Below are 57,671 nucleotides of genomic sequence, written 5' to 3' on the forward strand. Positions count from 1 at the left end.
CCATGAGAAGCATCTGGGGATAGTTGGACTTTTAAATCTCTCTGATTATCATTGATGTCTTCTCATGGCGCCAGCTTGGGAAAACTGTCCGCAGTATTGTTAACAAATAATGTATTTTTATGAAAATTTCCTCATTTAATGTCAATGGAATCCGCTCTCGCCTTCACCAATTAAAGGCATTGATCGAACAGCACGAACCCGATGTGATTGGTTTACAGGAAACAAAGGTATCCGACGAAGACTTCCCTGTGGATTCTATTACGTCTTTAGGCTATCAAGTTCACTACCATGGTCAGAAAACACACTACGGTGTTGCTTTACTGAGTAAAATAACGCCTGAAAATATTTGTAAAGGATTTCACAGTGATGAAGCAGGTGCTCAGTGTCGACTTATCATGGGTGACTATATTCTGCCCACTGGTGAAAAGATACGGATCATCAATGGTTATTTTCCCCAGGGTGAATCCAATAACCACCCTATTAAATATCCCGCCAAACGGCGCTTTTATGAAGACTTGCAGGTATTGCTGGAAACTCAGTACGATAGGAGTAATTCTCTGATAGTGATGGGAGATTTTAATATTTCAGCAACAGACAATGATATTGGTATTGGGCCAGAAAATGCTCAACGCTGGTTGCGTTCGGGAAAATGTAGTTTTCTACCAGAGGAAAGAGAATGGTTCCAACGACTGCTGTCGTGGGGGCTAACCGATTGCTTTAGAGAGCTTTATCCAACAACAAGTGATCAGTTTAGCTGGTTCGATTACCGCAGTCGTGGTTTTGAAAGGGAGCCGAAGCGTGGGTTGCGAATAGATGGCATACTGGCAACAAATGTTCTTTATGCTCAGTGTGAATCAGTGATTATTGATTATGCCATTAGAAGTATGGATAAGCCCTCTGATCATGCACCACTATTGGCTACATTTGATTTGTAGCTGGCATGTGCTCCGGCTCGTAAAACACAACTGGGTCAGAGAAAGCTTTATTTTATGTAGGGAATAATGTCCTTTAATCCCTACTTTCGCAATGAGTTTATGCCCGTGTGAGCTGGTTAAAATATCATCTCAGCATCAGATTAAGCTCAGCTAACTGGAAGACTTGTCAGCCGCCACAACATGTATCGCATGATTTCAAGCACTGTTGTCTACTACTGTTGCACAAGCCTTTGATAAGCCTGATCTAGCGCCTGAAATTTGTTGGTAGCCCAATCACGTCTATCAGGGTTCTTATCCGGGTGATATTTCAAGGCTAATTTTCTGTAGGCCTTTTTTATTTCGTTGGATGAGGGTTCAGCGTCCTTATTAAAGCCCAGTACAACCAGATCTTCAGGGTTCATCTGATGTTGTTTTTTAGGCTCTTTTCCCCACCACTGTGGCTTATCCTCCGTCAAAAATTTATAAGCATCACTCAAGTCTTTTCTTTCTTTGTCACTGCCATTTCTTTGCTCAATCTCCCAGAGTTTGTCCAGGTAAATGTTAAGAACCTCATCTCCCGTATACCCTTTATCAAAATTAAGCCCTAGTATTTCAAAATGCTTATAAAAATCAGTATTTCCATACAGCGGTTCTTCAGGTTTTTCATCTACGGGGAGTTTCTTTTCTAATCGCAGTAAAAGCCTGAATGCATCACCGAGTTCTGTGCCTTCACGGTAATTTGGTTTATTCAGCTGATTTTCACATTCAGCTATTCCACCGTGGTGATGCAACTCGTTAAAACGTTTTTGAGCATAAACTTCTATAGCAACCTTTCTTATTTCTGAATCAGCTTCTTTTGGAATGAGTTCCTTGAAGATTAGATCTCTTAACTCTTTCGAAGGGTTTATTAATCTAAGGTAGTTCTCCCAACCAGCTAGATCATTTTTATCAGGTGGAGAACAGAAATCTTTATGCCTATCTAAACTCTCAAAGCGAGACTTTACTTCATCAGTAAAAAAATTTCTGGCCACATGACCTAAAAAACAGTCAGATTTGTAACTCTTCTGCGTAGTTAAGTAGTTGACGGTTTTTTTAAAACCCTCTTTTTTAATTAACTCTGGTATGCGTTTTTCTGCGTAAGCTGACAGGCAAGCACTCTTGACGACATCAGTATCTTCAAAACCTTGTCTTACGCCAAAATAAGTATATGTTAATGTTTTTATTTCTTTTACATCCATTTTGCTTAATAGTTGAACCCATCCTTTTAAATTGGTTGGCTGCCAGTATTTATCAAAATACTTACCCGCTTCATAAAAGGCTTTTTCAGCATCAATGGTTTCATTTTCTTCCGATGAATAACCGCTATCTACACTACTACTACTCTGACTACGCTCTTTCTTATTAGTTTTATTAACCGTCGCATAGACGGCTTCTTTGGTCGTTTCATTGTTTTTATTTGTGTTTTTACTTTTATCAACCGTTGGTAATTGTTCATAACGACTTAAAATTGTTAGTACTTCTGTAATGGTAATTTTTTTATTGTAATCTATAGGATGAGAAAACGCTCCCCCGTGGTCTTTAATTTCTTGTTCCAAACCCTTGAGGTATGACTTAATATTTCCGTCAGGTTTTGTTACTTTCCACCTGCCAAATGCCCCACTTCCTTTCTCCAGATCTTTTTTTGGCATGATTTTGCCATGATGAATCACTAATTCGTCATCTTGCTTAAACTTATGTGCCTGGAAGTCCTGAGCAAGACTGGCGACTGATTGTGAATTATTTATCATAGAAAATCCCTTTATTAGTAATGAGTCAATCGATCTAATTTATTTTTTTGAAATATAATAAATCATACCTGTATAGCTATTAGCGTTTTTAACTCATTTAAAACACAGGTTGTCATACTTTTGACTGAATGTTATACGCTTTTAACAAGCATTATTAATCATGAAATATAGTTATTAGATACTATAAAATCAAAATATAGGTCATGAATCAGATACGTTGATCGGGTATAGTCAATAGACCCGCTTTACTCCGTTTTTCCTATGGCAGTCATTGCCGCTTCATGTATTTTCTGTCATACCACAGTTGTGAAAAACGCTAAAGCACCTTCAGGGAGACAATGCTAGTTGTGTCAAAGCTTGTAAGTACAGCTTCCGACTTGAGTTGGTTTACGGCGTCAATAAACGAGCGCATAGTGAACATGGCGAGAAAGGTTCTGGTGTTTAGGATACTGGTTGAGTCTTGGGTTGTGAGTCCAATAACCGCCATCAGCCACTTAAAAACTTTCCCCGTCACACCTTTCGATAATAAGGCGCTGGCGCTGCTTTTCCAGATGGATAAACAATGCTCGGTTAGAAAAACCGCATGACAAGGTCGTTGGGGGAGTCTATCTCAAGAATGTGGTATCAACCTATTTGAAGCATGATCAAAGAATCAAAGCCACGAGGTGGTGGCTTACGAACTCGTTGCCGTTGCGCAATTACAGCTATTATCAATATGATTGGATAAATTACCTTATCCACTGAACCAACTGCTCTGCTGTGAAGGGCCAACATTTTTCTGAGCCTGTTTTACTGTTTTTTAACACAGGAATTTTGGTGCCATACTGGGCAACCAACTGATCACTTTCTGCAATATCAATCATTTCACACTCGAAAGAGACAACACCTGCTAACGACCTTAACAGATTTTCTGCCTGTTCACACAAGTGGCAACAGGTAGTGGTATAAAAATATAATTTTTTCATAAAAAAAGTTGACCTCTTCACAATTTTGCTGCGATTTGTCATATAATTTTTGAAATAGTCAGGCAGCACCCCTGACAGATAACGATTATTGGACACATTTTGCCATGGATTTTACTTTTTTTAATCAGTTAATTCTGATTTTGGCGCTCTCGGTCATGACCATCGCCCTTTTCAAACGCTTCAACCTGCCAGAAAGCCTCGGCTATTTGTTTGTAGGTATTATTCTTGGGCCCACAACATCAGGCTTTATTTCAGACGATTTTGACATTAAACTTCTGGCAGAAATTGGTGTTGTTTTTCTGCTGTTTACCTTGGGGCTTGAGTTCTCGTTAACAACTATTCGCGCCATGAAAAAAGAAGTCTTCGGTCTGGGGGGACTGCAGGTAATACTCACCATGGCAGGTATCTTTGCTGTTCTGCAAGTTCTGGGCAATGATGTCGTTGAATCATTAATCATTTCAGGCGCTCTTGCCCTTTCTTCTACAGCTATTGTCTCCAAAGAATTGACCCAGCGTAACGAAATTCGTTCACGCCAGGGTCAGTTGGCCATTGGGGTTTTACTCTTTCAGGATATCACAGCTGTTATCTTTCTAATTCTTATTCCCACCTTAGCTGGCGGACAGGAGAGTTCTGTTTTATCTTCGTTATCTGTCACTATGGCTAAGGGTATCCTGTTTGTGCTGGCGATGCTCGCGGCTGGAAAATGGTTACTCCCCAAAGTTTTCCATGAAATTGCCCAGGCACGCTCAGAAGAGTTATTTGTACTCACCGCCTTAATGACAGCCCTAATGGCTGCCTGGATTGCACATTCCCTGGGGTTATCTATGGCACTGGGAGGATTTGTGGCGGGTATGATGCTTGGAGAAAGTACTTATAAACATCAAGTGGAATCAGATATACGCCCTTTCAGAGATGTACTGCTCGGGTTATTTTTTGTCTCTGTAGGTTTGATGCTCGACATTAATATTCTCAGTGAACACTGGCCAATGATTCTTCTGGGAACAATCAGTCTGGTTACGTTCAAATTTTTAGTTGTCCTTTTACTTGCCTATAATACGGGTGAAACTAAAAATATTTCTCTGAAAGCTGCCCTGTCTTTGTGTCAGGGTGGAGAATTTTGTTTTGCTCTGATCGCCCTCGCCCTATACTACGGACAGGTCGGCGAGGAACTTGCCTCTATTGTGCTGTCAGTGACGATTTTATCCATGATTATCGCGCCGCTGCTGATCCGCAACAGCTTCTATTTCACCCAGCTATTTTCCAGATCGCCTACCACGCTGGCTCGCTTTGAGCACAAAGATGAAGAAATACGCCAGAAAACCGCTCATATTCACGACCACACCTTGATTTGTGGTTACGGTCGCGTGGGTCAGACCATTAGCCGCTTTCTCGCACAAGAAGGCAAGAAGTTCGTCGTTCTTGATGAAGACCCACTTCATGTAAAGGAAGCGGGTCAGGCGGGAGATCCTGTTTACTTTGGCGACTGTCGGCGCATAGAAATGCTCGAAGCAGTGGGCCTGGAACGTGCCAGTCAAGTGGTGATTTGTATTGACAGGTCAGACTCTGCTCTAAAAATCGTCAACGCTATCCGTAGCCAGATACAGAGTGTACCTATTCTTGTCCGAACTCAGCACTTTGATGAGGCCGAAGCCCTGAAACGTGCCGGTGCAACGGTGGTTATTCCTGAAGTGCTTGAGTCCAGTTTGCTGATTGTCAAACATGTTATGCTGATGCTTGGCTTTCAGCCAGAGTTGGTACATAACCGTATTAAACAAGCTCGTGAGCATCGCTATGAAATTCTCAGTGGTTACTACCCGGGTATTAATGATTACCTGAGCCATGGAGAAAAATCAGAACACCGTCACGCGGTCACTGTGGGTAAGAAGTGTGAGCTGAAAGGAAAACGCATTGATGATCTGGCCTTTGATGGCTATAAAGTGTCTGTCGTTGAGGTACGTCGTAATAACCAGATTCTTCCGCCTCAACCTGGTCTGGTTCTCAAAACCGACGATATAGTGGTGCTCAATGGCTCTAGCAGTGCTATTGCAAAAATTGAGAAAAACTTTTGCTAAGAAGCTGTTCATGATCTTTTGTGAAAAGCGAAACCGACGAGAATGGGTGCCTGTTTTTCGATTTTCTGAAAGCCCAGTAGTGCTATGCAACGAATAAAAGTCCAAAACAGACGACTTTTATCATCGGTTTCAGCTCATAAAAGCTTGTGAACAGCTTCTAACCGGGATATTTCATAAACATGCTCCTGGCCTTGCTTGCTCCTTGCGGCTCTAAGGGCAGTTTATGAACTATCCGGGCTAAGAAGAAGCAGTCTTTAACGGTCTGCGCGCAGTAAGATCAAGAGAAGCGGAAAATGGCATTGTGTACACTGGTGACAAAAGGAAGATAACAATACAGGCTTGCGATATTTTTTTATACTCTGACAAGCTTAAAATGGTACTTTAGTATGCATATTAACGCGAACAAACATACCCTACGTGCACTGATAGCCAGCATAGCCGCTGCTTTTTTTGGCGTACAAAAGAAAGTGAACCATACGCGTGATTTCTCAGAAGGTAAGCCAATACATTTTATCGCCGGAGGCCTTATCGCCACCGTGCTTTTTATCATAGTACTGGCAGGGCTGGTGAAATTGATTCTTTCGTATGCTTTATAAAGACTACGTTACTGATTAGATAGCCAAAATACCGCCGTCGCGACAACCGTTAATATAAGCACAACGGCTGCAACGGCATCCACAACACCGTCACCTGTTTTTTCTTCTGCCTTCACCTTTGCTTCTGTCATGTGCTTGCCTTATTTCATTATTCTTTTACCAAACTAACTAATCTGGTTGTTTTCAGCAATGACCTAACCCTCTCACTCATAATAAAAGCCTGCCAACCAGAGCTATGAGAAAAAGCGGTTATTGTACAAACGCTCCCACCATTTGGTCACTATTGTATCAATAGCTGAATGGGCTGCCATACCAAATTTGTCGGTAACGCCTTTTTTTATGACGTATGCTACCTGCACCACATCACTGTTTTCTATTTTTTTGCAAAGATATTCGTCACTGGTCATAATTTCATCAACCAATTTCAGCTCAATGGCTTTTTTCCCATACCACACTTCACCAGTGGCAACGGTTTCAATGTCCACTTGATGACGGTTGTCATTGATAAATTGCTTGAACAATCCGTGAGTGTCTTCAATATCCTGCTTGAATTTTTCACGGCCTTTGTCAGTATTTTCCCCCAGCACTGTCAGGGTCCGCTTAAACTCTCCAGCTGTATGTAGCTCAACATCAACATCGTGTTTTTTGAGCACTTTATGAAAGTTAGGCAACTGTGCCATAACACCAATAGAACCAATAACCGCAAAGGGGGCAGAAATGATCCGGTCTGCAGTACAAGCCATCATATAACCGCCACTGGCCGCAACTTTATCAACAGCAACAGTCAGCTTGATCCCACAACTGCGAATGCGCGCCAACTGGGAAGCTGCCAGGCCGTAAGAGTGCACCATTCCGCCGGCACTTTCCAGACGAATAACAATCTCGTCGTTTTTCTCTGCCAAAGCAAGTACAGCTGAAACTTCTTCCCGCAGTGACTTTACTGCACTGGCCTTGAGATCACCGTGGAAATCAATGACAAAAACCCGGGGTTTTTCTGGTTTTATTTGTCCTTTAGCTTCCTTCTTTTTTTCTTTTTCTGATTTCTTTTCAGTTTTATACATCTTTTTCAGTGTATCTTTATCCAGCAGAGCATGCTGCAAGCTCTCTTTAAGCTGGTTAAGGTGTTCGTTAATCTTTGTGACTTCCAGATGCCCTTTATGCAACTTTTTGGCTTTTTGCCCTAACATAGTCAACATGGTGACCACAACCAGTAAGCCGCCCACAACAGTGACGGTTTTTGCTAGAAACAATAAAAATTCCAGTAGGTAGTCCAAGGGTGGCTCCTTTTTGTTGTCGGTGTCTGGCTGGCTTGTTCGCCGGTACCCAGCATAGCTGTTCTGAGCAATTATATGTATCAACTAGCATGAAATCACATTTTATTTGTGGTTGTTGGGCAGATAACATCACAACTTTCAAACAGTTGTATGAATTTCAGTTGACAGACTGGCTCGATATCAATAGCCTTGGGCTACCAAAGTGGGTTAACCACTATAGTCGACCCTAATAAAACTTTTATATTGTCAAACATGAAAGGTTGATACTATGAGCAATGTTGCAGATATCGTCGATGTACTGAAGTCCCGCTTTGATGCAGAGGCAGCTGAAGGCCTGGATCTTGTTTTCCAGTTTGATATTGAAGACGGCGATACTTACCACGTATGCATCAAAGACGGTGCGTGTGATATCGTCGAAGGTGCTCACGATGCACCCAACGTAACCCTGATCATGGATTCTGATACCATGGTTGGCGTGATGACCGGTGAAATCGACGGCATGCAAGCTTTTATGATGGGTAAACTGCGTGCTGAAGGCGAAATGATGCTGGCAACCAAACTGAACGAACTGTTCCCTCCTCAATAATTGACAGTGACAGGCGTGTGTTTTCAGACATGCCTGGTATTTACCGCATCAAACCAGAAAAACCAAAGCTGTTATACCGAGTATCTAACCCACAATTATTGTCGGAACAGTAAAATTTCATAGTCGCATGAGGGTCATCGAGTCAATCTTGTTTGCCCCTCCTGGATTGTGACGATTAATATGATTGTATAATATAAATATTCTTATAATTGTAGCGGTTAAACAGGGCCGAACCCTCAGCGAACAATACCTAGTGCAAACAAGCGTTAATAGACATACAACCATCACTTTGGGCGCTCCTGCGCAGGCGGGAGTCCATTTTCTGGCAGATTCCCGCCTTCGCGGGAATGACGACCGTATGGGTATTAGCGCTTAACAGCACTAGCCCGGATATTTCATAAAACTCCCTTAGAGCCGCAAGGAGCGAGCAGGGCCAGGAGCATGTTTATGAAATATCCGGGCTAGGACACCTTATTCTAAAAATCCGCGACTGTTACTTTTTGGGCGATAACTTAATGAGAACTGAGCCTGGGAATAACTGACTTGATAAGCTGACGCAACCACTGGTGACCCGAGTTATTATGCAACAACGAACTCCAGGCCATACTTAACTGAATCGCCGGAATGTCAAAAGGCGGAGGCAATACTGCCAGTGCCGGATTATCTCGTTGCAGATTAGCCAGTTTGCTGGGCAATGTGGCAATCAAGTCGTTTTGTCCAGAGAGCAGCATGGCCACCTGATAGTGTCGGGTATACACACTGATGGTGCGTTTATGGCCGAGCTTTGACAGTGTTTCATCCACCCATCCTAATTGCTGAACATCTTCAGGATTAACCCCGACACCCACGCCCATCCCTGTTTTACTGGCCCATATATGCTGAGCCGCTAAATAGTTTTCGAGAGTAAATACATCAACAATGGGATGCCTTTTACTCAACACGCAGGAAAAACCATCCTGCCACAAAGATGTATGGTGAAACGACTGGGGCAGACTATCGAACCGGTTAATTGCCATATCCACCCTGCCCTGCTCTACATCCTGAAAGCTGACATCACTGGGCGTTAATATATCAAGGGTGATATGGGGAGCCTGACGTCTCAGTGGTGGCAATATCAGTGGAATCAGTGTCGACTCGGCGTAGTCGCTGGCCATAATGCGGAAAACTTTATGGCTGGTGAGTGGGTCAAACGGTGTTTTTGGTTGAATAGCCTTTTCCAGGCTGTACAGGGCATCACAAATCTGTGGGCGTAATTCCAGTGCCCGCTCAGTGGGCGTCATCCCCTCATTGGTGCGAACCAGCAAAGGGTCACCAAACAGTTTTCGCAATCGTCTGAGGCCATTGCTTAACGCCGGTTGTGTAATACCCAACTGTTCCGCAGCGCGAGTCACATTGCGCTCACGCAGTAACACATCGAGATAGACTAAAAGGTTGAGGTCAACCCGTGCAATATTCATACGACAACAGCTCTCATTATTCACAGTAAAAATAACCGGCATAAGGCATATAAATTATCAGAAATGTTACATTTTGTTTAGGATTCACAGTGAGTATTTAAACGTGCGTTTGAATTGGGGAGAAAAATAACATGCCAACCTATAACCGTGCCGATGAAGTCGCTCGCCTGGAACAAGACTGGGCCGAAAACCCTCGTTGGAAAAACGTTAAACGAACATACTCAGCAGACGATGTTGTCCGCCTGCGCGGCTCAGTCAAAATTGAAAATACCCTGGCCCGCCTCGGTGCTGAAAAACTCTGGGACCTTGTCAACGGCTCGGCAAAAAAAGGGTATGTGAACTGCCTCGGTGCCCTCACTGGGGGCCAGGCGGTGCAACAGGTCAAGGCAGGGGTTGAGGCGATCTACCTCTCTGGCTGGCAGGTAGCGGCAGACAACAACAGCAAATGCGATATGTATCCAGATCAGTCCCTTTATCCTGTGGATTCTGTTCCGACGGTTGTTCAGCGCGTTAATAACAGCTTCAAGCGAGCTGACCAGATCCAGTGGAAAAACAATATTCCCACAGACAGTGACAGCTACCGTGATTATTTTGCCCCCATTGTTGCTGATGCCGAAGCAGGGTTTGGTGGTGTTCTCAATGCTTATGAGCTGATGAAAGCCATGATTGAAGCCGGTGCTGCCGGTGTGCACTTTGAAGATCAGCTTGCCTCGGTAAAAAAATGTGGCCATATGGGTGGCAAAGTGTTGGTGCCCACCAAAGAAGCCGTACAAAAGCTCATCTCTGCCCGTCTGGCCGCTGACGTTGCCGATGTGCCTACTATTGTATTAGCCCGAACCGATGCCAACGCGGCAGATTTGATCACATCAGACTGCGATGAGTATGATGCGCCATTTTTAACCGGTGAGCGCACCGCAGAAGGCTTTTTCCGTACCCACGCTGGCATCGACCAGGCCATTGCCCGTGGCCTGGCTTACGCGCCTTATGCCGATTTGCTCTGGTGTGAGACGGCGACACCCTGTCTGGACGAAGCCCGTAAATTTGCCGACGCCATCCATGCTGAATACCCTGACCAACTGCTCGCCTATAATTGTTCACCTTCCTTTAACTGGAAGAAAAACCTGGACGATGCCACTATCGCCCGATTCCAGCAGGCGTTGAGTGATATGGGTTATAAATACCAGTTCATCACGTTAGCCGGCATCCACAATATGTGGTACAACATGTTCGAGCTGGCTCATCAGTACGCCCAGGGAGAAGGCATGAAGCATTATGTGGAAATGGTGCAGGAAAAAGAGTTTGCTGCCGCTGAAAAAGGCTACTCATTTGTGGCACACCAGCAGGAAGTAGGCACTGGGTATTTTGATGATGTCACCACAGTGATTCAAGGCGGTAGCTCGTCTGTTACCGCATTGACAGGCTCTACGGAAGAGGAACAGTTCTGACTGGCTCCCAGGAGCTTGTCGGACTTAAGACAATTTTGGCCTGAAATCCAGGAAGTCCGATAGGCTCCTGGGCCTGAAAAAGGAAGGCATTTTGCCTTCTTTTTTTATATCCTGATTTCCTGTCAAGATGGAATAAAGCGTCTATCTTTCAGTGTTGTTATTTCAACGCTGATAGACCCATGTCATCTGATTGCCCGATTGTTTCGCTTGATGTGCTTGAGGGGGTTTATGCCTCTATAAGGTCTTATATTCAGGAAACCCCTTTGCTGGAAAGCCCTTCACTGAGCGAGCTGACAGGGGGAAAAGTATGGGTCAAAGCCGAATCATTGCAAATCACCGGGGCTTTTAAATTTCGAGGCGCCCTTTACCGATTGACGCAACTTTCACCTGCAGAAAAAAACAAAGGCGTGGCCGCCTATTCGTCGGGTAATTTTGCCTGTGGCCTGGCAAAGGCGGGGCAGATCCTCAACATCCCGGTTCATCTTGTCATGCCCCACAATGCCCCTGACAATAAAATAGCAAGTGCCAAGGGACTCGGCGCCGTGGTCATGCTCTGCCATGCATCCAGACCATCCAGGGAAGAAGCCGCCAATATCATGGCCACCCACGTTGCAAAGGAAGAAGGGTACACCCTTCTTCATCCTTTTGATGATCCAATACTGGTAAAAGGCCAGGCAACCGTGGGTATTGAGCTACAACAACAACTGGCGGCTCTGGGGCAATCCTGCCATCACCTGTTATGTCCCGCTGGTGGTGGCAGCCTTGTGGCAGGTTGCAGTTTGATCTTTTTACCTGAGAGAACGAACACACAGGTCTATTCCGTTGAAGTGGAGGGGTTCGATGGTATGCGCCAGTCACTGGCAAAGGGCAAATTGACGCGGGCAGCAGGGCAACAAAAAAGCCATTGCGATGCACTGTTGGCAGTGTCGCCGGGGCAAGCCACTTTTCAAATTGCCAGGCACACCCATGTAAAAGGGTTAACAGTGCGGGAGTTGTCAGTGAAAAAAGCACTGCGACTGGCCTTTACGGAGTTACATCTGGTGCTTGAACCCAGCGGGGCTGTGGCTATAGGCGCGATCATTGAGCATCCTGAGAGATTTTCTCAACAAAACACTGTGGTTGTTGCCAGCGGGGGGAATGTGGATATTGCTACTTATCAAAACCTGCTTAAAGAACAAAATACATAATACCGAAAACCGATAGCATTGAAAAATACTTCACAATACCCTCTTCAATACCTTCTTGAATATTATTTCGCTATATAAAATCCTTCTTTATTTTATTTAACGTTTTTTCTTCAAATGACCCTAATCAAATTTTATTTTGATTTTTTTGACTATACTGTTCGTCAAATTATCGATAAAAAACGGCGACAAAATAATTGATACCCGTCGTAATGAACATGACTTTTTCACCAGAAACCCATACCTGCAGGAACAACCAGCATTGAAAGCATCAGCAAGACTCGGTTCCGACAGAGCCAAGATAAATAAAATGTATAAACGACTTTATGGTTGGTCGGTATTTGTTCTCTCCTGGGCGTTAACGGCTTTATGCCAGGGGGGTGAATTTTTTGTCCAGCATATGTCGGATCCTTCGCAAGATTCCCCTCAATATTACCGGGTACATTGCAAACCTGACAGTAAGGAATCAGGTGAAGCATCAGGTGAAGAGTCAATAAAATCAGATGATAAGATGTATTGGTATTGCATAGAATTAGTTTTACAATTTAATACAGAAGGAACAAACGAACATAATAGCCCGAGCCTGTGTTTTACCAATAGCCCGACTATTAAATATACCAATCACAAATCCTTCGCGGAACATACTCAATCCGATTTAGACAGTGAAGATCAACCTGTCTGCTGTTATTCATGGGAAGCGCTAACAAACGCATCGAAATCAATAAAAACAGAAACAGAGTCAAAGCGATGGTTTCTGCGATTGACTGCCGCAGCCAAGAAAATGCCGATGCTTCATTTTGACGGCACTAAAACCTATGCCAGTGGGACATTTCAGCATTTGACGTGTCTGGTTTATCCCTTAGAACTGGCATCTTCTTCCCAAAAAAGAGTTGGGCAGTTGGTTGAGACATTTACAGATTTATCTTTATCTGATGTCGAAACAGATTTATCTTTATTTGATTTTGGCCAGGATCAAAAACCGTATCACAGAATATTTCATGATATATTCTGTCTTACTCCTGATGAAAACGTTGATTTTCCCAATAAATCTGAGCTATTCATTGAAAAACTCGAGGACGGTAAGCTTACTCCCTGTACAACGATTCCTGAAGAGCTTTTTAGAAAAGCCGATGGACTGCTGAATGTTGAACAATGGCATCAGTTTTTTAATGAGACTGAAGCTCATAATGACTGTGATACACCTACGAATTCCACCAATGGTGCAAATCCTGATAGTAACCCGGATTTTCTGGCAAGGGATACGGAGGATACCTGTCTTCAAAGGGGAGACAGCCTTAATAGCACTTCCGCAATGGTCAACCTGTCTTGCGAGCCAGTTGATTGCATCTCTGGTGATAGCGATAGCAGGCAGAGCGCTTTTTCCTGTAACGGGGGTTCGGGTGCCAATAATGCCATTCCCCCGGAACTTGTGGAGAAAGTTAATGAAGCTATAAAATGCATCAAAGCCCAAATCAATGCAAGGGATGCCCAAAGGGGGGCTAATGGGCATCAGCCAATTGATGTACCAAAAACTCTTTTCTGTGACGGAGACGAAAAGCATTACCCTGGTGATCATACCTCGTCAAGGGGTACTGGTGATACTGAAAGCTTCGAGGGATTTACAGCAGATATTGATGCAACGTTAGGGGGTCTGAATGCCCTGGCAGAACCCTTGAATACCGGCAATATCAGTGCAACGGATGACCAGGATGAACAAAAAGGAACGCTTGAATGTCAGCGAGTTGATGGGCTATGTGATGGTGGCACGGAAGAGCACCCCCTGGCAGAGCCAGCAGAAGAGGGAGAAGGAGAAGATCCTCCGAGAAACGCAGAAGCCCGCCCCCTTTGTCAACACTACGAGCGACAATGCCTGGTGAAACTTCCATGCTGTGAAAAATTTTATCCCTGTCATCGTTGCCATAATAGTGATAACAGATGCGCCATAGACAATAGCAAAGCGCGCCACGCGACCCATATGCGGTGTTCTTCTTGCCAATACGAGCAGGAAATTGACGAGAACGCTCAACATTGCGGGAGATGTAAACGCAAAATGTCAGTCTACTTTTGCGCACCATGCAAACAGTTCACCAGTACCGATAAAACCCCCTACCACTGTACGCTTTGCGGAATCTGCCGAGTCTATAAGGAACGATCTTTCCACTGTAATGTATGTAATGTCTGCCTGGATAAAAGGCTTGAGGGTAAGCATACATGCCGGGCTAATTCAGGGCACGACGAGTGTTGTATTTGCCTCGAAGATGCTTTTTCGGGTTGCCAGATTTTACCCTGCTCCCACAAAGTTCACAGGGAATGTGCCATCGCAATGATTCAAAACGGTACCAAGTACTGCCCCATTTGCCGACATCCTTTATTTGACAACGTACCGCCATCGACAGATATCCCACCGTTACCGAAAAGACGTGGACGCCCATAATGGCTTGTGGGCAGGTGTCAATGCAGGATAAGAACACCTTATTTCCCACTATTCCCCGTTATTCCCATGGGCATACCCCCATGAGCCAGGGCTTATACTCCCCACGACGCTGAAAGAGCCGTTATACTGGCTTGCCAGTGGGTAATATGGATGTTGCTACTTGTCAAAACCTGCTTAAGGAACAAAACGTGTAGTCCCGGAATCCTCAGTAAACAAATTCGTCATACTACTTTCTTCAATGTTATTCGTTATATAAAACTTTCGTTACTTTATTTAACGCCTTTTTAACGCCTTTACTGCCTTTAAATGACCTTGTTAAACATTCAGTTTGATTTTTTTGACTATACTGTCCGTCGGATTATGGATAAAAAATTGCTCTAAAGCTTTTATCATCATGACCTTCATAAAATAGTGAGGACCCGGGAGTCCACAGTGGTTATTTACTGGCAAGTTTTAAGAAGCTGTTCACAATTATCACCGATTGTATCAGAAAAGCCCCTTACCCACAGGAAAAGGCAGCATTGAAAATATCAACAACGCTCAATCCCAACAGAGTCAAAATGAATAAGACGAATAAGACGAATAAGACGAATAAGACGAATAAGACGAATAAGAATAAAGTGTGTCAACGATTTTATTGTTGGTCAGTATTTGTTCTCTCTTGGGCGTTAACGGCTTTATGCCAGGGTGGTGATTTTTTTATCCAGCATATGTCGGACCTTTCACAAGACTCCCCACAGTATTACCGGGTGCATTGCGAGCCTGACAGTAAGGAGTCAAGTGATAAGGTGTATTGTATAGAATTAGTTTTACAATTTAATACAGAAGTAACCAGCGAATATGATAATAGTCTGAGCCTGTGCTTTACCAATAAACTGGATATTATTACCAATAAATCGACTATGAAATATACCAGGCCCGAACCCTTCACAAAATATAATCAACCCGATTTGGGCGGTGAAGATCAACCCTGCTACTGTTATTCATGGGAAGCGCTAAAAAAAGCATCGGAACTAAAAAAAACAGAAACAGGGTCAACGCTATGTTTACTGCAATTGTCTGCATCAGCCAGGCAAATGCCAATGCTTCATTTTAACGCCAATAAAACCTATGCCAGTGGGATATTTGAATGTTTGACGTGTCTGGTTTTTCCCGTGACGCTGGAAACATGTAACAGAAAAAAAGCTGAACAGTTGGACAAACAATTTAAAAGTGAGGCTTTATCTGACTCCACAGAGGGGCAAACATCGTATCACAAAAAATTTCAATCTATTTTCTGTTCTCCTCATCATCAAAATATTGGTTTTCCCAATAAATCAGAGCTGTTCATTGAAAAACTCAAAGACGGTAAGCTTACTCCCTGCGCAACGATTCCTGAAGCACTTTTTAGAAAAGCCGATGGATTGCTGGATATAGAACAATGGCATCAGTTTTTTAACAAGGCTGAAGATTATAATGAATACGATACACCCACGAATCCTATCAATGTTGCAAATTCTGGTGGTATTAACTGGAATTTTCTGGCAAGGCATACGGCGGATACCTATCTTCAAAGTGAAGAATATCAATCAAACAGCCCGCTGCATAACAGTACCATAACGAGTGACTCATTATTGGGGGCTACTGGGTATCAGCCAGTCAATATACCAACGCGCTACTTTGACGCTTCCAATGAGGGTTTTTTATGCGATGGCAGCGATGGCAGTGATGGCAGTGATGGCAGTGATGGCAGTCAGGATGCTTCTTTCACTAACGAGGGGCCGGACTCCCATAATAATTCCTCAACAACTCGTCCTACTGATAACCCTCACCGGGAATTTGTGGTGGGCCTTAATGAAAAGATAACGTGCCTGAAAGTCATGAAAGGAAGCCTGAGGACTCTCATTACCAGTACCACTGATGACCAGGAGGGGGCTACTGAATATCAGCCGGTTGATGAGCCAACAAGTTACATGTCTGATAGCAGCGATGGGGAGAGTAGTGTTCTTTCCTGTAGTAATGCGGGGCAGGACTTTAATCACCATTGCTGGACAAACAGCCTTGAAAGAAATGCCCTGATAGACCCCCTGAATACTGACAATACCAGTGCCACTGATGACCAGGGAGGGGCTACTGGATACCAGCCAGTTGTTGGGCCAGAATGTTGTTGCCCGTGTGATAGCGGCAACGGCCGGTGTAATACTTTTTCCCTATGGCACTGTCATCGTGGCAACGATTCCCTATATGGTGATAATGACGACAGTCATGCTGCTTTTTACCAATATGATGATGGCATCGATTCCCTATATGATGGTAATGACGACAGGCCTGATGCTTTTTCATTGAATGAAGGGCCGGACCCTGATCTCGATTGCTTGATAACAAATTCTATTGACAACACTGTCAGTGATAGCTGTCTCGATCAGATAGATAAGGAGCTTGCTACGATTCAGAAGCTTCAAGAGGAACAGAAGGTAAAAAAACAGAAAGCGGAAGCATCGCTAAGGCTAGAAGCGCAGAACCGACGAGAGCAGAAACGGCGAGAGCAAGAGCAGCGAGAGCGGGAACAACAAGAGCAACAGCGGCGAGAGCGGGAACAACAAGAGCAACAGCGGCGAGAGCGGGAACAACAAGAGCAACAGCGGCGAGAGCAGGAAACGCTAATAGAAGAGCAAACGCTAGCAGAAAACAGGGAACGGCTAAATTCTCCGGAAAAAGCGCCCATAGGACCCCCGTGTAAACACTACCAGCGATTATGCAGGGTAAAATTTCCATGTTGCAACACATTTTATGGCTGTCATCGTTGCCATAATGAGAGTGGTAACTGCGAAAAAGATGATAATAAAGCGCACCATGCAACCCATATGCAGTGTAGTCTTTGCAAGCACGAGGAAGAAATTGGTGAGGACTCTCATCTATGCAGAGCGTGTGGGTGCAGAATGTCAGCCTACTTTTGCGCAAAATGCAAGCATTTCACCGCCACCGATAAAGACCCCTTCCACTGTGAGCCTTGCGGAATCTGCCGAATTCACAAGGATCGGTCTTTCCACTGTGATGTATGTAATGTCTGCCTCGATAAAAGGCTCGAGGGCAAACATGCATGCCGGGCTAATTCAGGACACGACGACTGTTGTATTTGCCTCGAAGACGCTTTCTCAGGTTGCCAGATTTTACCCTGCTCCCACAAAGTTCACAAAGAGTGTGCCATCGCAATGATTCAAAACGGTGTCAGAACCTGCCCCGTTTGCCGACACCCTATATATGGTGGGGGCGCACAACAACAGGCAAGGCAATGAACGCCCAAAATGGCTTGTGAGCAGGTGTGTTAACGCAAGGTTCGCCACTGATAAGCACACCATTCCCACCGGCATAAACCCGTGAGCCAGCCAACACTGACAGGGCAGTTATGCTGGCTAAGCCGGGCTGTGGATCTTACTACTTATCAAAACCTGCCCAAAGAATAAAATGTACAGTGCCGACATTTTCTTCAAATGACTCTGATCAGATTTTATTTTAATTTTTTTGACTATACTGTCCGTCACACTACTGATGAAAAACGGCGCCAAAATGATTTATTCCTCGTAATGAACATGGCTTTTACCCTAGGAGCCTGTCGGGCTTAAGCTTTCGAGCATGAAATTCAGTAGAGCGAGTCAGATTTTTCGATGGATTTGTGCGAATAGTTGACCTATTTAAGCAAATTCATCGGAAAATATGGCCGCTCTTTCTGGATTTCAGGCCGAAATTTCCTTAAGTCCGACAGGCTCCTAGAAACCCGTACCTGCAGGGAAAAACCAGCATTAAAAGCATCATCAACATCCAATCCCGGTAGAGTCAATATGAATAAAGTGTGTAAACGATTTTATTGTTGGTGGGTATTTGTTCTCTCCTGGTTGTTAACCGCTTTATGCCATGGCGATGATTTTTTTGTCCAGCACATAGCTAATTTTTCGCAAAACCCATCACACTATTATTGTGTGGATTGCAAACCTGACAGTGAGCAGTCAGCAGGGTCAGATATTAAACAGTATTCCATAAAATTGGTTTTAGAATTTAATACGCCCGCAGCAAGGAGATATGATGAAAGCTTGTGTCTTTGTTTTACCAACGCTCTGAATATTGAATGTCATGACCTTGATATCCTCTTGAAATATAATCAAAAAGATTATGGCAGTAATGAACATAAACCCGTCTTCTGTTATCCATGGAGATCACTAAAAAAGGCAAAAAAGGAATTAGTATCATTTAAAAGAACAGAAACAGAAACAGAGTCCACTCTATGGATTCTGAAATTTACTGCCTTGGCCAGGACAACGCCAATGCTTCATGTTAAGGCCACTAAAGCCTATGCCCTTGGGACGTTTCAATATTTGACGTATCTGGCTTATCACCAGTCACCAAAATTGCCTTTTAGAAAAAACACTAAACAGTGGGTTGAAACGTTTTCAGGTGATGATTTATCTCATCCCAGAACGGAAGAAGTACAGTATTGCAAAAAATTTGAAGAAATATTCTGCCTTCCCCACCACAATAATTCTGATTTTCGTGATAAATTGATGTTATTTATTAAACGACTAGAAGGCGGCAGGCTTACTACCTGTGCAAATATTCCCAAAAAAACTGTTAAAAAAGCCGCTAGATTGCTGAATATTGAGCAGTGGCATTGGTTTTTTTACAGTACCAGGGATTATAATGAATTTAGTAATAATTTCGATCTCATCACTTCTAAAAAAATTGGTGGAATTAGCCTGAATTCTACGAAAAAGCGTTCGAAAAATTCTTATTGTCGCAGTGCCCAGTCATTCACCGGGGATAGGGTTTTCCCAACAAATGACCGTGAATATCAGCCGGTTAATCCACCAGCGCCCTACTTTGACACTGTCAATACTACAGGTTTTTTATATGAAGCGGGTGATGACAGGCAGGGTGCTTTTTTGCCTGACATGGGGCAAGGTTCTAATAACCATTTATCGACAACTGATGCTAACAATCCTGGCAGCTTAGAGGAACTTATGGCGAACGTTAGAGATGATGCGACGTTAGAAGGTATAAATGCGCCAGAACACCTGAATACCGGCAATACCACTGTAACGGATGACCAGGGGGAGGCGGAGGCTACTGGATATCAGCCAATTGATGATTCAGCACGTTACCTGTCTGATGATACAACGTTAAGAGGTATAGATGTCCTCATAGAACACCTGAATATCGGCAACACCACTGTAACGGATGACCAGGGGAAGGCTACTGGGTATCAGTCAGTTAGTGAGCTATGTGATGGTGACCACGACAGGCGCGGTGTTTTTTTCTGTAACGGATGGCAAGGTTCCAATGACTTTTCCTTGACAGCCACTCCTTTTGGAGAGAGAAGCCTCGATGATATAGATAAAAAACTTGATTTGATTAATAAGACTCAAGGGAAAAAGAGGGGAAAAAGAAAACAAGCGAGCGCGTCGCTAGATCAGCAGCGGCTGGCAGAAGCAAAATGGTCAGAAGAAGAGCAAAAGCTGGCAGGAGGAAAATTGCCCGAAGAGGGGGATGATCGGCAATATTCTCTGGAAATAGCACGCGCCAACTCCGTGTGTAAACACTATGAGCGAAACTGTAAAGTGAAATTTCCATGCTGTCTCAAATTTTATGGCTGTCATCGTTGCCATAATAAGAGTGATGAATGCGAAAAAGATGATAATAAAGCGCGCGACGCAACCCATATGCAGTGTCGTTTTTGCGGACACGAGCAAGAAATTGGTGAGGATTCTCAACAATGCAGCGTATGTGACTACAGAATGTCAGCTTACTTTTGCGCAACATGCAAGCATTTCACCAGCGGAGAATATCAACCCTATCACTGTGAGCCTTGCGGAATCTGTCGGGTTTATAAGAATCGATCTTTCCACTGTCACTTATGTAATATCTGCCTGGATAAAAGGCTTAAGGACAAACATCGATGCCGACCTAATTCAGGGCACGACGAGTGTTGTATTTGCCTCGAGGATGCTTTCTCAGGTTGCCAGATTTTACCCTGCTCCCACAAAGTTCACCGGGAATGTGCCATCGCAATGATTCAAAACGGTGTCAGTCACTGCCCCATTTGCCGACGCCATTTCCGTAGCGACGCACCACCGCCCAAAAGGCGATAAACGCCCAAAATGGCTTGTGGGCAGGTGTCAATGCAATGATCTGTCACTGATAAGTACACCATTTCCATCGGCATAAACCCATGAGCCAGGGTGTATATCAACTCCGCCAACGGTGACAGGGCAGTTATACTCGCCCGCTCCTTTTTTTTCTGTTTTCATTGGATGACTCCCCAGCGCCATCACACCCAATGATAATATTGACAGTATTTCTACATCCCGGACACAACCATTAATAATGATCCCTGACCAGCCGTTGCTAACGGCTTTCTCAGCCAGCCTGTCGCCTAACAGCGCTCGTTTGAGTGAGCCACCACCGTCAATAACTAACACATTGCCCTTACCGCCACGTAAGACTTGCTCACGAACCAGTGAGTTATCTTCAAAGCATTTAATCGTAACAATGACACCAGAAAAAGCCGTGATACCACCAAAATGACGCAGGGGTAAGTCTAATACAGCGACCTCACCAGGGTATTGATCGCATAAGTCAGGTGTTGTTAACAACATAAAGCGCTCTCTTTTTATACACGGCATGGGCTTACCCTTGCCGGTTTTATAGCCATCGTCGTTGACTACGTTAGCAAAGGCAACAGATAGTATTGGTTTATGACTGGTCAGCAAGATACAACCAGGTTTCGATCACCGAGTCAGGGTTCAGGGACACCGTATCAATCCCCTCTTCCATCAGCCAGCGAGCAAAATCGGGGTGATCACTGGGGCCTTGCCCACAAATCCCCACATACTTTCCTTGCTTTTTACAGGCCGCAATCGCCATGGACAACAGCTTTTTAATGGCAGCATTTCGCTCATCAAACAGATGGGCAATCAGGCCGGAGTCTCGGTCGAGACCCAATGTTAGCTGAGTCATATCATTAGAACCAATGGAAAAACCATCAAAATACTGGAGGAACTCATCAGCAAGCAAGGCATTGGCAGGCAGTTCACACATCATAATGAGCTTCAGACCCTTTTCGCCCCGGCGCAAACCAAAAGTATCAAGTAGTTCAACCACCTGTTTAGCTTCATCAGGTGTTCGAACAAAAGGCACCATCAACTGCACATTGGTGAGTTTCAGCTCGTCCCTTACCTGTTTTATCGCCCGGCATTCCAGCTCAAAACAGTCCCTGAAGTCTTTTGACAAATAACGGGAAGCTCCCCTGAAACCGATCATGGGATTTTCTTCATGGGGTTCATACTGCTGACCACCGATCAGATTCGCATATTCATTGGATTTAAAATCAGACAGACGGACAATCACTTTTCTGGGCGAAAAAGCCGCGGCAATGGTCGCCACGCCTTCTGCCAGTTTATCAACATAAAAGCTGACAGGATCAGCATAACCGGCAATCCGTTCATTCACCTGCCCTTTGAGCTCATCGGACAAGGCAGGGTAATTCAGGAGGGCTTTCGGATGAATCCCGATCATTTTTGCGATGATAAATTCAACACGGGCCAGCCCGACGCCGGCATTGGGCATGTTTGAAAAGCTGAAAGCTCTGTCGGGGTTGCCCACGTTCATCATGATCTCAAAGGGCAACGCAGGTAACGTGTCCAGATTTCGTGTCTGCTTGCGGTAATCAAGCAAACCTTCATAGATAAAACCCATGTCACCCTCAGCACAGGACACCGTCACATTTTGCCCATCGGTCAGCCGACAGGTCGCATCCCCACAACCAACCACTGCCGGAATAGCCAGCTCCCGGGCAATAATGGCAGCATGGCAAGTTCGTCCACCACGGTTGGTAACAATGGCAGAAGCCCGTTGCATAACCGGCTCCCAGTCCGGGTCAGTCATATCGGTAACCAGTACATCGCCTTCTTGTACCCGGTGCATTTCTTTACTATCGCGAATCATACGCACAGCGCCCTGCCCTATTCGTTGACCGATACTGCGGCCTTCGGCAAGTATTGTGCCTTTTTCGTGTAATTGATAACGCTCAAGAATATTACCCAATGCCCGGCTTTGTACGGTTTCAGGTCTTGCCTGAACCACATACAATGTGCCGGTATCGCCGTCTTTTGCCCATTCAATATCCATAGGACAACCATAGTGGTCTTCAATAATGACGGCCTGACGAGCCAGTTCGGTTACATCGCTGTCAGACAGTGAAAATTGTCTGCGCTGCTCTGTATCCACATCCACTGTGTTAACGGAACGCCCGGCAGCATTTTCACCACTGTATACCATTTTAATGGCTTTGCTACCGAGATTGCGGCGTAAAATAGCACGGTGCCCCGCTTTGATGGCAGGCTTGTGAACATAAAATTCGTCGGGATTGACGGCACCTTGTACGACAGTTTCACCCAAACCGTAGGAAGAGGTAATAAACACGGCTTCGTTAAAGCCCGACTCAGTATCCAGAGTAAACATGACACCAGAGGCACCTGTCTCACTGCGCACCATACGTTGAATACCGGCGGACAGGGCAACCTGTCGGTGATCAAACCCGTGGTGCACACGGTAAGCAATGGCCCGATCATTAAATAACGAGGCAAAAACTTCACGCACAGCCTGTAAGACATTGTCTGCACCGCAGATATTAAGGAAGGTTTCCTGCTGACCGGCAAAAGAAGCATCCGGTAAGTCTTCGGCAGTGGCAGAAGAGCGCACAGCCACAGGGATATCGCCTTTCCCTTCACACATGGTCTGATAGGCATCGACAATAGCCTGTTCAAAACCCGGCCGAAAAGGTTCCGCCATTACCCAGCCACGAATGGTTTTCCCCGCACTGACCAGTGCATGGATATCATTGATATCCAGCTTATCGAGCAATGCATGAATGCGATCATAAAGACCGCCTGCCTGAAGAAAATCCCAAAAGGCTTCTGCTGTTGTGGCGACACCATCAGGAACGTTGACCCCGGCGCCTGAAAGATTCCCCAGCATTTCCCCAAGGGAGGCATTTTTGCCGCCGACCTTATCAATATCTTTTGCTGTCAGCTGGTTCAATTGTATAACGTAGTTACTCACTATGACGCTCCTGTTACCATGAGATAGCGATAATAATTATGGGCCTGGCTAACCGGCGTGATAATTTTCGTCAATGCATGTTAACATTTGTTTTAATATGATAAACAGTTTTTTGGTCGAATTAATGAAAAGAAGCGTGTTTTTTGTCTCCGACGGTACGGGTATTACCGCAGAATCTTTTGGTCAAAGTCTGCTGGCACAGTTTGAAGGGCTTGAGGCAAGGCATACGACACTGCCTTATGTTAACAATCGTGACAAAGCCCTCGAAGCGCTTGCGTTGATACAATCTGCCAAAGAAAAGGATAGTCAACTCCCCCTTCTTTTTATGACCGTCGTCAATAAAGACGTATGCGCGGTATTACAGGGGTGCGGGGCTTATACCGTAGACCTTTTCGCAGCATTTATGCCAAATCTGGAAAAGGAACTCGGCCAGCACGCCCTTTACCGAATCGGTCAAAAGCGTTCAACCGCCTGTAGCAGTGAAACCTACCACCGTCGTATTGAGGCGGTTCAGTTTGCCCTGGAAAATGATGACGGTGTCCATAACCGACACTACGACAAAGCCGACATTATTCTTTTGGGCGCGTCCCGTTCGGGGAAAACCCCCACGTGTATTTACCTTGGACTACAGTTTGGCATCTTTGCCGCTAACTACCCCATTGCTGAAGAAGACCTCGAAGAAGGCAACCGTCTGCCAACGTCTTTATTGCCTTATCAGTCGCGGTTGTTCGGATTAACCATTGACCCTGATCGTCTGGCAGGTATTCGCCATGAACGTAAACCCAACAGTCGCTATGCCTCTGGCAGGCAGTGTCAATACGAGGTACGCGCAATCGAATACCTTTATGAGCGCTCAGGGATAAAATACATTAATACCACCGATTATTCAGTGGAGGAGATTGCCACACGCATTATGGCACTGGCGAATCTGGAGCGGCGGTTGAAATAGCCCCAGCGCCGCTTTGTATGGCCAGTGATGGGATAAAGTGATGGGATAAAAGGGCGTCATCACCGTGGATAGGGATGACGCTCTATTATGCTGTGTTTCTGTTGTGTTTCAAAAGTCGATCTGTCCATACCCACTTTTCAGCGTTGCCTGATCCACTGTAACCCCCCTGGCAATACTATCGCACTCCTTTAACAGTGTTTTAAAGCCCACCATCGTTTTAATAGCGTTTTTCATAGCGTCAATCAGCTTGAAACTAGAAGCTTCCGTATAATTTGAGTATTTCTGCTCGTGAAGCACTATTAACTGCTTACAATAATTGATAAAAAGATCGGGTCCATCTGGCCGTTGAAATACCATAGCAGGAATGAAAACACTGCCAGTTTTCAGGTTAATGAAAGGGCCAGACATCAATGACTCTAAAGCCTTTTCGAACTCATCCATATCATCTCTTACGCCACCTGGTTTAGCAAATTCTTTAAATAAACCTCTTTCTAAACTCATCATTCTGGTGCCAGAATCCCCATTATCAAGATCCATGATCTCATATATCTTACTATCCGAAGGCATCTTATTTCTGTATTGATTCAAAGCTGTCAGCATTTGGTCTAACCTGGGCAAGCCAATACCAGTGGACATCAGCTCGGTATGACTTTTCTCTGCATCCGAGTCAACTCTTTTGAATGGTTTGGGTTCATTGGCCATTGTCAGGTGACTCGTAAATTTATTGGACTTTTCTGCGTAGTTTTTCACCAAATTAACTAATTCACCGGCAATGGCCTCTTTTTCACTCTGAGTGGTTGCCTTATTGAAGGTATTTATAAGGGGCTCTATTAAAACCTTTGTGTCTTTCCTGTCATACATAAGGCACAAACAGTCAGAAAAATAGGATTCAGGAATGGCGATATGACTATTGATATCTTTGATATCTTTATAATGTTTTTTTCTAAATTGAACAGACTGCAACAGTCTGCAAAGTTCACGATTCTTTTCCTCAAAATAGCCTATTATCATAAAGTAACCATCCGAAGGAAAGAAACCCTCAATTTCCATTAACGCATGAGGGTTATCAGGTAATACCCTTTCTTCGCCGGCAAACTTTATAAACGTCCCGCCGAGGTTATATCCCGAGACACCGATGGGTGGCAATGATGTTTTCTCAGCAGATTGAGGAAAAAGCACCGTGGCCGTTTCAGCCGCATCACCGGTAAAACCACAGGCTCCGGGTGTTACGATTTGTTCCAGCACACGCCCTTCGTCTTTAGCGGCATCTTTTTTTGGCGCTACACGAGGTTCACAGGTAGGTGCTTGTGTTATCTTCCATTGACGAAAAGCTGTATACAGTTCTCCCGCTTTGAAAAAACCCAACCTGGAACGGCAAAAAGAAGCAACCTTATCACCCATGACCGATACAACAAGTCTCCCTTCTTTTGTTAAAAATACCCCTCCATTTTTATCTGCTTTTATTTGATGGTTATCGAGAGCTGTTTGAATAGCCTGGTAATCAATGGAAGTTGTTAAGCATTTTGCAGTATGCATGGTATGAACACCTTTTTGTTAATTTTTGTTAATTTTTATTAATGGAGGCTATAAGCCAGTCCTCATTACAGCTTTTGACCAGAAAGCATAAGTCGGTCAGGCTAGCCATTGAGCGCTGCCTGATCCACTGCACCCCCCCTGGCAATGCTATCGCATTCCTTTAACAGTGTTGAAAAGCCCACCAGCGTTTTAATAGCATCTTTCATTTCTATAATATTATTGGAACTGAAAAGATCACGGGTAAAACTGAAGTATTTCATTTTCTCGTGAATGACCATTAATTGTTTACAATAACTGGCAAATAAATTAGGCCCATCTGGTCTTTGAAAGACCGTAACCGGAATGCAAATACTGCCCGTTTTCAGGTTAATCAAAGGACTCGACATTAATAATTTCAAGGCCTTTTCAAGCTCAGCTATACTATCTTTTACGCCATCTGGTTTAGCATATTCACTAAGTAAATCTGAATTTAATTGTGCCATTCTGAAGCCATTATCGCTATTATCACGCTCTACGGTATTACATATTTCCGTTACCGAAGGCACCTTATTTTTGTATTGGTCCAACGCTGTCAGCATTTTCTCTAGCTTGAGCAAGCCAATAAAAGAGGGTACCAGCGCGGTATTACTTTTCTCTGCATCTGAGTCAGAACTTTTGATTGGTTTCGGCTCATTGCTTTTTGTAAGATGGTTCGTAAATTTATTGGATGCTTCTGTGTAGTTTTTTACCAAATCGACCAATTTACCCGCAATAGCTACTTTTTCACTCTGAGTGGTTACCTTATTGAAGGTATCTATAAGTGGCTCTATTAAAACCCTTGTATTTTTCTTGTCATACATATGGCGCAAACATTCAGAAATATGAAATTCAGGAACGGCTAGATAGCCATTGATAGTGCCATAATGACGTTCGATGAATTCACGAGATGCCACCAATTTGTAAAGTTCAGGGTTTTTTCTCTCAAAACTGGCTCTTGTCATAAAGTAACCATCGGAAGGAAAGAAATCCTTAATTTCCATTAACACATCAGGATTCTCAGGCAATACCCTTTTTTCGCCGGCAAACTCTACAGAAGTTCCAGCCTGGGTATAACCAGAGTATCGCGAGACACCGGTGGGTGACGGTGACGTTTTCTCAGCAGATTGAGGAAAAAGCACCGTAGCCGTTTCAGCCGTATCACGGGTAAAACCACAGGCTCCGGGTGTTACGATTTCTTCCAGCACAGGGTCTTCATCTTTAGCGGCATCTTTTTTTGGCGCCACACGAGGCTCACAGGTAGCCGCTTGTTTTATATGCCATTGATCAAAAGCTTTATACAGTTCTCTCGCTTTGAAAACGCCCAACCTGGAACGGCAAAAAGAAGCAACCTTATCATCCATGACTGATACAACAAGTTTACCGTCTTTTGTTAGAAAACACTCTCCTGCTTGATCTTTCTTTATTTGATTATTATTGAGAGCTGTTTGAATAGCCTGGTAATCGATGGGATTTATTGAACATTTTCCGGTATACATGGTATGGGCACCTTTTTGTTAATGGAGGCTATAAGCCAGTACTTATCGCAGCTTTTGACCATTAAAAGAAAGGCAGGTTCTAACAATAACCCACTGGTTAGTCACTCTAACGCTTTATTTGAGTTAATCGTGACCGATTACGATTGATACAGGGGCTGTGATTCATTTCGATAACAACACCCCCTAACTGAAAGTAATCTCTTTCACATCACACCGGGCGTCGAACAGAGCATAATTACGCCGACCATCACCACATTCAATATCGAGTGAAAGAATCAACGTTTGCGAAAGCAGGCTGTTAATCTCATGAAAATCAGCATAAAATTCAAATAAATATTCACCGGATGTTGGTAAGAACACATAAATTTTATTTCCCGTTTTATAGACGCCAAAATTATAGAAATTTATATTTTCTACATAGCAGGTATAGATATACCCCCTTCCATCATTTTCAAGGCAGATAAGCTCGTGGATAAACAGGCAGGGAAAATCAATCTCTCTATCTTTATACTTTATGCCTAAGGTTGAAAAAAATGCCAGTAGAGTCAGGGAGTAAGGACTATCATAGACCCGTTCGTCTGAGGGTAATACTGTTCGACTATTCATATGACAAAACGAGGCAGTGAAGAGTGAAATCGGCACCGAGGAGGCAACACGCGTCATCCTGGTATCAGCGCAATAGGATTCATCAGCAAATTTACTTAAATCATCATTATCAAGTCCACCGGTATTTTGGGTGTAGTAAACTTTTTCCAACGCATCTAACTCATCTAAATAGGGGCGCTTAAGTTGTTCAAATTTGTCTAAACTTTTTTTGGCATCACTGTGTATAATACTTAACCAGCTTGCGGTGATTACAAAGCTCACCTCTTCAATTGTTTTCTTTATTGTTTTCTTTGTTTTATTTACTAAGTCCTGATTTGCCTTTTTCACAATTTTATTGACGTTAAAAGCAGACTTTTGAACACGTTGTTCTGTCCACTCCCTATTTTTTACCGTAAAGTTATTTACGTTAAAAGAAGCTGTTCGACGACGCATGGCTAACCTCTGAATCACTGATAAACCATTGATGATATAACACTCACATCACTGGCGTTCAATAACGGTGTTATTCCCCCAAAGCCCATACATTACCCTGACTCTGTGGGACGCCCCACCCCGAATACAAGCTGAATGCCAGGGGCGATGTCAACGCCTGCAATCTGGCATCCAGGAGGCCGTCTTAGCCATGCTGTTATTGTCAAGACAGCTTTTTGATGGCTAACTGATGGCTAACATCGATACGAAATCATGGACTGGCATCTCTAACAGGCTTTCTGGTTGACAGCATAGCTGATAGATTTTCTCCTGTTGCCGCGCTGGGTATGTCAGTGACAAATTGGTTGTGAATTTCTTAAGCAGTAAGGGAATCCCTTCTTCCCTGCGCCGACGATGCCCTACCGGATACTCAATCACTACCTTGTCAGTACGACTGCCGTCCTCAAAAAACACCTGCACAGCATTGGCAATGGAGCGCTTTTGGGGGTCATGATAATCTTTGCTGAACCGCGCATCCTCTATGACCACCATTTTTTCCCGTAATCGGTCGAGTTCAGGATGATCCTGATGAAAACGGTCTTCATAGTGCTGCGCTTCGAGATTCCCTGTTAATAATGGCACAGCCACCATATATTGCAGGCAGTGATCACGATCAGCCGCATTGGCCAATTCCCCCTGCTTGGAAATAATGCGAATAGCCGATTCATGGGTGGTCAGCTCAACGCGTGCTATTTCCTGTGTACGGTCTTTTACCTCACGGTGGAGTTTAACAGCCGCTTCGCAGGCTGTTTGCGCGTGAAATTCTGCCGGAAAAGAAATTTTAAACAAAATATTTTCCATGACATAAGTACCGTAGGGGCGCTGGAAGCTGAATGTTCTGGCATGTTCGGGTTTAACTGTCTGGTCTTTATTATTTTTACTGAACAGCACATCATAAAACCCCCACTGGGGTGCGCTCAAGGCACCAGGCACTCCCATTTCACCCCGCATGGCAATATCAACAAGCCGCACCGCGCGAGAAGTGGCATCCCCGGCTGCCCAGCTTTTTCTTGAGCCGGCATTAGGAGCATGGCGGTAGGTGCGCAGGCTTTGTCCATCCACCCAGGCATGGGACAAGGCTGACAGCATTTGCTCGCGGGTAGCACCAGAGAGTTTGGCCACAACCGCTGTGGATGCTACCTTCACCAGGACAACATGGTCCAGACCCACACGGTTAAACGCATTCTCCAGCGCCAGGCAACCTTGAATTTCATGGGCCATAATCATTGCTTTGAGGACATCCCCCATGGTCAGGGGGGCTTTTCCCTCAGCGCTATTTCTTTGGGAGAGATAATCCGCAACAGCCAGAATTCCCCCCAGATTATCAGAAGGATGCCCCCATTCAGCGGCTAGCCAGGTATCGTTGTAATCAAGCCATCGAACAATACAGCCAATATCCCAGGCCGCTTTTACTGGATCAAGCACATAATGGGTGCCGGGCACCCGGGAACCGTGGGGTACAATTGTCCCATCAAAAATGGGACCAAGGTGCTTGGTACACTCGGGAAACTGGAGGGCAAGCAAGCCGCAACCGAGGGTGTCCATTAAACAGTAACGGGCCGTCTCCAGAGCTTCCTCAGAAAAATCCCTGAAATTCAGCACGTAATCAGCAATGACCTGGATGACCGAGTCGTAATCAGGACGCTTGTTTATATCGACATTCTCAACACTGGTGCTCATACGTCACTTGCCCTTGTTTTTGAGAGAGTTTTTGTGATAGCGGTGATAAATGGGTGCAGACTAACGGGGGGCGTCAACGCTGCTCAACAGGTATAAAAGCACGAGCCTCATAGCCAACATAGTCAGCGGACGGGCGAATAATCCGGTTATTGCCGCGTTGCTCCATCACGTGAGCTGCCCACCCTGCCACGCGAGAGCAAACAAAAATCGGCGTAAACAATGGGGTGGGAATTCCCATAAAGTTATAAGCTGACGCATGGAAAAAATCGGCATTGGCAAAGAGTTTTTTCTCCTCCCACATGACATTTTCGACAGCTTCGGAGACAGCGTATAACTGTGCGTTGTCAGCATCTTGGGAGAGCTTTTTGGACCAGGCTTTGATAATCACATTACGCGGGTCAGACTCACGGTAGACCGCATGACCAAATCCCATAATTTTATCCTTGCGAGCCAGCTTGTCACGCACTGCCGCTACAGCTTGCTCTGGCGATGAGAACTGTTCAATCATCGCCATGGCAGCCTCGTTCGCCCCACCATGCAACGGGCCTCTTAATGAACCAATAGCACCGGTAATACACGAATGCATATCAGATAACGTGGAGGCGCAAACCCTTGCGGTAAAGGTTGAGGCATTAAATTCATGTTCAGCGTAGAGGATTAATGAGACATCGAGGCAGCGTTGGTGAACATCTGAGGGTGAGGCGCCATGGAGCAACGTTAAAAAATGCCCTGCCACCGAGTCCTCATCCGTTTCTGTTTCAATGCGCGCTCCATCATGACTGAAACGGTACCAATACAATAAAATAGAAGGCAGCGCACCAATGAGTCGATTTGCCACCTGGTGTTGTTGGGTGAAATCAGCTTCTGGTTCCAGATTACCGAGTACTGAACAGCCGGTTCGCATAACGTCCATGGGGTGCGTGTCCGCTGGCAGCTCCTCAAGACACCGTTTCAACGCATCAGGCAAACGGCGATAGTCCTTTAATAACTGCCGAAAGCCCGTAAGCTCCTCAATGGTGGGTAACTCCCCGTGAAACAGCAACCAGGCGACTTCTTCAAAGCAAGCATGCTCTGCCAGTTCACTGATATCGTAACCACAGTAAGTCAAGCCTGTACCGGATTTGCCAACGGTGCAAAGGTGAGTTTCTCCAGCGCTTTGACCTCTGAGGCCGGCACCACTGAGCTTTTTATCAACCATATAACCTACTCCACACATGCCCGAAGAGAAAAATGCCTGTTTCGATAAAAAGGCGTTGCTAGGAGCCTGATCGAGAATAGCGCCCTTAGCGAGGATTGCGAGAAATTGAGGATAAAAATTTCTGTTTCTGAGGAAAATAGCGGGGCTATTTGATGAAGAAGCAGGAATTTTTAGACCAATTTATCGTAACCGCAGTAGCGCAGTCTATTCTCGGACAAGCTCCTAGTTGTTAGAACGTTATCATCAAGTAACACACCGTAACGGGTTATTCCTTTCCAGACAAGTCATCAAGCCGCTTTTCGTAGGCATGATAATCAAGGCATTGATAAAGCGCTTCGCGTGTTTGCATGGTATCGGTCACCTTTTTTTGATGACCGTCCCGCGCTATAGCCTGGTAGACGTGCTCCGCGGCTTTGGCCATGGCACGAAAAGCGCTCAGGGGATATAGCACCATGCTAACGCCGGCATCAGCCAACTCATGGCACTCAAACAAAGGCGTTTTTGTTGAGAATTCAGTGATATTAGCCAGGATGGGCACCTCAACCGCATCAGCAAATCGCTGGTAATCAGCAAGGGAGGTCATGGCTTCAGGAAAAATCATATCGGCGCCTGCTTCAATGCAGAGCCGGGCACGTTCAATAGCGCTTTCCATGCCTTCCACAGCCAGGGCATCTGTCCGTGCCATGATAACAAAGTTATTATCCACTCTGGCATCCACTGCCGCTTTTATTCGATCACGCATCTCTTCTTTGGAGACAATGGCTTTGTTAGGGCGGTGACCACAGCGTTTCTGGGCAACCTGATCTTCAATGTGCACAGCAGCGGCACCGGCTTTGCGCATTTCTTTAACAGTACGGGCAATAGAAAACGCCCCGCCCCAGCCAGTATCGCAATCAACCAGTAAAGGCAGCGCGCTTGCACTTGTTAAACGACGAACATCATCCAGTACATCGTTGAGGCAGGTCATCCCCAAATCCGGTAATCCGAAAGAGGCATTGGCTACTCCCGCACCTGACAGGTAAAGCGCCTGATGCCCTTGCTGCTCTGCCTGCATGGCAGCGTAGGCATTAATAGCACCGACAATTTTAAGGGGTTGATGGTTGGCAACCGCTTCCCGAAAGCGTGATCCGGGTGTTTGTATCATTATTCGTCTTCTCCTTTCTGGATCTACATTCTAAAACGATCTCAGAAGTTTGCTTATCTATTCTAACCTATAATAACGCATTTCCTGAGATTGAAAGGTAACTATACACTCTCTGACAATATGATCTGGTAGTTACTATCAGCGGGGGGTAAACTGCACCCATTTTTTTACCGGTGGATCCATCACGATGACATTAAACCTTCTGGAACTGGATTATAGCCCTGACTCAAGCCATTACTTTGAGAAAATCAGAGCATTACCTTTAGCCACGTTTCTGGATAGTTGCTCATCAATGCAGCAAGGGGCACAAGGACGCTACGACATCATGACAGCAGCCCCTTCTGATACCGTAACCGTCAATGCTGATGGTCTGTTAGTTTGGGAACAGCGCGTCACAGGGGCAGTTTATAAAGGCCATGCCGACCCTTTTACTATTTTATCTGAAGTATTTGAATCCATGCCTCCGGTAAATGATGACCGTTTCCCCTTTACCGGCGGGATTGCCGGGTTCTGGTCCTATGAACTCAATAGCCTGTTAGAGCCTGGCAGAGCCTTGGGCTGGGGTGATAAAAAGCAACGACTGATGGTTGCGGGGTTGTTTTGGTGGGCTATCGTCACCGACCATCAGGAAAAAAGCCGCACCCTGATTTTTCATTCAGGTATTGCCGATACAACAAAATCAGCAGTGCTTGAAGCGTTGCGCCATACGGGCAAAAACAAGCAATATTTTGCCTTGAAAGCCCCCTTTTCACCGACAATTTCACCTGAGCAATACGATACAGCGTTTCGTCGGATCCAGGCTTACATTGCGGCAGGAGACTGCTATCAGGTCAATCTGACACAATCGTTTACAGCACCTTACACTGGGGATAGCTGGACTGCCTATCATCAGCTCAGGCAAAGCAGCCCTTCTCCCTATTCAGCTTACCTTGACTATCCGGGAATAACATTATTGAGCCTTTCACCTGAGCGCTTTATAAAGGTTGAAAAGGGCATTATCGAATCTCACCCGATAAAAGGAACCATTGCCCGTGGCGCGGACGATATCAGTGACAAACGAAATGCGCAAATCCTGACCAACAGTGAAAAAGACCGCGCTGAAAATCTGATGATTGTTGACTTGTTGCGTAATGACTTAGGTAAGGTCTGTGAAATAGGTTCTATAGCAGTACCGAGGTTATTTGCCCTTGAAAGTTTTGCTAATGTGCACCATCTGGTCAGTGAAGTGACGGGGAAACTGCGTCCGACAATCAACTTATTCAACGTACTATCAAGCATCTTCCCTGGAGGGTCTATTACCGGCGCGCCGAAAATCCGGGCAATGGAAATTATTCGTGAGCTCGAAGCAGGTCCACGCTCTGCCTATTGTGGTTCTGTCGGTTATGTGAGCAGTAACGGTAACATGGATATGAACATTGCCATTCGGACATTGGTTGCTGATGGACACACTCTGTCCTGCTGGGGAGGTGGGGCTATTGTTGCTGATTCCAAAGCGACAGAAGAGTACAATGAATCAGTGACAAAAGTGCAGCACCTGATGAGCGCTTTACATACTATGACGAGTTAAAACGTTTGGTATTTTTTACAATACATTCAAACACAGCAAGTGATAAAACACGATTATTTAACGTGAGTTCGACGCCCTGAAATTCGTCCTGTTCCCTGCTACACAGTGCCTGGTTGACTGTAGCTTACACTAAGATTAACAAAGGTTTAGGGAGGATTAGAGTAGATCAGGTTAATAAAAACGCTATAACAACTTTATTTTCTTATAGCTTTTTTATGACTGGTGCCCGGAGCCGGAATCGAACCGGCACGGCCGTTAAGCCGAGGGATTTTAAGTCCCTTGTGTCTACCAATTTCACCATCCGGGCCATTGAAAAGGATTAATCTTTTCATATGAGCATAAAGCATTGCGCTTTATTGCCTTTATTGCGTTTGGAGGCGGGCACCGGAGTCGAACCGGCCTAGATGGAGTTGCAGTCCACTGTATAACCGCTCTACCAACCCGCCTTCATTCTGTGAAGTAGTCCTGTTAAGGCTACTTATTTCAAACCTGGAGCGGGAAACGAGACTCGAACTCGCGACCCCAACCTTGGCAAGGTTGTGCTCTACCAACTGAGCTATTCCCGCATAGAAAATGATTTACAACGTTTTCATGCGTTGCTGAGGGTCAACGTTGATTTCTATCCCTCAGAAGATGAAGCGTATTTTATGGGTTTCTGCCAAACTGTCAAGCGCTCTGTGCAACAAGGGGTCTATTTTGAACGTTTTTCTGAATGAGACTTGAACGGGCTTAAGTCCGGCCAGGCAGCTTTCAAGTAAACAACCATGGACAACAATGTCAAAATGGCAGAAATGTACAGCAGCGCGATGCCGGCATAGCCAATCCAGTTCATCACAGGTATAGGAGATAGCAGCATTAGGGTAATAGCACTCATCTGCGCTAAGGTTTTAGTCTTGCCAACAATACTGACTGCAACACTGGTGCGTTTGCCCAACTCTGCCATCCACTCACGAAGGGCAGAAATCACAATCTCACGGCCAATGATAACAATGGCTGGTAGTGTGATCCAAAGCGTATGAAAGTCATCAACAAGTATGCATAAAGCAGTAGCCACCATAATCTTGTCAGCAACAGGGTCAAAAAAAGAGCCAAATGGCGTACTCTGGCTTAGCTTTCTTGCCAAAAAACCATCCAGCCAGTCAGTAACGGCAGCCAGAAAAAAAATAGCGGCAGATACCAGGTAATTCCATTCAAAGGGTAGATAAAACACCACCACCAGAACAGGAACAAGGACTATACGAAAGGAGGTTAAAAAATTAGGAATGTTCATACCAAGTCAGTTGTATGCTGCCATTAAAAGTGATGCATACGTTACACAGTCCGCCTGTCAAGCACAACAATCTAATACCAAGATGGCAATCATTCTTTATCATTGAGCATGTATGGCGTTATAAATGACCTGAGCAAGGTGGGGACTTATTCCTGTAACCTTGGATAGCTCAGCTACACTGGCATTAACCACACCCTGTCGCCCGCCAAAATGGTTAAGCAGCGCTGATCTGCGCTTTGCGCCAACGCCAGGAATATCCTCCAGCAGGGAGCGATTTCGTGTTTTCTGTCGCCGCTGCCGGTGTCCTGTGATGGCAAACCTGTGGGCCTCGTCACGAATATGCTGAATCAACAAAAAGGCCGCCTCAAAGCCTTCTGGCTGGATAGTTTGCCCTTTATATAACAGGGTTTCCATACCGTGTTTACGGGTAGCGCCTTTGGCAATGCCCAGTAAAGGGATATCAGCCAGCACCATCTCTGTCAGGCAGCGCCCGGCCATAGTCAGTTGACCTTTTCCACCATCAATAATAATGAGTCCTGGTTTGTCTTCTTTGCCTTCCAGAACGTTTTTATAGCGTCGGTTAAGAGCCTGGTACATGGCAGCATAATCATCACCCGCGGTGACCCCTTGAATATTAAACAGGCGATACTCCTGGCTAATGGGGCCCTCTGGCCCGAAAGATACAGAAGAGGCAACGGTACTCTCTCCTTGCGTATGGCTGATATCAAAGCAGTGAATTCTTTGCACCGCGGCGGGCAGGTTCAGTAGTGAGGCCAGCTGTTCTATCCGATCCTTATGGGTGGTTTTATCAGTAAGATGTTGGGATAACTGCTGGTTAGCGTTGGTGTTTGACAAGGTCAGCCAGTTGGCGCGATCACCTCGCACATGCTGTTTAATCTGTATATTTTTATGGGCAATCTGCCCCATGGCCTCGGTCAAGGCCCCTATGGCAGGCAGTGGCTGAGGAAGAATGACTTCAGCGGGAAAATCCCGGGCATGGGCCAGGCGGATATAAAATTGGGACAGAAACTGTTCAAGTTCGTCTGACACATGGCTGTCGAGCTTAAAGTGGGGAAAATAAGCCTTATTGCCGGTGATTTGTCCCGAACGAATAAAAAGCACGTTAAAAGCCACCTGCCCTCCCCTTTGCGCCATGCCGATCACATCGGCACTGCCGTGCATTTTAGTGACTGTTTGCTTTTCCTGAACCTTCTGCAGGGAAATCAACTGATCCCTGATTGTCGCTGCTGACTCAAAGTCCAGTTGTGAGGCCGCTTTCTCCATGCGCCCGGTTAACGCGTTTTGCAACTGCTGGCTTTTCCCGTTCAAAAACTGCACCGTATCATCGATATCTTGCTGGTACTCCTCTTGGGATACGAGACCGACACAAGGTGCCTTGCAGCGATTGATCTGGTACTGAAGACAGGGACGTGAGCGATTGTGAAAGTAGTTGTCCTCACACTGGCGCACTTTAAAGACTTTTTGCAGTAGATTCAGGCTTTCTCGCACCGCAAGACCATTAGGGAATGGGCCAAAATACTGTCCTTTTGCTGTTTTTCTGCCCCGTTGATGCCGTATTTGGGGCCAGGGATGATCGCTGGTGATCAAAATATAAGGGTAGGACTTATCATCCTTCAACAAAATGTTATAAGGAGGACGTCTGCGCTTGATAAGGTCCTGCTCAAGCAGTAAGGCTTCCGTCTCGGTGTGGGTGACAATGAGTTCTATGGAGGCAATCTTTCTTGTCAAAGCCAGCGTTTTGCTGGTGAGTCCGGCGTTACGAAAATAACTGCCTACCCGGCTTTTGAGGTTTTTGGCTTTTCCGATATACAGTGTCTTGCCATCGCTGTCGCGCATATCGTAGACACCGGCTTTTTGGGGGGTTTGCTCAAGAAAAGCTTTTGCATCGAAAGGTGAGGCTTGATCTTTCTGCACGGTTGAACCACTGCGTCCATAAAAAGTGTTCTTCCATACTATAAAAAAGACGAGCTGAACGCATCAGCTCGTCTTTTTATTTGTAGATGTTTCTACAACCGGTTGTTAATCGCATTTACTGGCAAACTCAGGCAACACTTCAAACAAATCAGCCACCAGACCATAGTCTGCCACCTGGAAAATAGGGGCATCTTCGTCTTTGTTGATGGCAACAATGATTTTACTGTCTTTCATGCCAGCAAGGTGCTGGATAGCACCGGAGATGCCTATGGCAATATAAAGATTGGGCGCGACAATTTTGCCCGTTTGCCCAACCTGCATATCGTTAGGGACAAAACCCGCATCAACCGCTGCACGGGAAGCACCTGCGGCAGCACCGAGTTTATCAGCCAGCTTGTACAGTAACTCAAAATTTTCGCCATTACCCATGCCCCTGCCGCCAGAGACAATCACACTCGCTTCGGTCAGCTCAGGGCGTTCGGACTCGGCCAGCTCTTCACCGATAAAACGGGACAACTCATTCACATGCTGACTGTCAAGCAACTCCACAGTAGCACTGCCCCCGCTATCAGCCACTGGATCAAATGCCGTCGCGCGAACGGTAATGACCTTAATGGGCGCGCTTGACCTGACCGTGGTGATAGCGTTACCGGCGTAGATGGGGCGCGCAAAAGTGTTCTCATCCTCAACTTTGATGATGTCTGAGATCTGATCAACATCCAAAAGGGCAGCAACCCGTGGCATTACATTTTTGCCAGTAGTAGTCGCCGCTGCCAGTACATGGCTGTATTGTTTTCCTAATTCGGCAATGAGCAAGCTGGTATTTTCCGCGAGCTGATGCTCATAATCACCCTGATTGGCGACAAATACCTTCTGAACACTCTCTACCTGAGAAGCGGCTTCAGCCACTTGATCGCAGCGCGCTCCGATCACCAGAAGATGAATATCGCTACTAATGGCTTTGGCAGCCGCAACGGTATGAAGTGTCGCGCTGTTTAGCTGTTTGTTATCGTGCTCAGCAACAACCAGAATGCTCATCAGATCACCTTCGCTTCGTTTTTTAGTTTATCAATCAGCTCGTCAACGCTGCCCACTTTCACGCCTGCCTGGCGTTGCCGCGGCATGTCAACACGGACGGTTTCCAGTGTTGAAGCCGTATCAACGCCTAAGGCATCGGGCTGTCTGACATCAAGAGGCTTACGCTTCGCTTTCATGATATCAGGCAACTTCGCGTAGCGAGGTTCGTTCAGGCGCAGATCCGTGGTTACCACCGCTGGCAGCGTCAGGGACAGGGTTTGCAATCCCCCATCAATCTCACGTGTGACATTGACTGTGCCCTCTTCAATGGATACTTGCGAAGCAAACGTGCCTTGTGGCAAGCCTGTGAGGGCCGCCAGCATTTGTCCGGTCTGGTTATTATCTGAGTCGATGGCCTGCTTACCGAGGATAATCAAGTCAGGCTTTTCTTCATCAACAATGGCTTTTAACAGTTTGGCAACGGCCAAAGAACCCGGGAATGTCTCAGTTTCCACCTGAATAGCGCGATCCGCACCGAGGGCCAGCGCGGTTCTGAGCTGTTCCTGACAAGCCTTCGGCCCAATAGAGACAGCGACGATCTCGCTGGCAATCCCCTGTTCTTTGAGGCGTACCGCTTCTTCCACAGCTATTTCGCAGAACGGGTTGATGGCCATTTTGACATTGGTAAGATCAACATCGGAGTTATCCGGCTTGACACGCACTTTGACGTTATAGTCGATAACCCGTTTAACGGCTACTAATAGTTTCATGGGTGCGCAGCTTTCCTTTTTAGAATTTGGATAAAGATGAAAAAATACAGGCATAGCTTGAAAAATACCCGCGCCTCGCCAGTTTACCAGTCAGCCTTTGCCGGATCAAACAACTGTTTGAATCTTTTATGTGGCAAGAGAAGGGAATATGTCTGTCAGATAAAAAATTTTAGTGCAAAATCCTGATAACACCCTCAGATATCCGGCACAGTCGCTGGCTATTTGACAATGACCGATTATAATGCAGAATAAATTCAAACACATGTTTGATTTATGACAACGATAAGCGTGAACTTTGCTTGAAGGAGGCTCTATGGAGCGCGAATCCATGATGTTTGATGTAGTGGTGGTTGGTGCCGGCCCCGCCGGTTTATCTGCCGCATGTCGCCTAATGCAGTTATCACAAGCATCAGGTCAGGAGCTGTCCGTTTGTGTTGTCGAAAAAGGATCAGAGGTGGGCGCTCATATTCTGTCCGGCGCCGTCTTTGAAACAACCGCTTTGAATGAACTCTTCCCGGATTGGAAAGAAAAAGGGGCTCCCCTGAACACCCCCGTAACCGGCGATGATATCTATATTTTACGCTCCGACGAAAAAGCTGCCAAGGTTCCTCATTACCTGGTACCAAAAACCATGCGTAACAAGGGGAACTATATCATCAGCCTGGGTAATCTATGCCGCTGGCTGGGCGAACAGGCCGAATCACTGGGCGTTGAAATTTTCCCCGGATTTGCCGCGCGGTCGCTACTGTTTAACGACAATGGTGGTATCAAGGGTATCGTCACGGGTGATATGGGCGTGACAGCAGGGGGAGAACAAAAAGACAGTTATATGCCCGGGATGGAATTGCATGCCAAGTATACTCTATTCGCCGAAGGCTGTAGAGGGCATTTAGGTAAAGAACTGATCAGTCATTTCAAGCTGGATCAGGGTAAAGATCCCCAGCATTACGGACTCGGTATCAAAGAGCTGTGGGATATTTCCCCGGATAAGCATCACCCCGGACTGGTGGTTCATACCGCTGGTTGGCCATTGAGCTGGCCTATGGCTGAAAAAGGCGCTTCAGGGGGGGGGTTTTTATACCACATTGAAAATAATCAGGTCGTCGTTGGCCTTATTTCAGATCTCAGTTACTCAAATCCTCATTTCAGTCCGTTCGAAGAGTTTCAACGTTATAAAACCAACCCGGTGATAAAACAGTATTTGGAAGGTGGAAAGCGCGTGTCTTATGGTGCCCGCGCCCTGGCAAAAGGAGGGTTACAGTCCCTTCCAGAGATGACATTTCCCGGCGGTTTATTGATTGGCTGTGATGCGGGTACATTGAACGGTGCCAAAATCAAAGGTTCCCACACGGCCATGAAATCAGGGTTGCTAGCCGCGGAAGAAGTCTTTAAAGCCATAAAAAATGGCTCTGAAGGTGGCGATGAGTTAACGGGTTTTAAAGGGGCTTTCGAAGCTTCCTGGCTTTACAAAGAACTGCGCCAACAGCGCAACTTTGGACCGGCCATGCACAAATGGGGAAATTTGTTGGGCGCCGCTTTTGCTTATGCTGACCTTAACCTGTTCAATGGCAAGTTGCCTTTTACCCTTAGAGATCCCCTGCCTGATCATGCCCAGCTAAAACCGGCCAGTGTCTGCCCGGTGATTCATTACCCGAAGCCTGATGGGAAACTCACCTTTGACCGGTTAAGCTCTGTTTTTTTATCCAATACTAACCACGAAGAAGACCAGCCCTGCCATTTAAAGCTCGCTGATGAAACAGTTCCACTGAAAAAGAATCTTCCCGAGTTTGCTGAGCCTGCGCAGCGCTACTGTCCAGCGGGCGTGTATGAAATTGTAGTGGACGAAACCACTTCAGAGCAGCGCTTTCAGATCAATAGCCAAAACTGTGTGCATTGCAAAACCTGTGATATTAAAGACCCTTATCAAAATATTACCTGGGTGACGCCCGAAGGGGCTGGAGGGCCCAATTATCCCAATATGTAATTGGCAACGGCTATATTATAGGTTTTACACAGCGCCCTTTTTTCCTCCCTATATTTAGCCGCCTCTCACTCAGGGTTCGGACCCGGCAACGACAGTTCCAGCCATTGGGCGGGTAAATCCAGGGACTGTTTAGCGGCGGGTTCTCTGGCGCCCTGTTTTAATGCCGTTAACGCGCCGTTTAACACCCCTTTAAGGACCGTTGACGGCGTAGTTTCAGCATTACCTTGCGGTCGGGTCAGTACCGGCTCATTGTCTTTTGGTTCCGGGATTTGCAGCTCTTTACTCGCCCAGCTCAGGGGGGATGCTCATCACCGCACGCAACAGAGTCTGTTTCTCTTTATCCGAGGAAGGTTCCCCATTGGGTTTTGATACCAGAGGCTGAGCCCGTTGTGGTTATTTATGCCGTTCCTGTGACATGACACGTTTTACCGTGTCCACTATAGCCTGTGTTTGACTGTCAACCTCAAGGTTAATACGATCACCCACCTTTATACTCCCAAACGTGGTCAAACGCAGTGTTTCGGGAATCAGGTGCACACAGAAAGTGTTATTTTCAACAACCGCGCCAATGGTCAAGCTGGCCCCATTGAGCGCAACGTAACCTTTAGGTAGCAGATACTCAACCACATCGTCTGACACATGGAAAAATACCGTAACGTTATTTTCTTCCTTACACACTTCTGTCACGCGAGCCATAGTATGGATATGTCCAGACAGCACATGCCCGCCAATCTCATCACCAAATCGGGCAGCCCTTTCAATATTGACACGACGCCCTTCACATAACTCCCCGATGTTCGTTACCCGCAATGTCTCCCGCATTACCTCAAAAGCGACCGTATACCTGTCAATGCCTACCACCGTCAGACAGGTTCCATTAACGGCAACACTGGCGCCAATTTCTAACCCTTCTACCAACTCAGGGGACAGTGTTACGGATAACCGGACAAAATCTTTAAGGACCTCTACTTCAGCTACGGGAAATATCCCTTTCACAATACCTGTAAACATTAACGCGTTTAACCTCGCTGTTTGATTGCTATCAACCGTTCCAGCGCAACGACACTGTCCGGTGTATAACACCGGTTAAAACGATTGGTCAAAATATCTTCTGGAGATTCCCACACCGTACCTGCCACCTCATCTGGCTGACAGGTAAATTCACCATCATACTCGCAGCTATAAACCTTGCCCCAAACCTGACAATCCTCATTATTGAAAAAGAAATGGAAATGCGGCGTCAAAGTAACACGGGTGACCCCTAATTCCTCAGCTAATTCACGATAAGCTGCCTGATCATAATGCTCACCTTCAGAAACGACGCCCCCCGTCGCTGGATCAAAATAACCGGGGTAAATATCCTTTGTTAATGTTCGCTCCTGCACGACTACCTGATCTTTGCTATTGAAAACAAACACATACGTAGCCCTGTGACAGAGTTTGCTGTTCCTCATCTGCTGACGTGTAACCGAACCAAGCACATTATTGCGCTCATCAACCCAAATTACCCGCTCGTTAGCTACCATCGTCAACTTACCTCATAAGAATTATTCAACCGCCGTCATTTTGAGCGGCATGGTAACGCGACCTATTACGTATTCCTACGAACAACACAGCAATAGTGCCTGTCCAAATGACTGCGCCTGACTACACACGCAAGACACTGACAACCTCCTGCTACAGTGGCGAGAAGCCTTGGAGCCTGTCGGACGTATGCTTTCGAGCATAAAATTCAGTAGGGCGAGTCAGAATTTTCGATCAATTTGCGCGAATAGTTGACCTATTTAAGCAAATTGATCGGAAATTCTGGCCACGCTTTCTCGCGCTTTATCGCGCTTCCTGGATTTCAGGCCGAAATTGTCTTAAGTCCGACAGGCTCCTTGTGTTTAGTTGCGTTTGCGCTTTTCAAGGGCGTCCGCAGCCCTTTGACCGATGATCAGCACGTACCGGACTGTCGCCCGGCAAAAGATATTATTCAACATCCGTTAAAAAATGATCCACTTTCGCTATAATCCCAAAACTAGCCGCGATAACAAACAAACGATAGAAAACAATCGCGTATAATACCAAATGGCATTTTTAACAATGAGCATGGTAATGCTTGGACCATTGGTAGAACACCTGATAAACATGACAACAAGCTGTTGAGGTGAGAATTTGAAACCTGTCAAAGTGGGTATTTGCGGATTAGGGACTGTGGGGAGTGGCACATTTAACGTCCTGAACCGTAACCAGGACATTATTGCCGCCCGTGTCGGACACCCTGTTATCATTGAGCAAGTGGCGGTCCGGCACGACAATCACGCCTGTGATACGTCAGGCACAATGGTCACTCGCGATATCTTTGACATTACACGAAATCCAGACATTGATATTGTCGTCGAGCTTATTGGTGGTTATGAAACAGCCAAAGAACTGATATTAAGCGCCATCGAACAGGGTAAGCATGTGGTTACCGCTAACAAAGCCCTGATTGCCGAACACGGCAACGAAATCTTCAAGGCCGCTAAAAAGCACAATGTCCTGGTCGCTTATGAAGCCGCCGTCGCAGGCGGCATTCCCATCATCAAATGCCTGCGTGAAGGATTGGCAGCTAACCGGATACATTCGCTGGCAGGCATTATCAATGGTACAGGTAATTATATCCTGACTGAAATGGGTGACAAACAACGCCCGTTCAGTGATGTACTGAAAGAAGCGCAAACACTCGGTTATGCTGAATCCGACCCAACCTTTGATATTGAAGGGATTGATGCCTGTCACAAACTCACTATTATGGCCTCCATTGCCTTTGGAATTCCCCTTCAGTTTAATCAAGCCTACACTGAGGGAATATCCCTTATTACCCCCCTTGATATCCAGTACGCAGAAGAATTGGGATACCGTATCAAGCACCTGGGGATTGCCCGACGCCAGGAAAAAGGCATTGAAATCCGCGTGCACCCCGCATTGATACCTGCCTCAAAGCCAATGGCAAACATCAATGGTGTACTTAACGCTATTGTTGTTAACAGTGATGCCCTTGGTCAGACCCTTTATACTGGCCCTGGTGCAGGGTCTGAGGCCACCGCGTCATCTGTCATCGCCGATATTATGGATATCGCCCGCACGACGCAATCTCCCGAGGCTGCCGTACCCGCCCTTGGCCACATTGACGAAGTACCGCGCTTTTCAGAACCTGTTGTCCCTATTGAGCAAATAAAAACCCGCTATTACCTGCGTATACACGCAGAGAACCACCCAGACAGGATGAACGCGATGACTGACATCCTCAGTACCTACGGTATCAATGTGACTGCTATCTCCCAAAAGTCTGTGGCAAACAAAGAGCAATATGCCGATATTGTTATCGAAACCGGGCGCTTCAATGAAGCTGTCATTAACCGGGCCATCGACAGTATAGAGTCGCTAACCGGCGTCCAGGCGCCGGTCACCCGCATACGTATAGAAACCACGGACTCTGAATAGGGCTTTATTGTGAAATATATCAGCACCCGCGGCAAAAAAACCAACACCAAGAGGTTTCAGGAGGTATTACTTAAAGGCCTCGCTGACGACGGTGGCCTGTTTGTGCCTGAAGCACTGCCTCAGTTTTCCCCGGAAAAAATCAGTGAGCTTCAGACGCTTAGTTATGCTGAGCTGACCTATGAAATTATTCATCCTTTCGTTGGTGACGATATTCCCAAGGACGTACTGAAAACAGCCATCAATGACAGTTATGCCGCATTTAATCATCCGGCGGTGGCGCCTTTGCGGCAACTGGATACGAATACCTGGGTACTTGAATTATTTCATGGGCCAACCCTGGCATTTAAAGATTTCGCACTTCAGCTGCTAGGCCGACTTCTCGACTATGCGCTTGAAGAAAACGGACAGCGAGCCATCGTACTTGGTGCCACCTCAGGTGATACGGGTGCTGCTGCTATTGAAGGCTGCCGGCACAGTAAAAATCTTGATATCTTCATTCTTCACCCTCACAACCGGGTGTCAGACGTGCAACGCCGTCAAATGACAACTGTCCTTGCTCAAAACGTTCATAATATTGCCATTGAAGGCAACTTCGATGACTGCCAGGAACTGGTCAAGCAAAGCTTTGCTGATCAATCCTTTTTGCCAGAAGGCCTGCGACTTGTTGCTGTCAACTCCATCAACTGGACGCGCATTATGGCTCAGGTGGTCTACTACTTCTATGCGGCTACCCGGTTAGGCGCTCCTCAAAAGTCCATCACTTTTTCTGTGCCTACGGGGAACTTTGGGGATATTTATGCCGGTTTTATTGCCAGGGGCATGGGGTTACCCATTGAGAAACTGATTGTCGCTACTAATCAAAACGATATTTTACATCGCTTTTTCCAGAATAATGACTACAGCAAAAAGGCGTTGCAACAAACTCTCTCACCCAGCATGGATATCATGGTCTCCAGCAACTTTGAACGACTACTGTTTGACCTGCACGGTAACGAGGGTGATACCATCAGCAAGCTCATGGCACAGTTCCAGCAAAACGGCCAACTGCATGTGAATGATAAAATCTGGCAACAAGCTAAACAACTGTTTGGAAGCTATTCGAGTGATAACAACAGCATTTGTGAAACGATAAAAACACTCTATCAGCAAACAGCGTATATAGCAGACCCCCATACGGCAACAGGTATTCGAGCCTGTAACGAGCTCGGCAATGCAACAACGGCCACCGTGGCACTAGCAACAGCTCACCCGGTTAAATTCTCCGATGCAATTACCAAAGCAGGGCTACCCGTACCAGCACTGCCTGAATCCATGAGTGACTTATTGACCCGCACAGAAAACTATCGTCTGTTAGGAAATAGTCTTCATGCGTTAAAAACAGACATCTGTGCTTATATCAAACAGTATTGAGGTTCTGTTGCATGTTGATGATCTTGTGTCTGATACCTCAAAACCCGGGAGGCACTTGCCATCAGCCATCAGTCTCACACACGTTCTCAGACAGGGTTAAGGGCGCTGAGCATTGCATTCACTGTTCAAGTCATTCAACACGGCATGAGGCTTGTGTGAGGAACCGGACTCATATACAGTCCGGCCTTTATCCTTATGCTTTATTGAAAGTGGAACGTTATGCACGGTGTATTCCTTGACCAATCAACCCTGAATCCACAGGATCTGGACCTTTCCCCACTGCAACGTTCACTGGACACCTTTTCCACCTACGATCACACATCCAATGAGACGGTTATAGAACATATCAATACCGCTGAGGCCGTCATTACTAACAAAGTGGTGATCAACCGAAACACAATGCTTGCCTGCCACAACCTCAAGTTGATTTGCGTCAGCGCCACCGGTACCAATAACATTGATCTGGATGCTGCCCGAGATCTGGGGATTTGCGTAAAAAATGTAACAGGGTATGCCACCCCCTCGGTGGTGCAGCACACTTTTGCCTTGCTACTGGCGTTAACCACCAACTGGCATCAATACCATCAAGGCGTAAAAAGAGGTCACTGGTCACGCAGCCCATTCTTTTGCCTGCTGGATTACCCCGCCACTGAGCTGGCAGGTAAACAGCTTGGCATTATTGGGTATGGGGAGCTGGGGCAAGGTGTCGCCCGAGTAGCGGAAGCTTTTGGTATGCGGATTGCCGTGGCTGAGTCTTTACGGAGGGATGCCATGCCAGTGAGTGGTCGCATTCCCTTTGATCAGTTAATTGCTGAATCAGACGTGATAACCGTACATTGTCCTTTATCTGATGAAACCCGCAATTTGATTGATGCCCACGTATTCAAGGCAATGAAAAACTCTGCTTTCCTGATCAATGTATCACGGGGGGATATAGTCAATGAATCCGATTTGCTCGCTGCCCTGGAACAGGAAGAAATAGCCGGTGCCGCCCTGGACGTCTTGAAGGAAGAACCTCCCTCTGTGAATCATTCATTAACGACCTCTTCCCACCCCAATCTGATTATTACCCCACACAGCGCATGGGTAGCCAAAGAGTGTCGTCAGCGGTTAGTGAATGCTGTTGCTAAAAACATTGAAGAATTCCGGTTAAACGCTCGAAAGTAGCCTTGACTGCCCCTGACTTGAGTATCTCATAAATTGTCTATCCGTTTCCGAAAGAGTACTCCCGCCAAGCCAGGCGGGAGGTAAATTTCGTCTAACATTCTGCTAATATCCTTTCCGTCGTTGAAGACCTACCCTCGGGCAGAGGGGAAGTAAAGTCTGTGGCGTTAATGTAAGTCCCTCGTGGCTGTAACGTCGAAGCAGAAACCTGCGTAAACTCACAAGAAAGTAACGCCCCAGTAATGGGAATCCTACAGCGACCTGGTTGGAGGAGAATGTCAACCAGAGATAAGACTGCTGGAGTAGAATTGGGATAAGATATTCATCCAGCAATATGATTGTATAATTATTAGAAAAGTACGTAAAAAAAACGGTAAGAGTATGAGTCAGGGATTCACTGCTGCCCATCTTTTAATCTGAATTCAGCGGTTAAATGCCATTTTCTCCTCGAGGAAACAGGCTTTTAGGAGCCTGTCGGGCTTAAGCCATTCAACAGCGGTCAACTGCTGAATACAAATTAAAAGTTCGCGCATAGCGAGGATCAAGATAGACCGCCAGTTTGTACCTCGATTAACTCAAGGTCATACTTCTGCGGATTCTCCAGAGTGTGAACCACTCCTGTGGGAATATAAATGGACTGATTTTCTGTAAGGCATATTTGCTCTTCCGCGCGCGTGACTTGTGCAGTGCCCACCATAACAATCCAGTGTCTGGCACGGTGAAAATCCTTTTGCAGAGAAAGCTTCTCACCCGGCCTCACGGTAATCCGACTGATCTGAAACTCCGTCCCTTCATCAAGGGCATTATATCCCCCCCAGCAATGGAGAACGTGTCGGTGAAACATTGCCTCTTTTCGCCCTGATGCTTTTAGGTGTTCCACTACTTTTTTTACATTTTGCACCTTATCTTTGGCTGCAATTAAAATAGCATCATCACTTTCACTGATCACCAGGTTCTCAATACCCACCGTGGCAATCAGTTTTTTTTCACTACGCACATAAGTATTTTGGGTATCATACAGCAAGACATCACCTGAAGTGGTATTGCCTTTTTTATCTTGCTCAGCAATGATAGCAAGGGATGACCAGGTACCAACATCTGACCAACCGGCATCCAGAGGCACTAACGCGGTCTCTGCCGTTTTCTCAATCACTGCCACATCAATAGAAAGATTTGGCAAGCGTTTAAAAGCACTGTCATTCACCCGGGTAAAATCGCCTGTTTGCTGAGCTGTATTCAATGCTTGCTGACAAATTGCCAGCATAGCAGGCTGATAGCGTTTCAACTCCCGCACATAGGAGGATGCCCTGAAAATAAACATGCCAGAGTTCCAGTAATAACCACCCGAGTCAAGATAAGCCTTCGCAGTGATACTATCGGGTTTTTCGACAAATTCACTGACACAAAAAACACGGTCCTTACTCCCTGAGCACTGAGCATGGTCAACCCTGATATAGCCATACTCCGTTTCAATTCGTGAAGGCACCACGCCAAGCAGGATCAGTTTGCCCTCACTGGCTGCCTTTGTTCCAGCCTCAACCGCACGATGAAATGCCGATACATTGTTAACGACATGATCTACCGGCAGCACTAACAATAATGGGTCTTCCTGATCCTTAAGTGCTGTTAATGCCGCTAGTGTAACGGCAGGCGCGGTATTACGCCCAACTGGCTCTAAAATAATACCCAGTGGTTGCTTCCCTGCCTGACGGAACTGTTCTGCCACTAAAAACCGACAAGTTTCGTTGGCAACCACCAAAGGGGCTGTCAGGTTTTCTATTCCTTCCAGGCGTATCAACGTATTTTGAAAAAACGTCTGTCCATTCACCAGTGAGAGAAAGGCTTTTGGGCAAGCTGTCCGTGACTGCGGCCATAAACGACTGCCTGAACCTCCGCAGAGGATGACAGGGGTAATATCCATATTGAATACGCCTGAAAATCAGAAAATACGACTATTTTTTACTACTTTTCCTATATTGTACAAAAAGGTTCATTGTCGAGCTATTACGTTCCAGCTAAATAATCAAAGCTGGTCAGACATTGACTATGATCAACATGCCTGCTTTTTCAAATGAGTTTTGGTTTAGTCGAGCACAATGATTCGACTCTCTCTACTTCTACTTAGATAGTCTGAAAGAATAAACAGAACCAGTGAGTACAATACATTCACTTTTTTGAATGTATTATTACTTTTAAGGTAGAGAACTTCATTTGATATTGATACTCCCATCGCTTATCAGCATTCTGAAAAGCTGCGCCAGACCAACTGGCACAGAAGCAGCAAAACAACTTTTTTATTGACCCTTAAGACTGGAGCTAACGGCTTTTACCAAGGTTAACACTCTGTGACGCCCCTCGTGATAGCCATTTCCCCATAAGAAAGGTTAGCAAAAAGCAGGTAATGCCCGGAATTGCCCAACTCAGGTGTTGCTGGTATCCGGGTAATATGGACAGAAGTTCAGCCATAGGTCGAAACGCGGGCATCATCTGTGCTGCGTCCAGCAGACTGAACACAAAAACAACCAGGAGTGTGGGCCGGTAAACAAGAACAGGCATGGAAAGAATAGGTTTGCAAATACCCATTAAAATAAATGAAATGCACAAGGGATATAGCAAAAAAAGCACAGGCGTAAACAGTTGAATAATCTCGTTGAGACCCTGGACTGCCAGTACCACACAAATAATAGAAACCGCTGTCACAATCCAGAAGTAGCGCAGAGAGGGTAGCAGTTGAGAAAAGTACTCACTGGCCGCTGTGATACAACCCACTGCCGTGGTCAGGCAAGCGAGAATGACGACCGCTGCCAGGAAAATATTACCCACATGTCCTAGCAAATGATCCACATAAACGGTGAGTATGTCGCCGCCGTTGGCTGGGTTTACCACCATCTCTCTTGATGTAGCACCGAGGTAAAACAAGGAAATATAAACCAGGGCCAAACCAGTAGCAGCAATAATTCCAGTAAAAATGCTGTAACGAACCAGAGCACGGTGTTCGGAAATACCGTGAGACTGGAGGTTGGTGATAATGACAATACCAAACATCAGTGCAGCCATGGCGTCCATTGTCAGGTAGCCCTCCAGAAAGCCATGCAGTACGGGTTCGTTCTGATATTGACCCAAAGGAGCACCTGCCGCGCCTGATACTGTGAGCAGAGGGGAAATGCCCAGGACAGCCAACAGCAGAATAAGTGCCGGTGTGATCCACTCACCCACTTTCTCAAGCAGCCGACCGGGATTGAGGGCCAGATACCAGGCTATAAAGAAAAAAGCCAGTGAAAACAGCAGACGAGTCCAGGTACTGCCCGCATAGCCCAAAAAAGGTTGTACACCAATTTCAAAAGCGACCATGCTTGTTCGTGGTACGGCATAAAGTGGGCCGATGATAAGAAAGATACAACTGCCGATGAGCACCATTAACCCGTAAGGGAGTTCCTTTGCCAAGGCGCTAAACCCACCGCCAACCTGAGAAATGGCAACAATACCCAGTAAAGGGAGTCCAACACCGGTCATTAGAAATCCGGCGGCAGCCAGCCAGGCGTGCTCACCGGCGAGATAGCCTATCATGGGCGGGAAAATAAGGTTGCCGGCCCCCAAAAACATGGCAAAGGCCATAAAACCCATGCCAATCAGCTTTTTTGTGCTTAATACCTGTCTCATTGTTATGTTTACCTGTCCTTAAAATAACGGCCTGGCCAATAGCTTGACACATGCTTTATCGTAAGTTTTATTTTCTTACAATGTAGCAGGATATTTGCCCTGCAGAAGGGACTGTTGGGTAATTGTAGCCTTTCCCCGGTATTATCTTTGTCTGGGCATACCAGTAAGCAATAATGAAAATACTTGTTTTTCAGTGAATTTTTAGTCATCTTTCGGCGCTCAAAATTATATTGACAAGCCAACAAAATTTACCTGCAAAAAGCCCAGGGGCACGGCGCATTCAACGAACGCACGGAAACACGCTGAATTGATGGAGCATTCCCTAACCCTGAAAGTGCTGCAAGCGTGAAAAAAACCAGAAATAAAACCCCATCATCTGCCGCTTTATAGCTCAAACCTTAGCTTGGTCAAAAAAATGAAAAATAATGAATAAACATAGTCTGAATAATCACATTCGTTAGCAGAATCGAAAATAATGTTCAGGCGCTAAACCCAGCATCTTGACATCATACCAATGGCCTTTTCTAACAACCTTAGCGCACAAAAAGCTGAACGTAAGAACAGAATAAAACCTGCTATTGCGAGGCGTTTCAATGCGGCACTGGTGTTCAGCTTGCCAGCGCAATAACATAGTCAGAATAGGTCATTGGTATCACTTGATATATAAGAAACAATTATGGGTAGCAGGCAATGAACGACTTTTTCGACGCCCTCAAACAATATGCAGTTTTTCGCGGCCGAACCCGCAGAAGGGGCTACTGGTTATTTCATCTGGTGTATTTTGTCTTGTTTGGCCTTATGACAGTTATGGATAATCTACTGGGTACGCCGTTTTTTGTGTATCTTATGGCCGCGGCCCTGACCATTCCGAGCCTGGCGGTATCCACTCGGCGTCTGCATGATAGTGGGCGCAGTGGTTGGTGGCAACTGATTAGCCTGATTCCTTTTGTGGGTTTTGTCATACTGATTTATTTTTTTGTGCAACCCTCAGATAACGATAACGCTTATGGCCTTTCACCATTGACCTCCTCATAATGTGGTTCGTGGAAATCTGGAGATGCCAGGAGCCTGTCGGACTTATGCTTTCGAGCATAAAATTCAGTAGGGCGAGTCAGAATTTTCGATCAATTTGTGCGAATAGTTGACCTATTTAAGCAAATTGATCGGAAATTCTGGCCGCATTCTCTCGCGCTTTCTGGATTTTAGGCCGAAATTGTCTTAAGTCCGACAGGCTCCTGGCTTATGCTGAGATCTCTGGCAAAAAGGAAGAACAAGCATGACCAAGGTATGAAGGTATGAAGGTATGAAGGTATACAAGACCAACGCTGTAGCATGACAAGCAGAGAAATAAGGTACGTCCCTTAACAGCAAAGCTCACTCCCATAAAACTGGAAAGCAAAAAAGAACAGCCATGAAACCCACGGGTATTGAAATCTATCAGGCCAATGATGGAGAATCCTTTTCATCAGCTACCGGGCCAAAACTGGCACCAGACGATCCGATAACCCGTTGCAGCCCCTAAACGCTCCTTTGACTGCGCTTTGACTGAGGATACCCAATGACCCCATCACCGTCTTCTCACTCCCCGCTACTGGCTGCTATTCGACAGGTATTGACAGAGGCTCGCCACTCGTTAAAAGTGACTGTCAACAGCACAATGGTTCAGGCTTACTGGGAGGTGGGGCGATTGATTGTTGAACAGGAACAACAAGGCAAAGCGCGTGCCGACTACGGTAAACAGCAGCTCAAGACCCTGTCGCAACAGCTTACCCATGAGTTTGGCAAGGGCTTTGACGTGCGCAACCTGCGCAATATGCGGGCGTTTTATCGGGCTTACCCAAAACGGAACGCACTGCGTACCGAATTGAGCTGGACCCATTATCGCCGCCTGATCCGCATTGATAACCCTCAGGCCAGGGACTGGTACATGGAGGAGGCCATTGGTCAAAACTGGAGTGCCAGGGCACTGGATCGACAGGTGGGTAAACTCTACTATGAACGCCTGCTAACCACACAGCAGAATAAACAGGAGATCAAGCCGGTACTGACCGAAGCCGCCGAAAAAACCACCTCGCTGGCCGACAGACCACAGGATTATTTACGTGATCCCTATATTCTCGACTTTTTAAACTTACCCCATGGCCCGGCTCAGGAAAGCACGCTGGAGCAAAGCCTGATCAACCATCTACAAACCTTTTTACTGGAACTGGGCAAAGGGTTCGCCTTTGTTGAGCGGCAACAACGAATCAGTACGGAAGATCAGGATTTTTATATCGACCTGGTATTTTATCACTTCAAATTGAAGTGCTTTTTGCTGATCGATCTGAAAATAGGCAAACTCAGTCATCAGGATGTGGGGCAAATGGATACTTATGTTCGCATCTACGACCAGCACCGCAAGGGTGATGATGATAGCCCCACGGTCGGCCTGATTTTGTGCAGTGAAAAAAGCGAGGCCGTTGCTAAATACTCCGTATTAACCGACAGTCAACAATTGTTTGCCTCCCGCTATATGACTTACTTGCCGAGCGAGCAGGAACTACAGGAGCAACTGCTGCGTGAACGCGCTACCCTGCTTAACCAGACCCTTGAGACATGAACCTGGTTATTTAGCCACCAAAAAAGCCACCAAAAGAACAAACAAAAAAAACAAAAAAGGACAGCCATGAAACCCACGGGGATTGACATCTATCAGGCCGATGAAGGGCAGCCCATTGAACCTAAATTCCGCAGTTGAATTTTGTAAACTCCTTCTATTTCTTGTGACAGTTGGGCTTGCGCATTTTTATAACACCCCTTTTGGGTGAGTGCGCAAAATGGTTATAAACCTACGCTCGTATGGACTTTAACAAAGGTGCTGATTTCAACTGATTAATTTAGGTTAACCATCTTGTCTCGTTCTCACGCTCCGCATGGTAACGCATATGCCAACAGAACAAAGGCATGGTACGTTAATAAAGTCGAATACTGTCGTTATTCCACAGTGGTTGGGATTATAAGGGGCAGAAGGGATTACTAAAGGCGTGTCGCTCAGGGTGAAGAAGGTAGGCAAAAATCCACAAAAAAATTATGCATCCTCAATGATCGCGGGTATAAGAAACACCGTACCGATGCCTAGATCACACCGTTATTCAATGAACCCGATCGCCATTGTCGTTAAAGCCGGTTTGTGCCTTCAACAAACAATAGCGCCGGGTTCACTATTACCCGTTATCAGACACGCTCAAACACCGTGGTAATGCCCTGACCAAGACCGACACACATGGTGGCTACACCCAGTGTACCGCTGTTTTGCTTCATTACATTAAGCAAGGTACCAGAGATACGGGCACCCGAGCAGCCAAAGGGGTGACCAAGGGCAATAGCGCCGCCATTAAGGTTAACCTTGTCGTCCATTTTGTCCAATAGCTTCAGGTCTTTCAGCACAGGCAGTGATTGTGCGGCAAAAGCCTCATTAAGCTCAAAATGATCAATATCATCCAGGCTCAGACCGGCACGCTTGAGGGCTTTTTTCGTGCTTGGCACAGGCCCATAACCCATAATCGCCGGGTCAACACCTGCCACCGCCATGGCACGCACAACCGCCATGGGCTGTAATCCGAGGTCTTTGGCCCGCTCAGCAGACATCACGATCATACAAGAGGCACCATCGGTGATTTGCGACGATGTACCGGCAGTTACCGTACCCCCTTTAGGATTAAACACCGGCTTCAGTGTTGACAGGGAATCCGCCGTGGTTTCCGGGCGGATGGTCTCATCTTCAGTGAAGACAGACAGATTGCCCTCACCGTCATGTCCCTGCATGGGAATAATCTCATCGTTGAAGCGCCCCTCCCGGGTAGCCAGCCAGGCCCGTTGGTGAGAGCGCGCGCCAAACTCATCCTGCGCCTGACGACCAATGCCGTGCATTTTTGCCAACAGCTCCGCTGTCAGCCCCATCATGCCTGATGCCTTGGCACCGTATTTGGATAAACGCGGGTTCGGGTCAACACCGTGCATCATCCCCACATGGCCCATATGCTCAACACCACCGACCACAAACACATCGCCGTTGCCGGTCTGGATAGCCTGGGTCGCAATATGAAGGGCGCTCATGGAAGAACCACACAGGCGACTGATCGTCTGCCCGGCAGAGGTGTGGGGAATCGGTGTCATTAATGAGGCCATACGGGCAATATTCCAGCCCTGTTCCAGGGTCTGGTTAACACAGCCCCAGATGACATCTTCCACTTCTTTGGGGTCCAGTGCCGGGTTTCTTGCCAGTAAGCCGGTGATCAGATCAGCCGACAAGCTCTCTGCCCGCACATTCCGGTACATACCACCTTTTGACCGTCCCATGGGGGTGCGGCCATAATCAACAATCACTGCATCTTTTGGGTTAAGGCTCATTTTGCTGTCTCGCTACTTTAACGGTTATAAAAAAGTGAAAAGGATCATTTGAACGGGTCATCCCCGCTCATTGATAAAACACCTCACCCTTTTGAGCCATTTCACGCAGTTTATCGGTGGGCTGGTATAAAGGCCCTAAATGTGCGTATTTGTCAGCCAACGTAACAAAGGCAGCCAACCCCATCCGATCCAGATACTTCAGTGCGCCGCCATGGAACGGGGGAAAACCGATACCCATCACCAGCGCCATATCCGCTTCAGCGGCTGAATCCACAATACCTTCCTCCAGTGCCCTGACCGTTTCAAGGCACAAAGGAATCATCATGCGTGCAACAATCTCATCGTCTTCAAACACGTTGCGCTCATCGCTGACAGACGACAACAGGTTATAGACGGCTTCATCGACTTGCTTCTTCTGCTTGCCTTTTTTGTCCAGTACGTACTGATAAAAGCCTTTGTCCGTTTTTTGCCCAAAGCGCTTTTGCTCAAACATAACATCAACAGCGGATGTAAACGTTTTCTGCATGCGCTCGGGATAGCCTTCTGCCATAACTGCCTCGGCGTGATGGGCGGTGTCCATACCCACAACATCGAGCAAATAGGCAGGCCCCATTGGCCAACCAAATTTTTCCATGACTTTATCAATCTGCTGAAAATCAGCCCCATCTTTCACCAGCTTGGCAAAGCCGCCAAAGTAGGGGAACAGCACGCGGTTCACTAAAAAGCCCGGACAGTCATTGACGACAACCGGTGTTTTACCCATTTTCCTGGCATAATGAACCACTGTCGCGATGGTTGCATCATTGGTTTTCTCACCCCGGATCACCTCTACCAGGGGCATACGGTGCACAGGGTTAAAGAAATGCATGCCACAGAATTTTTCCGGGGATTTCAATGCAGTAGCAATTTTTGTGATGGAAATGGTTGAGGTATTGGAGGCCAGCACCGCCCCATCGTTTAAATGACTTTCGGTTTCAGCCAGAACGGATTGTTTTACTTTAAGATTCTCAACCACGGCCTCCACCACCACATCGGCTGTCTTGAAATCACCATAAGACAATGTTGGTGTAATGCTATTGAGCACCTCACCCATCCGGTTGCTATCGATGCGCCCCCTATCTACCTGCTTACCCAGCAGTTTCTGCGCTTCTCCCAAGCCGAGATCAATGCCTGACTGGTTGATATCCTTCATCAATACCGGGGTTCCCTTGTACGCCGACTGATAGGCAATGCCCCCGCCCATAATACCTGCGCCCAGAACAGCCGCTTTTTGTGTTTCAGTTGACAAAGGCGCCATGGCCTTGGCTTTTTTCTTCAGTAACTGGTCGTTCAAAAACAGACCAACCAATGACTCGGTGACCGGCGTTTTCGCCATTTTCACAAAGCCCTTCGCTTCCACTTCCAACGCTTTTTCACGCCCCATATAGGCATGTTTCTGGATAGTTTTTACCGCTTCAACAGGGGCAGGATAATGGGGACCGGCTTTACTGGCGACAAAAGGCTTGGCGGTCTCAAACACCATCATGGCTTCCATGTTAGCCAGTTTCAGTTTTTCTTTCTTTTCTGATTTGCGGGCATTGAAATCGAGTTCACCGGACAGGCATTTTTTCACCAGAGTCACGGCGGCATCGAGCAGCTTTTCAGGGGCAATAACGGCATCAACGGCACCGACTTTCAGAGCATCATCCGCTTTGTGCTCTTTACCCGTACAAATCCATTCAATCGCGTTATCCGCACCAATCAACCGAGGTAAGCGCACTGTCCCCCCCCAGCCCGGATAAATACCCAACTTCACCTCTGGCAACCCAACTTTGGCAGTCGATGACATCACCCGATAGTCTGCGCACAAGCAAATCTCAAAACCACCACCGAGAGCCAGCCCATTGATTGCGGTAACCGTCGGCATTGGCAAATCTTCAAACCGGGAGAAGATTTCATTGACTTTCAAAATGCCATCGCGAAGCACATCGTCAGGCTGACCAAACATGGTCAAAAATTCAGTAATATCCGCACCAACAACAAAAGCCTCCTTGCCACTGGTCAGCACTGCACCTTTTATACGACTATCTGCCTCTACAGCGTCAATGGCCCGCGACAGATCCTCAACCGCCGCCTGACTGAATTTGTTGACAGAC

At 46.2% G+C, this 57,671-nt stretch carries 41 protein-coding genes and 3 tRNA genes (1 of these 44 running past the window's edge); 18 read left to right on the plus strand and 26 right to left on the minus strand.

Annotated features, from left to right (window positions below):
* Positions 1-119 precede the first annotated feature (119 nt).
* Positions 120-935: an exodeoxyribonuclease III gene (xthA, locus tag V4C51_RS03015; RefSeq protein ID WP_330924648.1), complete on the plus strand. Its 816-nt coding sequence runs from the start codon at positions 120-122 to the stop codon at positions 933-935.
* 212 nt (positions 936-1,147) lie between these two features.
* On the opposite strand, the gene V4C51_RS17850 is transcribed toward xthA, so the two are convergent.
* On the minus strand, positions 1,148-2,701 hold the full coding sequence (locus V4C51_RS17850) for a J domain-containing protein (RefSeq protein WP_420797626.1): 1,554 nt from the start codon (positions 2,699-2,701) through the stop codon (positions 1,148-1,150).
* Positions 2,702-3,048: 347 nt separating this feature from the next.
* Here V4C51_RS17850 and V4C51_RS03025 point away from each other — a divergent pair, with 347 nt between their 5' ends.
* Positions 3,049-3,288: a hypothetical protein gene (locus V4C51_RS03025; protein WP_330924649.1), complete on the plus strand. Its 240-nt coding sequence runs from the start codon at positions 3,049-3,051 to the stop codon at positions 3,286-3,288.
* 141 nt (positions 3,289-3,429) lie between these two features.
* On the opposite strand, the gene V4C51_RS03030 is transcribed toward V4C51_RS03025, so the two are convergent.
* The gene (locus V4C51_RS03030) at positions 3,430-3,666 is read right to left on the minus strand and encodes a glutaredoxin family protein (protein ID WP_330924650.1); all 237 of its coding nucleotides are present in this window, start codon (positions 3,664-3,666) and stop codon (positions 3,430-3,432) included.
* A gap of 104 nt (positions 3,667-3,770) precedes the next feature.
* Here V4C51_RS03030 and V4C51_RS03035 point away from each other — a divergent pair, with 104 nt between their 5' ends.
* Together V4C51_RS03035 and V4C51_RS03040 are read left to right on the plus strand one after the other, a co-directional pair.
* A complete protein-coding gene (locus tag V4C51_RS03035) occupies positions 3,771-5,738 on the plus strand; it encodes a cation:proton antiporter domain-containing protein (protein WP_330924651.1) in 1,968 nt (655 codons plus the stop codon).
* Between the two features lie 386 nt (positions 5,739-6,124).
* Positions 6,125-6,334, plus strand: a complete 210-nt coding sequence (locus V4C51_RS03040) for a DUF2970 domain-containing protein (protein WP_330924652.1) — start codon at positions 6,125-6,127, stop codon at positions 6,332-6,334.
* 8 nt (positions 6,335-6,342) lie between these two features.
* On the opposite strand, the gene V4C51_RS03045 is transcribed toward V4C51_RS03040, so the two are convergent.
* Together V4C51_RS03045 and sohB are read right to left on the minus strand one after the other, a co-directional pair.
* Positions 6,343-6,465 (minus strand): hypothetical protein, encoded by a 123-nt coding sequence (locus tag V4C51_RS03045; RefSeq protein ID WP_330924653.1) that lies wholly within the window; start codon positions 6,463-6,465, stop codon positions 6,343-6,345.
* Between the two features lie 102 nt (positions 6,466-6,567).
* Positions 6,568-7,608 carry a protease SohB gene (sohB, locus tag V4C51_RS03050; protein WP_330924654.1) on the minus strand — a complete coding sequence of 347 codons (1,041 nt, stop codon included), beginning with the start codon at positions 7,606-7,608 and terminating at the stop codon, positions 6,568-6,570.
* Positions 7,609-7,876: 268 nt separating this feature from the next.
* Between sohB and V4C51_RS03055 the strand changes: the two genes are divergently transcribed.
* Positions 7,877-8,194 carry an SCP2 sterol-binding domain-containing protein gene (locus V4C51_RS03055; RefSeq protein WP_330924655.1) on the plus strand — a complete coding sequence of 106 codons (318 nt, stop codon included), beginning with the start codon at positions 7,877-7,879 and terminating at the stop codon, positions 8,192-8,194.
* 512 nt (positions 8,195-8,706) lie between these two features.
* On the opposite strand, the gene V4C51_RS03060 is transcribed toward V4C51_RS03055, so the two are convergent.
* Positions 8,707-9,651: a LysR family transcriptional regulator gene (locus tag V4C51_RS03060; protein WP_330924656.1), complete on the minus strand. Its 945-nt coding sequence runs from the start codon at positions 9,649-9,651 to the stop codon at positions 8,707-8,709.
* Positions 9,652-9,782: 131 nt separating this feature from the next.
* Here V4C51_RS03060 and aceA point away from each other — a divergent pair, with 131 nt between their 5' ends.
* From aceA to V4C51_RS03085, 5 genes are all read left to right on the plus strand, one after another.
* Positions 9,783-11,096, plus strand: a complete 1,314-nt coding sequence (gene aceA, locus V4C51_RS03065; RefSeq protein WP_330924657.1) for an isocitrate lyase — start codon at positions 9,783-9,785, stop codon at positions 11,094-11,096.
* A 179-nt stretch (positions 11,097-11,275) separates the two neighbouring features.
* Positions 11,276-12,283 (plus strand): threonine/serine dehydratase family protein, encoded by a 1,008-nt coding sequence (locus V4C51_RS03070; RefSeq protein ID WP_330924658.1) that lies wholly within the window; start codon positions 11,276-11,278, stop codon positions 12,281-12,283.
* 307 nt (positions 12,284-12,590) lie between these two features.
* Positions 12,591-14,714, plus strand: coding sequence for a CHY zinc finger protein (locus V4C51_RS03075; protein ID WP_330924659.1), 2,124 nt, complete (start codon positions 12,591-12,593; stop codon positions 14,712-14,714).
* Positions 14,715-15,274: 560 nt separating this feature from the next.
* Complete coding sequence (locus tag V4C51_RS03080; protein WP_330924660.1) at positions 15,275-17,989, plus strand: CHY zinc finger protein; 2,715 nt, start codon at positions 15,275-15,277, stop codon at positions 17,987-17,989.
* Between the two features lie 543 nt (positions 17,990-18,532).
* Entirely contained in the window at positions 18,533-20,833 is a 2,301-nt protein-coding gene (locus V4C51_RS03085) for a CHY zinc finger protein (RefSeq protein ID WP_330924661.1), read from the plus strand.
* Positions 20,834-20,860: 27 nt separating this feature from the next.
* Here the strand turns inward: V4C51_RS03085 and V4C51_RS03090 are convergent, their stop codons facing one another.
* Both V4C51_RS03090 and ppsA read right to left on the minus strand, forming a co-directional pair.
* A complete protein-coding gene (locus V4C51_RS03090; protein ID WP_330924708.1) occupies positions 20,861-21,340 on the minus strand; it encodes a putative 4-hydroxy-4-methyl-2-oxoglutarate aldolase in 480 nt (159 codons plus the stop codon).
* A 97-nt stretch (positions 21,341-21,437) separates the two neighbouring features.
* Positions 21,438-23,804, minus strand: a complete 2,367-nt coding sequence (gene ppsA / locus V4C51_RS03095; protein ID WP_330924662.1) for a phosphoenolpyruvate synthase — start codon at positions 23,802-23,804, stop codon at positions 21,438-21,440.
* Positions 23,805-23,928: 124 nt separating this feature from the next.
* Here ppsA and V4C51_RS03100 point away from each other — a divergent pair, with 124 nt between their 5' ends.
* Positions 23,929-24,753, plus strand: coding sequence for a pyruvate, water dikinase regulatory protein (locus tag V4C51_RS03100; RefSeq protein WP_330924663.1), 825 nt, complete (start codon positions 23,929-23,931; stop codon positions 24,751-24,753).
* A 108-nt stretch (positions 24,754-24,861) separates the two neighbouring features.
* On the opposite strand, the gene V4C51_RS03105 is transcribed toward V4C51_RS03100, so the two are convergent.
* From V4C51_RS03105 to prpB, 6 genes are all read right to left on the minus strand, one after another.
* Positions 24,862-26,289, minus strand: coding sequence for a hypothetical protein (locus V4C51_RS03105; RefSeq protein ID WP_330924664.1), 1,428 nt, complete (start codon positions 26,287-26,289; stop codon positions 24,862-24,864).
* Between the two features lie 101 nt (positions 26,290-26,390).
* The gene (locus V4C51_RS03110; RefSeq protein ID WP_330924665.1) at positions 26,391-27,803 is read right to left on the minus strand and encodes a hypothetical protein; all 1,413 of its coding nucleotides are present in this window, start codon (positions 27,801-27,803) and stop codon (positions 26,391-26,393) included.
* 183 nt (positions 27,804-27,986) lie between these two features.
* Positions 27,987-28,841, minus strand: coding sequence for a hypothetical protein (locus V4C51_RS03115; RefSeq protein WP_330924666.1), 855 nt, complete (start codon positions 28,839-28,841; stop codon positions 27,987-27,989).
* A gap of 222 nt (positions 28,842-29,063) precedes the next feature.
* Entirely contained in the window at positions 29,064-30,560 is a 1,497-nt protein-coding gene (locus tag V4C51_RS03120) for a bifunctional 2-methylcitrate dehydratase/aconitate hydratase (protein ID WP_330924667.1), read from the minus strand.
* Between the two features lie 73 nt (positions 30,561-30,633).
* The gene (gene prpC, locus V4C51_RS03125) at positions 30,634-31,758 is read right to left on the minus strand and encodes a bifunctional 2-methylcitrate synthase/citrate synthase (protein ID WP_330924668.1); all 1,125 of its coding nucleotides are present in this window, start codon (positions 31,756-31,758) and stop codon (positions 30,634-30,636) included.
* Between the two features lie 265 nt (positions 31,759-32,023).
* Positions 32,024-32,902: a methylisocitrate lyase gene (gene prpB / locus V4C51_RS03130; RefSeq protein ID WP_330924669.1), complete on the minus strand. Its 879-nt coding sequence runs from the start codon at positions 32,900-32,902 to the stop codon at positions 32,024-32,026.
* A gap of 187 nt (positions 32,903-33,089) precedes the next feature.
* Between prpB and pabB the strand changes: the two genes are divergently transcribed.
* On the plus strand, positions 33,090-34,469 hold the full coding sequence (gene pabB / locus V4C51_RS03135) for an aminodeoxychorismate synthase component I (protein ID WP_330924670.1): 1,380 nt from the start codon (positions 33,090-33,092) through the stop codon (positions 34,467-34,469).
* A gap of 220 nt (positions 34,470-34,689) precedes the next feature.
* Here pabB and V4C51_RS03140 read toward each other — a convergent pair.
* From V4C51_RS03140 to V4C51_RS03170, 7 genes are all read right to left on the minus strand, one after another.
* Positions 34,690-34,776 (minus strand) — tRNA-Leu (locus V4C51_RS03140).
* Positions 34,777-34,841: 65 nt separating this feature from the next.
* Positions 34,842-34,915 (minus strand) — tRNA-Cys (locus V4C51_RS03145).
* 44 nt (positions 34,916-34,959) lie between these two features.
* A tRNA-Gly gene (locus V4C51_RS03150) sits at positions 34,960-35,035 on the minus strand.
* Positions 35,036-35,160: 125 nt separating this feature from the next.
* Positions 35,161-35,739 (minus strand): CDP-diacylglycerol--glycerol-3-phosphate 3-phosphatidyltransferase, encoded by a 579-nt coding sequence (pgsA, locus tag V4C51_RS03155; RefSeq protein ID WP_330924671.1) that lies wholly within the window; start codon positions 35,737-35,739, stop codon positions 35,161-35,163.
* Between the two features lie 99 nt (positions 35,740-35,838).
* Positions 35,839-37,674, minus strand: coding sequence for an excinuclease ABC subunit UvrC (gene uvrC, locus V4C51_RS03160; protein ID WP_330924672.1), 1,836 nt, complete (start codon positions 37,672-37,674; stop codon positions 35,839-35,841).
* Between the two features lie 105 nt (positions 37,675-37,779).
* Positions 37,780-38,712, minus strand: coding sequence for an electron transfer flavoprotein subunit alpha/FixB family protein (locus tag V4C51_RS03165; protein ID WP_330924673.1), 933 nt, complete (start codon positions 38,710-38,712; stop codon positions 37,780-37,782).
* On the minus strand, positions 38,712-39,461 hold the full coding sequence (locus V4C51_RS03170; protein WP_330924674.1) for an electron transfer flavoprotein subunit beta/FixA family protein: 750 nt from the start codon (positions 39,459-39,461) through the stop codon (positions 38,712-38,714). The genes V4C51_RS03165 and V4C51_RS03170 overlap by 1 nt, the downstream gene beginning before the upstream one ends.
* Positions 39,462-39,774: 313 nt before the next feature.
* Between V4C51_RS03170 and V4C51_RS03175 the strand changes: the two genes are divergently transcribed.
* A complete protein-coding gene (locus V4C51_RS03175; RefSeq protein WP_330924675.1) occupies positions 39,775-41,445 on the plus strand; it encodes an electron transfer flavoprotein-ubiquinone oxidoreductase in 1,671 nt (556 codons plus the stop codon).
* Positions 41,446-41,838: 393 nt separating this feature from the next.
* Here the strand turns inward: V4C51_RS03175 and V4C51_RS03180 are convergent, their stop codons facing one another.
* Both V4C51_RS03180 and yfcD read right to left on the minus strand, forming a co-directional pair.
* Positions 41,839-42,456 (minus strand): riboflavin synthase subunit alpha, encoded by a 618-nt coding sequence (locus tag V4C51_RS03180; RefSeq protein WP_330924676.1) that lies wholly within the window; start codon positions 42,454-42,456, stop codon positions 41,839-41,841.
* A gap of 8 nt (positions 42,457-42,464) precedes the next feature.
* Positions 42,465-42,971 (minus strand): NUDIX hydrolase YfcD, encoded by a 507-nt coding sequence (yfcD, locus tag V4C51_RS03185; protein ID WP_330924677.1) that lies wholly within the window; start codon positions 42,969-42,971, stop codon positions 42,465-42,467.
* A gap of 631 nt (positions 42,972-43,602) precedes the next feature.
* On the opposite strand from yfcD, the gene V4C51_RS03190 reads away from it, so the two are divergent.
* From V4C51_RS03190 to V4C51_RS03200, 3 genes are all read left to right on the plus strand, one after another.
* A complete protein-coding gene (locus V4C51_RS03190) occupies positions 43,603-44,913 on the plus strand; it encodes a homoserine dehydrogenase (RefSeq protein WP_330924678.1) in 1,311 nt (436 codons plus the stop codon).
* 9 nt (positions 44,914-44,922) lie between these two features.
* Positions 44,923-46,323 carry a threonine synthase gene (thrC, locus tag V4C51_RS03195; protein ID WP_330924679.1) on the plus strand — a complete coding sequence of 467 codons (1,401 nt, stop codon included), beginning with the start codon at positions 44,923-44,925 and terminating at the stop codon, positions 46,321-46,323.
* 219 nt (positions 46,324-46,542) lie between these two features.
* Positions 46,543-47,490: a D-2-hydroxyacid dehydrogenase gene (locus V4C51_RS03200; RefSeq protein ID WP_330924680.1), complete on the plus strand. Its 948-nt coding sequence runs from the start codon at positions 46,543-46,545 to the stop codon at positions 47,488-47,490.
* A 538-nt stretch (positions 47,491-48,028) separates the two neighbouring features.
* On the opposite strand, the gene V4C51_RS03205 is transcribed toward V4C51_RS03200, so the two are convergent.
* Together V4C51_RS03205 and brnQ are read right to left on the minus strand one after the other, a co-directional pair.
* Positions 48,029-49,408: a mannose-1-phosphate guanylyltransferase/mannose-6-phosphate isomerase gene (locus tag V4C51_RS03205; protein ID WP_330924681.1), complete on the minus strand. Its 1,380-nt coding sequence runs from the start codon at positions 49,406-49,408 to the stop codon at positions 48,029-48,031.
* Positions 49,409-49,803: 395 nt separating this feature from the next.
* A complete protein-coding gene (gene brnQ, locus V4C51_RS03210; RefSeq protein ID WP_330924682.1) occupies positions 49,804-51,147 on the minus strand; it encodes a branched-chain amino acid transport system II carrier protein in 1,344 nt (447 codons plus the stop codon).
* 690 nt (positions 51,148-51,837) lie between these two features.
* Between brnQ and V4C51_RS03215 the strand changes: the two genes are divergently transcribed.
* Positions 51,838-52,182: a DUF805 domain-containing protein gene (locus V4C51_RS03215; RefSeq protein ID WP_330924683.1), complete on the plus strand. Its 345-nt coding sequence runs from the start codon at positions 51,838-51,840 to the stop codon at positions 52,180-52,182.
* A 523-nt stretch (positions 52,183-52,705) separates the two neighbouring features.
* The gene (locus tag V4C51_RS03220) at positions 52,706-53,746 is read left to right on the plus strand and encodes a PDDEXK nuclease domain-containing protein (RefSeq protein WP_330924684.1); all 1,041 of its coding nucleotides are present in this window, start codon (positions 52,706-52,708) and stop codon (positions 53,744-53,746) included.
* A 614-nt stretch (positions 53,747-54,360) separates the two neighbouring features.
* On the opposite strand, the gene fadA is transcribed toward V4C51_RS03220, so the two are convergent.
* Positions 54,361-55,536, minus strand: a complete 1,176-nt coding sequence (gene fadA / locus V4C51_RS03225) for an acetyl-CoA C-acyltransferase FadA (RefSeq protein ID WP_330924685.1) — start codon at positions 55,534-55,536, stop codon at positions 54,361-54,363.
* 67 nt (positions 55,537-55,603) lie between these two features.
* On the minus strand, positions 55,604-57,671 hold the 3' portion of the coding sequence (fadB, locus tag V4C51_RS03230) for a fatty acid oxidation complex subunit alpha FadB (protein WP_330924686.1). The gene runs 80 nt beyond the window's last position; only the last 2,068 of its 2,148 coding nucleotides appear in the window; its start codon lies beyond the right edge, outside the window; its stop codon occupies positions 55,604-55,606.

It is taken from the genome of Candidatus Sororendozoicomonas aggregata (genome assembly GCF_031528575.1).
GTDB lineage: Bacteria > Pseudomonadota > Gammaproteobacteria > Pseudomonadales > Endozoicomonadaceae > Endonucleibacter > Endonucleibacter aggregata.

What these genes read in the sequence shown, in the direction of transcription:
- xthA (WP_330924648.1), top strand. Translation starts at nt 120, where the DNA reads ATGAAAATTTCCTCATTTAATGTCAATGGAATCCGCTCTCGCCTTCAC.
- V4C51_RS17850 (WP_420797626.1), bottom strand. Translation starts at nt 2,701, where the DNA reads ATGATAAATAATTCACAATCAGTCGCCAGTCTTGCTCAGGACTTCCAG.
- V4C51_RS03030 (WP_330924650.1), bottom strand. Translation starts at nt 3,666, where the DNA reads ATGAAAAAATTATATTTTTATACCACTACCTGTTGCCACTTGTGTGAA.
- V4C51_RS03035 (WP_330924651.1), top strand. Translation starts at nt 3,771, where the DNA reads ATGGATTTTACTTTTTTTAATCAGTTAATTCTGATTTTGGCGCTCTCG.
- V4C51_RS03040 (WP_330924652.1), top strand. Translation starts at nt 6,125, where the DNA reads ATGCATATTAACGCGAACAAACATACCCTACGTGCACTGATAGCCAGC.
- V4C51_RS03045 (WP_330924653.1), bottom strand. Translation starts at nt 6,465, where the DNA reads ATGACAGAAGCAAAGGTGAAGGCAGAAGAAAAAACAGGTGACGGTGTT.
- V4C51_RS03055 (WP_330924655.1), top strand. Translation starts at nt 7,877, where the DNA reads ATGAGCAATGTTGCAGATATCGTCGATGTACTGAAGTCCCGCTTTGAT.
- V4C51_RS03060 (WP_330924656.1), bottom strand. Translation starts at nt 9,651, where the DNA reads ATGAATATTGCACGGGTTGACCTCAACCTTTTAGTCTATCTCGATGTG.
- aceA (WP_330924657.1), top strand. Translation starts at nt 9,783, where the DNA reads ATGCCAACCTATAACCGTGCCGATGAAGTCGCTCGCCTGGAACAAGAC.
- V4C51_RS03070 (WP_330924658.1), top strand. Translation starts at nt 11,276, where the DNA reads ATGTCATCTGATTGCCCGATTGTTTCGCTTGATGTGCTTGAGGGGGTT.
- V4C51_RS03075 (WP_330924659.1), top strand. Translation starts at nt 12,591, where the DNA reads ATGTATAAACGACTTTATGGTTGGTCGGTATTTGTTCTCTCCTGGGCG.
- V4C51_RS03080 (WP_330924660.1), top strand. Translation starts at nt 15,275, where the DNA reads ATGAATAAGACGAATAAGACGAATAAGACGAATAAGACGAATAAGACG.
- V4C51_RS03085 (WP_330924661.1), top strand. Translation starts at nt 18,533, where the DNA reads ATGAATAAAGTGTGTAAACGATTTTATTGTTGGTGGGTATTTGTTCTC.
- V4C51_RS03090 (WP_330924708.1), bottom strand. Translation starts at nt 21,340, where the DNA reads ATGTTGTTAACAACACCTGACTTATGCGATCAATACCCTGGTGAGGTC.
- V4C51_RS03100 (WP_330924663.1), top strand. Translation starts at nt 23,929, where the DNA reads ATGAAAAGAAGCGTGTTTTTTGTCTCCGACGGTACGGGTATTACCGCA.
- V4C51_RS03105 (WP_330924664.1), bottom strand. Translation starts at nt 26,289, where the DNA reads ATGCATACTGCAAAATGCTTAACAACTTCCATTGATTACCAGGCTATT.
- V4C51_RS03110 (WP_330924665.1), bottom strand. Translation starts at nt 27,803, where the DNA reads ATGTATACCGGAAAATGTTCAATAAATCCCATCGATTACCAGGCTATT.
- V4C51_RS03115 (WP_330924666.1), bottom strand. Translation starts at nt 28,841, where the DNA reads ATGCGTCGTCGAACAGCTTCTTTTAACGTAAATAACTTTACGGTAAAA.
- V4C51_RS03120 (WP_330924667.1), bottom strand. Translation starts at nt 30,560, where the DNA reads ATGAGCACCAGTGTTGAGAATGTCGATATAAACAAGCGTCCTGATTAC.
- prpC (WP_330924668.1), bottom strand. Translation starts at nt 31,758, where the DNA reads ATGGTTGATAAAAAGCTCAGTGGTGCCGGCCTCAGAGGTCAAAGCGCT.
- prpB (WP_330924669.1), bottom strand. Translation starts at nt 32,902, where the DNA reads ATGATACAAACACCCGGATCACGCTTTCGGGAAGCGGTTGCCAACCAT.
- pabB (WP_330924670.1), top strand. Translation starts at nt 33,090, where the DNA reads ATGACATTAAACCTTCTGGAACTGGATTATAGCCCTGACTCAAGCCAT.
- pgsA (WP_330924671.1), bottom strand. Translation starts at nt 35,739, where the DNA reads ATGAACATTCCTAATTTTTTAACCTCCTTTCGTATAGTCCTTGTTCCT.
- V4C51_RS03165 (WP_330924673.1), bottom strand. Translation starts at nt 38,712, where the DNA reads ATGAGCATTCTGGTTGTTGCTGAGCACGATAACAAACAGCTAAACAGC.
- V4C51_RS03170 (WP_330924674.1), bottom strand. Translation starts at nt 39,461, where the DNA reads ATGAAACTATTAGTAGCCGTTAAACGGGTTATCGACTATAACGTCAAA.
- V4C51_RS03175 (WP_330924675.1), top strand. Translation starts at nt 39,775, where the DNA reads ATGGAGCGCGAATCCATGATGTTTGATGTAGTGGTGGTTGGTGCCGGC.
- V4C51_RS03180 (WP_330924676.1), bottom strand. Translation starts at nt 42,456, where the DNA reads ATGTTTACAGGTATTGTGAAAGGGATATTTCCCGTAGCTGAAGTAGAG.
- yfcD (WP_330924677.1), bottom strand. Translation starts at nt 42,971, where the DNA reads ATGGTAGCTAACGAGCGGGTAATTTGGGTTGATGAGCGCAATAATGTG.
- V4C51_RS03200 (WP_330924680.1), top strand. Translation starts at nt 46,543, where the DNA reads ATGCACGGTGTATTCCTTGACCAATCAACCCTGAATCCACAGGATCTG.
- V4C51_RS03205 (WP_330924681.1), bottom strand. Translation starts at nt 49,408, where the DNA reads ATGGATATTACCCCTGTCATCCTCTGCGGAGGTTCAGGCAGTCGTTTA.
- brnQ (WP_330924682.1), bottom strand. Translation starts at nt 51,147, where the DNA reads ATGAGACAGGTATTAAGCACAAAAAAGCTGATTGGCATGGGTTTTATG.
- V4C51_RS03215 (WP_330924683.1), top strand. Translation starts at nt 51,838, where the DNA reads ATGAACGACTTTTTCGACGCCCTCAAACAATATGCAGTTTTTCGCGGC.
- V4C51_RS03220 (WP_330924684.1), top strand. Translation starts at nt 52,706, where the DNA reads ATGACCCCATCACCGTCTTCTCACTCCCCGCTACTGGCTGCTATTCGA.
- fadA (WP_330924685.1), bottom strand. Translation starts at nt 55,536, where the DNA reads ATGAGCCTTAACCCAAAAGATGCAGTGATTGTTGATTATGGCCGCACC.